The 57,430-nt window shown below is 71.5% G+C and carries 48 protein-coding genes and 1 riboswitch (2 of these 49 cut by a window edge); of the genes, 23 read left to right on the plus strand and 25 right to left on the minus strand.

The genetic code is table 11. The features are described from left to right. The 4 genes from paaD to paaA form a co-directional block, all read right to left on the minus strand. Positions 1 to 270 carry the 5' portion of a 1,2-phenylacetyl-CoA epoxidase subunit PaaD gene (gene paaD, locus BN1197_RS16395; protein WP_052466879.1) on the minus strand. 312 nt of this gene lie to the left of the window's left edge, so 270 of the gene's 582 nt are visible here — the first part of the coding sequence; its start codon is at positions 268 to 270; the stop codon falls past the left edge of the window. Beyond that, positions 270 to 1,091, minus strand: coding sequence for a 1,2-phenylacetyl-CoA epoxidase subunit PaaC (gene paaC, locus BN1197_RS16400; RefSeq protein ID WP_040161960.1), 822 nt, complete (start codon positions 1,089 to 1,091; stop codon positions 270 to 272). The genes paaD and paaC overlap by 1 nt, the downstream gene beginning before the upstream one ends. Next, the gene (gene paaB, locus BN1197_RS16405; RefSeq protein ID WP_052466880.1) at positions 1,088 to 1,411 is read right to left on the minus strand and encodes a 1,2-phenylacetyl-CoA epoxidase subunit PaaB; all 324 of its coding nucleotides are present in this window, start codon (positions 1,409 to 1,411) and stop codon (positions 1,088 to 1,090) included. Before paaB ends, paaC begins: the two co-directional genes overlap by 4 nt. Positions 1,412 to 1,491: 80 nt before the next feature. After that, a complete protein-coding gene (gene paaA, locus BN1197_RS16410; protein ID WP_040161963.1) occupies positions 1,492 to 2,508 on the minus strand; it encodes a 1,2-phenylacetyl-CoA epoxidase subunit PaaA in 1,017 nt (338 codons plus the stop codon). 187 nt (positions 2,509 to 2,695) lie between these two features. Between paaA and BN1197_RS16415 the strand changes: the two genes are divergently transcribed. Next, positions 2,696 to 3,310: a TetR/AcrR family transcriptional regulator gene (locus BN1197_RS16415; protein WP_052466904.1), complete on the plus strand. Its 615-nt coding sequence runs from the start codon at positions 2,696 to 2,698 to the stop codon at positions 3,308 to 3,310. Between the two features lie 223 nt (positions 3,311 to 3,533). Here BN1197_RS16415 and paaZ read toward each other — a convergent pair whose 3' ends face one another. The 3 genes from paaZ to BN1197_RS16430 form a co-directional block, all read right to left on the minus strand. Next, positions 3,534 to 5,675 (minus strand): phenylacetic acid degradation bifunctional protein PaaZ, encoded by a 2,142-nt coding sequence (paaZ, locus tag BN1197_RS16420; protein WP_040161967.1) that lies wholly within the window; start codon positions 5,673 to 5,675, stop codon positions 3,534 to 3,536. 100 nt (positions 5,676 to 5,775) lie between these two features. After that, positions 5,776 to 6,621, minus strand: a complete 846-nt coding sequence (locus tag BN1197_RS16425) for a 3-hydroxyacyl-CoA dehydrogenase family protein (protein WP_040161970.1) — start codon at positions 6,619 to 6,621, stop codon at positions 5,776 to 5,778. Positions 6,622 to 6,639: 18 nt separating this feature from the next. Beyond that, positions 6,640 to 7,854 carry a thiolase family protein gene (locus BN1197_RS16430; protein ID WP_040161973.1) on the minus strand — a complete coding sequence of 405 codons (1,215 nt, stop codon included), beginning with the start codon at positions 7,852 to 7,854 and terminating at the stop codon, positions 6,640 to 6,642. A 210-nt stretch (positions 7,855 to 8,064) separates the two neighbouring features. Here BN1197_RS16430 and paaI point away from each other — a divergent pair, with 210 nt between their 5' ends. Next, positions 8,065 to 8,601 (plus strand): hydroxyphenylacetyl-CoA thioesterase PaaI, encoded by a 537-nt coding sequence (gene paaI / locus BN1197_RS16435; RefSeq protein WP_082044000.1) that lies wholly within the window; start codon positions 8,065 to 8,067, stop codon positions 8,599 to 8,601. A 34-nt stretch (positions 8,602 to 8,635) separates the two neighbouring features. After that, positions 8,636 to 9,955 (plus strand): phenylacetate--CoA ligase PaaK, encoded by a 1,320-nt coding sequence (paaK, locus tag BN1197_RS16440; RefSeq protein ID WP_040161976.1) that lies wholly within the window; start codon positions 8,636 to 8,638, stop codon positions 9,953 to 9,955. Between the two features lie 22 nt (positions 9,956 to 9,977). On the opposite strand, the gene BN1197_RS16445 is transcribed toward paaK, so the two are convergent. Next, positions 9,978 to 11,036 (minus strand): oxidoreductase, encoded by a 1,059-nt coding sequence (locus BN1197_RS16445; RefSeq protein ID WP_040162288.1) that lies wholly within the window; start codon positions 11,034 to 11,036, stop codon positions 9,978 to 9,980. Positions 11,037 to 11,432: 396 nt separating this feature from the next. On the opposite strand from BN1197_RS16445, the gene BN1197_RS16450 reads away from it, so the two are divergent. The 3 genes from BN1197_RS16450 to BN1197_RS17460 all read left to right on the plus strand — a co-directional run bounded on the left by BN1197_RS16450 (position 11,433) and on the right by BN1197_RS17460 (position 14,094). Further along, entirely contained in the window at positions 11,433 to 11,954 is a 522-nt protein-coding gene (locus tag BN1197_RS16450) for a helix-turn-helix domain-containing protein (RefSeq protein WP_040161980.1), read from the plus strand. Between the two features lie 84 nt (positions 11,955 to 12,038). Continuing rightward, positions 12,039 to 13,535, plus strand: a complete 1,497-nt coding sequence (locus tag BN1197_RS16455) for a serine hydrolase domain-containing protein (RefSeq protein ID WP_052466881.1) — start codon at positions 12,039 to 12,041, stop codon at positions 13,533 to 13,535. A 400-nt stretch (positions 13,536 to 13,935) separates the two neighbouring features. After that, entirely contained in the window at positions 13,936 to 14,094 is a 159-nt protein-coding gene (locus BN1197_RS17460; protein ID WP_176489782.1) for a hypothetical protein, read from the plus strand. 220 nt (positions 14,095 to 14,314) lie between these two features. Here BN1197_RS17460 and BN1197_RS16465 read toward each other — a convergent pair whose 3' ends face one another. Beyond that, positions 14,315 to 16,903, minus strand: coding sequence for a polyribonucleotide nucleotidyltransferase (locus BN1197_RS16465; RefSeq protein WP_040161985.1), 2,589 nt, complete (start codon positions 16,901 to 16,903; stop codon positions 14,315 to 14,317). Positions 16,904 to 17,159: 256 nt separating this feature from the next. Beyond that, complete coding sequence (gene rpsO, locus BN1197_RS16470; protein WP_040161988.1) at positions 17,160 to 17,429, minus strand: 30S ribosomal protein S15; 270 nt, start codon at positions 17,427 to 17,429, stop codon at positions 17,160 to 17,162. A 288-nt stretch (positions 17,430 to 17,717) separates the two neighbouring features. Between rpsO and BN1197_RS16475 the strand changes: the two genes are divergently transcribed. Continuing rightward, entirely contained in the window at positions 17,718 to 18,548 is an 831-nt protein-coding gene (locus BN1197_RS16475) for a hypothetical protein (protein WP_040161990.1), read from the plus strand. A 115-nt stretch (positions 18,549 to 18,663) separates the two neighbouring features. Here BN1197_RS16475 and BN1197_RS16480 read toward each other — a convergent pair whose 3' ends face one another. The 5 genes from BN1197_RS16480 to BN1197_RS16500 form a co-directional block, all read right to left on the minus strand. Then, entirely contained in the window at positions 18,664 to 18,945 is a 282-nt protein-coding gene (locus BN1197_RS16480; RefSeq protein WP_040161992.1) for a DUF1540 domain-containing protein, read from the minus strand. 165 nt (positions 18,946 to 19,110) lie between these two features. Beyond that, complete coding sequence (locus BN1197_RS16485) at positions 19,111 to 19,428, minus strand: hypothetical protein (protein WP_040161994.1); 318 nt, start codon at positions 19,426 to 19,428, stop codon at positions 19,111 to 19,113. Then, on the minus strand, positions 19,425 to 20,210 hold the full coding sequence (locus tag BN1197_RS16490) for an ABC transporter ATP-binding protein (protein WP_040161996.1): 786 nt from the start codon (positions 20,208 to 20,210) through the stop codon (positions 19,425 to 19,427). The genes BN1197_RS16485 and BN1197_RS16490 overlap by 4 nt, the downstream gene beginning before the upstream one ends. Next, positions 20,207 to 21,223 carry a FecCD family ABC transporter permease gene (locus BN1197_RS16495; protein ID WP_040161998.1) on the minus strand — a complete coding sequence of 339 codons (1,017 nt, stop codon included), beginning with the start codon at positions 21,221 to 21,223 and terminating at the stop codon, positions 20,207 to 20,209. The genes BN1197_RS16490 and BN1197_RS16495 overlap by 4 nt, the downstream gene beginning before the upstream one ends. Before the next feature lie 182 nt (positions 21,224 to 21,405). After that, positions 21,406 to 22,449 carry an ABC transporter substrate-binding protein gene (locus BN1197_RS16500; RefSeq protein ID WP_082044021.1) on the minus strand — a complete coding sequence of 348 codons (1,044 nt, stop codon included), beginning with the start codon at positions 22,447 to 22,449 and terminating at the stop codon, positions 21,406 to 21,408. A 64-nt stretch (positions 22,450 to 22,513) separates the two neighbouring features. Beyond that, positions 22,514 to 22,696, minus strand: a riboswitch (cobalamin riboswitch). A gap of 50 nt (positions 22,697 to 22,746) precedes the next feature. On the opposite strand from BN1197_RS16500, the gene BN1197_RS16505 reads away from it, so the two are divergent. Continuing rightward, entirely contained in the window at positions 22,747 to 25,344 is a 2,598-nt protein-coding gene (locus tag BN1197_RS16505) for a molybdopterin-dependent oxidoreductase (RefSeq protein WP_040162296.1), read from the plus strand. A gap of 150 nt (positions 25,345 to 25,494) precedes the next feature. Here the strand turns inward: BN1197_RS16505 and BN1197_RS16510 are convergent, their stop codons facing one another. Further along, the gene (locus BN1197_RS16510; RefSeq protein WP_040162001.1) at positions 25,495 to 26,238 is read right to left on the minus strand and encodes a FadR/GntR family transcriptional regulator; all 744 of its coding nucleotides are present in this window, start codon (positions 26,236 to 26,238) and stop codon (positions 25,495 to 25,497) included. 150 nt (positions 26,239 to 26,388) lie between these two features. On the opposite strand from BN1197_RS16510, the gene BN1197_RS16515 reads away from it, so the two are divergent. From BN1197_RS16515 to BN1197_RS16545, 7 genes are all read left to right on the plus strand, one after another. After that, a complete protein-coding gene (locus BN1197_RS16515; RefSeq protein WP_040162004.1) occupies positions 26,389 to 29,235 on the plus strand; it encodes an FAD-binding and (Fe-S)-binding domain-containing protein in 2,847 nt (948 codons plus the stop codon). Between the two features lie 173 nt (positions 29,236 to 29,408). Beyond that, entirely contained in the window at positions 29,409 to 31,130 is a 1,722-nt protein-coding gene (locus BN1197_RS16520; RefSeq protein WP_095999930.1) for an L-lactate permease, read from the plus strand. A gap of 50 nt (positions 31,131 to 31,180) precedes the next feature. After that, entirely contained in the window at positions 31,181 to 31,957 is a 777-nt protein-coding gene (locus BN1197_RS16525; protein ID WP_217991212.1) for a (Fe-S)-binding protein, read from the plus strand. Between the two features lie 243 nt (positions 31,958 to 32,200). Then, complete coding sequence (locus BN1197_RS16530) at positions 32,201 to 33,631, plus strand: lactate utilization protein B (protein ID WP_425437379.1); 1,431 nt, start codon at positions 32,201 to 32,203, stop codon at positions 33,629 to 33,631. Further along, entirely contained in the window at positions 33,628 to 34,329 is a 702-nt protein-coding gene (locus tag BN1197_RS16535; protein WP_315969816.1) for a LutC/YkgG family protein, read from the plus strand. Before BN1197_RS16530 ends, BN1197_RS16535 begins: the two co-directional genes overlap by 4 nt. Positions 34,330 to 34,538: 209 nt before the next feature. Then, a complete protein-coding gene (locus tag BN1197_RS16540; RefSeq protein WP_040162015.1) occupies positions 34,539 to 35,645 on the plus strand; it encodes a sunset domain-containing protein in 1,107 nt (368 codons plus the stop codon). A 130-nt stretch (positions 35,646 to 35,775) separates the two neighbouring features. Then, positions 35,776 to 37,050 carry an MFS transporter gene (locus tag BN1197_RS16545; protein ID WP_040162018.1) on the plus strand — a complete coding sequence of 425 codons (1,275 nt, stop codon included), beginning with the start codon at positions 35,776 to 35,778 and terminating at the stop codon, positions 37,048 to 37,050. Positions 37,051 to 37,215: 165 nt separating this feature from the next. On the opposite strand, the gene BN1197_RS16550 is transcribed toward BN1197_RS16545, so the two are convergent. The 4 genes from BN1197_RS16550 to BN1197_RS17170 form a co-directional block, all read right to left on the minus strand. Further along, entirely contained in the window at positions 37,216 to 38,472 is a 1,257-nt protein-coding gene (locus BN1197_RS16550; protein WP_040162021.1) for a cupin domain-containing protein, read from the minus strand. Continuing rightward, positions 38,459 to 38,683, minus strand: a complete 225-nt coding sequence (locus BN1197_RS17465) for a hypothetical protein (protein WP_040162023.1) — start codon at positions 38,681 to 38,683, stop codon at positions 38,459 to 38,461. The genes BN1197_RS16550 and BN1197_RS17465 overlap by 14 nt, the downstream gene beginning before the upstream one ends. 262 nt (positions 38,684 to 38,945) lie before the next feature. After that, complete coding sequence (gene ndk, locus BN1197_RS16560; RefSeq protein ID WP_040162025.1) at positions 38,946 to 39,365, minus strand: nucleoside-diphosphate kinase; 420 nt, start codon at positions 39,363 to 39,365, stop codon at positions 38,946 to 38,948. A gap of 9 nt (positions 39,366 to 39,374) precedes the next feature. After that, positions 39,375 to 39,920: a DUF4233 domain-containing protein gene (locus tag BN1197_RS17170; protein WP_052466884.1), complete on the minus strand. Its 546-nt coding sequence runs from the start codon at positions 39,918 to 39,920 to the stop codon at positions 39,375 to 39,377. Positions 39,921 to 40,058: 138 nt separating this feature from the next. Here BN1197_RS17170 and BN1197_RS16570 point away from each other — a divergent pair, with 138 nt between their 5' ends. From BN1197_RS16570 to BN1197_RS16585, 4 genes are read left to right on the plus strand one after another with little or no spacing between them, the layout of a single operon-like run. After that, a complete protein-coding gene (locus tag BN1197_RS16570) occupies positions 40,059 to 41,522 on the plus strand; it encodes a GntP family permease (RefSeq protein ID WP_040162027.1) in 1,464 nt (487 codons plus the stop codon). Further along, positions 41,519 to 42,949 (plus strand): four-carbon acid sugar kinase family protein, encoded by a 1,431-nt coding sequence (locus tag BN1197_RS16575; protein WP_082044002.1) that lies wholly within the window; start codon positions 41,519 to 41,521, stop codon positions 42,947 to 42,949. The genes BN1197_RS16570 and BN1197_RS16575 overlap by 4 nt, the downstream gene beginning before the upstream one ends. After that, positions 42,946 to 43,989 carry a 4-hydroxythreonine-4-phosphate dehydrogenase PdxA gene (gene pdxA, locus BN1197_RS16580; RefSeq protein WP_040162029.1) on the plus strand — a complete coding sequence of 348 codons (1,044 nt, stop codon included), beginning with the start codon at positions 42,946 to 42,948 and terminating at the stop codon, positions 43,987 to 43,989. Before BN1197_RS16575 ends, pdxA begins: the two co-directional genes overlap by 4 nt. Before the next feature lie 17 nt (positions 43,990 to 44,006). Next, positions 44,007 to 44,813 (plus strand): DeoR/GlpR family DNA-binding transcription regulator, encoded by an 807-nt coding sequence (locus tag BN1197_RS16585; protein ID WP_040162032.1) that lies wholly within the window; start codon positions 44,007 to 44,009, stop codon positions 44,811 to 44,813. A 46-nt stretch (positions 44,814 to 44,859) separates the two neighbouring features. Here the strand turns inward: BN1197_RS16585 and BN1197_RS16590 are convergent, their stop codons facing one another. The 3 genes from BN1197_RS16590 to ileS are packed head-to-tail and all read right to left on the minus strand — an operon-like array spanning position 44,860 to position 50,203. Further along, entirely contained in the window at positions 44,860 to 46,257 is a 1,398-nt protein-coding gene (locus BN1197_RS16590; RefSeq protein ID WP_040162035.1) for a bifunctional folylpolyglutamate synthase/dihydrofolate synthase, read from the minus strand. After that, the gene (locus BN1197_RS16595; protein WP_245851990.1) at positions 46,254 to 46,850 is read right to left on the minus strand and encodes a GNAT family N-acetyltransferase; all 597 of its coding nucleotides are present in this window, start codon (positions 46,848 to 46,850) and stop codon (positions 46,254 to 46,256) included. The genes BN1197_RS16590 and BN1197_RS16595 overlap by 4 nt, the downstream gene beginning before the upstream one ends. A 2-nt stretch (positions 46,851 to 46,852) precedes the next feature. Beyond that, positions 46,853 to 50,203: an isoleucine--tRNA ligase gene (gene ileS / locus BN1197_RS16600; RefSeq protein WP_040162038.1), complete on the minus strand. Its 3,351-nt coding sequence runs from the start codon at positions 50,201 to 50,203 to the stop codon at positions 46,853 to 46,855. Between the two features lie 352 nt (positions 50,204 to 50,555). Between ileS and BN1197_RS16605 the strand changes: the two genes are divergently transcribed. Beyond that, positions 50,556 to 51,905 carry an FAD-binding oxidoreductase gene (locus tag BN1197_RS16605; RefSeq protein WP_040162041.1) on the plus strand — a complete coding sequence of 450 codons (1,350 nt, stop codon included), beginning with the start codon at positions 50,556 to 50,558 and terminating at the stop codon, positions 51,903 to 51,905. Between the two features lie 208 nt (positions 51,906 to 52,113). On the opposite strand, the gene BN1197_RS16610 is transcribed toward BN1197_RS16605, so the two are convergent. Then, complete coding sequence (locus BN1197_RS16610) at positions 52,114 to 52,605, minus strand: DoxX family protein (protein ID WP_040162045.1); 492 nt, start codon at positions 52,603 to 52,605, stop codon at positions 52,114 to 52,116. 337 nt (positions 52,606 to 52,942) lie between these two features. Between BN1197_RS16610 and BN1197_RS16615 the strand changes: the two genes are divergently transcribed. Further along, the gene (locus BN1197_RS16615) at positions 52,943 to 54,295 is read left to right on the plus strand and encodes a M20/M25/M40 family metallo-hydrolase (RefSeq protein WP_040162048.1); all 1,353 of its coding nucleotides are present in this window, start codon (positions 52,943 to 52,945) and stop codon (positions 54,293 to 54,295) included. A gap of 96 nt (positions 54,296 to 54,391) precedes the next feature. On the opposite strand, the gene BN1197_RS16620 is transcribed toward BN1197_RS16615, so the two are convergent. Next, complete coding sequence (locus BN1197_RS16620; protein ID WP_052466886.1) at positions 54,392 to 55,408, minus strand: helix-turn-helix transcriptional regulator; 1,017 nt, start codon at positions 55,406 to 55,408, stop codon at positions 54,392 to 54,394. Between the two features lie 182 nt (positions 55,409 to 55,590). On the opposite strand from BN1197_RS16620, the gene BN1197_RS16625 reads away from it, so the two are divergent. Together BN1197_RS16625 and BN1197_RS16630 are read left to right on the plus strand one after the other, a co-directional pair. Further along, entirely contained in the window at positions 55,591 to 56,325 is a 735-nt protein-coding gene (locus tag BN1197_RS16625) for a GAF and ANTAR domain-containing protein (RefSeq protein WP_052466887.1), read from the plus strand. Positions 56,326 to 56,526: 201 nt separating this feature from the next. Further along, positions 56,527 to 57,430, plus strand: the 5' portion of a protein-coding gene (locus BN1197_RS16630; protein ID WP_052466888.1) for a helix-turn-helix transcriptional regulator. Its footprint extends 86 nt past the window's final position; only the first 904 of its 990 coding nucleotides appear in the window; the start codon lies at positions 56,527 to 56,529; its stop codon lies off the right edge, out of view.

Consider the following 57,430-nt stretch of genomic DNA (forward strand, 5'->3'; position numbering starts at 1 on the left):
GTGCTCGGTGAGCACGTCGGTGACGTCGTCACGCATGCGCCCCACGGCCGGGCAGCCCGAGTAGGTCGGGGTGATCTCGACGACCGCGCCACCGGTGCCGTCGGTTCGCGCCGAGCGCAGGATGCCGAGGTCCGCGAGGGTGAGCACGGGTACCTCCGGATCACACACCGTGGCGGCCAGATCCCAGACGGCGGCGTCGTCGGCGTCCTGCGGGCGCACCGCGGCGCCGGACGCGGCCGGTGGAATGGCCGACGGGGTCACGGCCGCCATCACCACGACGCACCCGGGAACCGGCGGGCGATGACCTGCATCTCGGCGACGACGTAGCCCAGGTGCTCCCGGTGAATCCCCCGGCGACCGCCGGTCACCGCGGTCGGGGTGCTCGGCACCGACAGCCCGGCCTCGTCGATCGCGCGCTCGAGCGCAGCGAGGACCGGCTCGCGCAGGGTCGAGGGACGCACGGCGACCCCCTCGAGGGCGTCGATGAGCTCGTCGTCCTCGAACAGCTCCTCGACGTACGGCCACACGATGTCGAGACCGGCCTGCATACGCCGCGCCGACTCGGCCGTCCCGAGCCCGAGCCGCAACAGCCACTGCCAGGCGTGGTCGACGTGGTACTCGACCTCCTTGACGGCCTTGGCCGCGATCGCGGCGAGGGTCTCGTCGGTCGACCGTGTGAGCTGCTCGTAGAGGTGAACGGCGTAGAGAGCGAACACGAGCTGGCGGGCGATGGTCTGCCCGAAGTCGCCGTTGGGCACCTGCACGAGGTGCACGCACCGGAACTCGTCCTCGGTGCGCCAGTAGGCGAGGTCGTCCTCGCTCTTGCCCCAGGCGGTGCCGGCGTAGGTGTAGAACGAGCGCGCGTGCCCGAGCAGGTCGAGGGCGATGTTGCCGAGCGCGATGTCCTCCTCGAGTTCGGGCGCGCGGGAGATCCACCACGAGAGCTGCTGCGAGCAGATGAGGGCGTCGTCGGCGAGACGGAGGGCGTACCGCGCGACGTCCTCCTCCGCCTTCAGCCCCGCCGCGGCGATGTCCTCGGCGGTGAGCGCCTGACCCGCGCTCACCCGGGTGGCGCTGTCGAACCCGCTCACAGGTGCTTCACTCCCTCGCTCTGTGTGTAGTACGTCGCGTGGCGGTAGGTCTTGCCCTGCGGCGACTCGAAGAACGCCCCCTTGTGGTCGGGATCGGACGTCGTGATCGCGTCGGCCGGCACGACCCACACCGACACCCCCTCGTTGCGGCGGGTGTAGAGGTCACGGGCGTTGCGGACGGCCATCGTCGCGTCGGGGGCGTGGATCGACCCGGCGTGCACGTGGGAGAGGCCACGCGAGGGGCGCACGAAGACCTCCCACAGCGGCCACAGGGGCGTCTGCTCCGCGGACTCGGACGGGGCGGGGTTCTGCTCGGACATCGGGGTCTCCGCTGATGAGGGTGGCAGTGGCGTGGGTGGGCAGCGACTCGGCAGTGACGTCGTAGTCGCTTCGAGCGTCGTCAGGCGTGCTTGAGGGCGGTGTCGCTGTCGTGCTGCCGGCGCGCGTAGGCCGCCGCGGCCTCCCGCACCCAGGCGCCGTCCTCGTGGGCCTTGACGCGGTGGGCCAGGCGCTGGACGTTGCACGGGCCGTGACCGGCGATGACCGACTTGAGCTCGTCCCAGTCGAGCTCGCCGTAGTCGTAGTGACCGCGGTCCTCGTTCCACTTCAGGTCGGGGTCGGGCAGGGTGAGGCCGAGGGCCTCGGCCTGCGGCACCATCATGTCGACGAAGCGTTGCCGCAGCTCGTCGTTGGAGAACCGCTTGATCTTCCAGTCCATCGACTGCTGGGAGTTGGGCGAGTCGGCGTCGGGCGGCCCGAACATCTGCAACGCCGGGCCGTAGTAGCGATCGACGGCGTCCTGCGCCATCTGCTTCTGCTCCGGCGTGCCGTGGGAGAGGGCGTAGAGGATCTCCCACCCCTGCCGCTGGTGGAACGACTCCTCCTTGCACACCCGCACCATGGCCCGCCCGTACGGACCGTAGGAGCACCGGCACAGCGGCACCTGGTTGCAGATCGCCGCGCCGTCGACGAGCCACCCGATCGCCCCCACGTCGGCCCACGTCAGCGCGGGGTAGTTGAAGATCGAGGAGTACTTGGCCTTGCCCGACATCAACTGGTCGTACATCTCCTCGCGCGTGATGCCAAGCGTCTCGGCGGCGGAGTAGAGGTAGAGCCCGTGCCCCGCCTCGTCCTGCACCTTGGCGATGAGGATCGCCTTGCGCTTGAGCGAAGGGGCCCGGCTGATCCAGTTGCCCTCGGGCTGCATGCCGATGATCTCGGAGTGCGCGTGCTGGCTGATCTGCCGCTGCAACGTGCGGCGGTACTTCGGCGGCATCCAGTCGCGGGGCTCGATGCGTTCGTCGGCGGCGATGAGGGCGTCGAAGTAGGCCTGCGCCTCGCTGCCCGATGCGCCGGAGGTGTCGGTCGTCGCGTCGTGGGTGCCGACTCCCTCGACCGGTCGGAGGTCTGGTGCCATGGGTCTCTCACCTCGGAACTCGTCGCGTGGGGCCGGCGGCTCGTCGTCGAGCCGCCTGCCTGCCGGCAGCAAATACCGACCGTTGGTTCAGTATATGGAGCGCTCCGGCACGGTCAAGATGTCCCGGGCCTTCGTACCACCCTCGACGGGCCGCCGACTGCGAATCCACGTGTGGAAGACTGCCGAGGTGACCACGAGACCTGCGCGTCGCGGCCGCCCTGGTCATGACCAGCGTGCCGTCCTCCTCGCCGCCGTCGACGCGTTCGACGAGTACGGCTACGACGCGACGACGATGGACCAGATCGCCCGGCGTCTCGCGGTGACGAAGTCGGCGCTCTACCACCATGTCGAGGGCAAGGAGGAGTTGCTCACGCTCGCGCTCGACACGGCCTTCGAGGCGCTGGACGCGGGCCTGCGCGGCGTCGAGGACTCGAGTGACACCCTCGACGTGCGGTTCGAGACGTTCCTCGCCGAGATGGTGCAGATCCTCGTCGAGTACCGACCGTTCGTGCGGCTGCTGCTTCGGCTGCGCGGCGACAGCCCCGCGGTGCGCGCCGCCCTGGACCGCCGTCGCGACTTCGACGCCCGCATGACCGAGGTCATTCGCCAGGCCCAGCTCGCCGGGCTGCTGCGTGACGATCTCGACCCGGCCGTCGTCGCCCGCCTCGTGTTCGGGGCGATGAACTCCACCATCGAGTGGTATCGCCCCGACGGCCGCGTCTCCCCCGCCGAGCTCACCGACGCGGTGCTCACCCTCATCTTCCGCGGGGTCGCGACCTCGGCGCACATGGCAGGCAACTGACCCGGAGGCCGGTCGCCTGCTCACGAGCCGAGGCTCGACGCCGTGGGCACACGCACCCAAGAACTCTGGCCGGCCCTCCGGCGGAGCGCTCCGAAGAACTCGCGCAACAAAGACCGGTCACCCGACACGGCGTCGTGACGCCCAGCCCGCTGACCTGCACCGATCCGGCGAGAACCTCGGCGAGGCGCGGCGCTGACCGGTCTTTGTTGCGCGGGATGGACGCTCATGCCCCGGCGTCGACCCCGACCCCGCCCGTATCGGCGGCCGGCCAGTGCTTGGCGACGAGGGTGAGCACGTCGTAGGTGGCGACGAGCTCGTCGTTCTGGTTGTAGAGCGTCGTGTCCCAGGCGACCTCGCCGTACTCGTCGGTGACGCGCGGCGTGATGCGCTTGGCGATGAGCTCGACGCGGATCGAGTCACCGGCCGCGACCGGGGTGACGAACCGCAGGTGGTCCAGGCCGTAGTTGGCGAGCACCGGGCCCGGGTCGGGCGAGACGAACAGGCCCGCGGCCCACGAGACGAGCAGGTAGCCGTGGGCGACGATGCCGGGAAAGAACGGGTTGGCCGCGGCCGCCTCGTCGTCGGTGTGGGCGTAGAACGTGTCGCCTGTGTCGCGGGCGAAAGCCGAGATCTCCTCGAGGCTCACGTGCCGCAGGTCGGAGACGAACGCGTCGCCCACCTGCAGCTGGGCGAGCGACTTGCGGAACGGGTGGACGTGTTCCTCGCTGCCGCCGTACCGCGCGGCCCCGGCCGCCCGCATCGGCGCGCCCCGGTGCCACACACCCGTGATCGCGGTGAGCATCGCAGGGGAACCCTGCAAGGCGGTGCGCTGCATGAAGTGCGCGATCGCCCGCACACCGCCGAGCTCCTCACCGCCACCGGCGCGGCCCGGGCCGCCGTGGACGAGCATCGGAACGGGTGAGCCGTGGCCGGTCGAGGTCCGGGCGTCGTCGCGGTCGAGCACGAGCACCCGCCCGTGATGTCCGGCGATGCCCGTGGTGAGCCTCCGAGCGATGTCGGGATCGTGGGTGCAGACCGTCGCGACGAGCGAGCCCTCGGCGCGCGCGGCGAGACGCACCGCGTCGTCGAGGTCGTCGTACCCGATGACGCAAGTCACCGGCCCGAACGCCTCGACCTCGTGGACGGCGTCGGTGTCGGCGTCGTCGAACGCGAGGATCACCGGAGACATGAACGCGGCCGCCTCGACGACCTGCCTCGCCCCGCCCACGGTGAGCACCTCGGGGGCGTCGAGCGAGCCGAACACGCGACCACCGGCGTCGACGAGCGCGCGCACGTCCTGACGCACGGCATCGAGTTGTGTCGTCGACACGAGCGCACCCATCGTCGTGCCGTCCGCGCGCGGGTCACCGATGACGACCTTGGCGTCGATCTTGTCGCGGACGGCCTGCGCCACGGTGTCGACGAGGTCTCGCGGCACGATGACACGGCGGATCGCGGTGCACTTCTGCCCGGCCTTGGCGGTGGTCTCGACCATGACCGACGAGACGAACGCCGCGAACTCGGGCGTGTCGGGCGTGGCGTCGGGGCCGAGGATCGCGGCGTTGAGCGAGTCGGCCTCCGAGACGAACCGCACCCCGCGCTCGCGGACGTTCTCGTGCTCGCGCAGCCGCCGGGCGGTGGCCGCCGATCCGGTGAACGCGAGCGCGTCGCGGTGATCGAGGTGGGCGAGCAGGTCGACGGCGTCCCCCGAGACGAGCTGCAGCGATCCCTTCGGGAGCAGACCGGATTCGACCATCATCCGGACGCACGCCTCGGCGACGTAACCGGTCTGCGGCGCGGGCTTGACGATCGTCGGCACGCCCGCGATGAACGCCGGGGCGAACTTCTCGAGCATCCCCCACAGCGGAAAGTTGAAGGCGTTGATCTGCACCGCGACGCCGGGCAGGGCGGTGAGCACGTGCTCGCCGATGAAGCTGCCGTCGCGGGAGAGCGGTTCGACCGGGCCGTCCTGGACGACGTTCGCGTTGGGCAGTTCGCGACGCCCCCGCGAGGACATGGTGAACAGCACCCCGATGCCGCCGTCGACGTCGATGAGGTTGTCGCGCATGGTCGCGCCGGTGCGCAGCGAGATCTCGTAGAGCTCCTCGCGGCGTTCGGTGAGGTACTGCGCGAGCTGTTTGCAGACCAGCGCGCGCTGATGCAGCGTCAGGGCGTCGAGCGATCGGTGTCCCACGGTGCGGCCGTACTCGACGACGGCGGCGACGTCGAGTCCGTCGGTGCTCACCCGGGCGATCTGCTCTCCGGTGCACGCGTCGAACACCGGTGCGCCGGAGCCGGGATCGGGCGTCCACCACTCGTCGCGCACGTAGCTCGGAACGATCGGGGCCTCGGTCATCGTCGTCATGCTGACTTCCTCGTCTGCGTCGTCTCGCCCTCGCGGGCGGTGCGGTGTGCCCATGGACATCGTGCGGTGTGGTGTGCGATGGGTGAATCCGGCGTCGCCGTCACCAGTCGTAGAAACCCCGGCCCGTCTTGCGGCCGAGTTCGCCGGCGGCGACCTTGTCGCGCAGGATCTGCGGCGGCGTGAAGCGTTCGCCGAGCTCGGCGGCGAGGTATTCGGCGATGTGGAGTCGGACGTCGAGCCCGACGAGGTCGGTCGTGCGCAACGGGCCGCTCGGATGCCGGTAGCCGAGTTCCATCGCGGCGTCGATGTCCTGCGCCGACGCGACTCCCTCCTCGAGCATGCGCATCGCCTCGAGCGCGAGGAACACCCCGAGGCGGGAGGAGGCGAACCCGGGTGAGTCGCTGACGACGACCGGGGTCTTTCCGATGCCCGCCGTCCAGGCCTCGGCGTCCTCGACAAGGCTCGGGTCGGTTCTCGCCCCGACGACGATCTCGATGAGCGCCGAGGCGGGGACGGGGTTGAAGAAGTGCAGGCCGATGAACCGTTCGGGGCGGGTGAGGCCCTCGGCGAGGGCGTCGATCGACAGCGAGGACGTGTTCGTGGCGAGGGCCGCCGCGGGATCGACGATCTGCTCGGCGGCGGTGAGCATCTCGACCTTGAGACCGAGATCCTCGGGCACGGCCTCGATGACGAGTTCGCAGCCGGCGAGGTCCTCGATCGAGGAGGACACCTGGGCGCGTTCGAGGGCGACGTCGAAATTGTCGAGCGACCCGCGTTCGACCGAGCGCAGGAGGTTCTGTTCGAGCCGCTCACCCGCGACCACCGCTGCCTGTGCGTCGCGTTCGACGACGACGACACCCGAACCCGCGACGAGGAACGCGTGCGCGATGCCGACGCCCATGCGGCCACCGCCGATGACGCCGACGCGAGTGGGAAGAGCTGACATGGGCAGACCTTTCGTGGCTCAGAGGCGTTCGAGCAGCAGGGCCGCACCCTGGCCGACCCCGACGCACATCGTCGCGAGGCCGCGCTCGACGTTCTCGGCCTCCATGCGACGCAGCAGCGTGATCGTGATGCGCGAGCCGGAGGAGCCGAGCGGGTGGCCGAGGGCGATGGCCCCGCCGTCGCGGTTGACGATCTCGGGGTCGAGGTCGAGGCGCCGCATACAGGCGAGGGACTGGGAGGCGAAGGCCTCGTTGAGCTCGACGGCGCCGAGGTCGTCGATGGACCAGCCCGCCATGTCGAGCGCCTTGCGCGTGGCGGGGACGGGGCCGATGCCCATGATGCGCGGCTCGCATCCCGCAGCGGCGCCGGCGACGACGCGGGCACGCGGGGTGAGGCCGAGCTCGGCCACAGCCCTGTCGGAGGCGACGAGAACGGCCGAGGCGCCGTCGTTGAGGGTCGAGGAGTTTCCGGCGGTGACGACACTGCCGCCCTTGACGACGGGACGTAGCCGCGCGAGCACGTCGGCGGTCGTGCCGGGGCGCGGGCCTTCGTCGGTGTCGACGACCGTTTCGCTCTTACGGGTGCGCACGGTGACCGGGACGATCTCCTCGGCGAGTCGTCCGGCCTCGATCGCGGCGAGGGCGAGGTCGTGCGAGCGCACGGCGAACGCGTCGCAGTCCTCCCGCGAGACGGCGTCCACCCGGGCGACCTCCTCGGCAGTCTCGGGCATCGAGAAGGTCATCGTGCCGTCGCGGTCGAGGTCTCCCCCGCCCGCGAAGCGCGGGTTGACGAATCGCCAGCCCAGAGAGGTGTCGACGACCTCGCCCGGCTTGGCGTAGGCGGTCTCGGGCTTGGCGAGGGCCCAGGGCGCCCGCGACATCGACTCGACCCCGCCCGCGACGACGATGTCGGCGGCACCGGCCCGAATCATGTGCGAGGCCAACGTGATCGCCGACATGCCGGAGGCGCAGAGCCGGTTGACGGTGAGGCCCGGCACCTCGTCGGGCAGTCCGGCGAGCAGCGAGGCCATGCGGGCGACGTTGCGGTTCTCCTCACCTGCCCCGTTGGCGTTGCCGAGGATGACCTCGTCGATGCGTGCCGGGTCGACGCCGGTGCGCTCGACGAGCTCGGCGACGACGAGCGCGGCCAGGTCGTCGGGGCGCACGCCGGCGAGCGCTCCGCCGTACCGGCCGACCGGGGTGCGCACCCCACCGACGAGCAGTGCCTCGGCCACGAGCAACCCCTTCGCGCTCCGGATACGGATTCGCCCGGTCGGGTTCGAGGCGACGCCGGAACTGCGGTTCCCGCGGCCCTGCTCTTGAATTACCGACCAGGCGTTCACCTACACTTTCACGGTGGCGAGCGGGGGGTCAACCTCGACGGCGGCCCCGCCTGCCGCAGCAGACCCGTTTGCCGAGACCGCCCGCGGACGCGAAGGAGCGCCATGGCCACCGACCCCGGGAGCCCCGCCTCGACCACCACTGCCCGCGGCGGGTCCGCCGCGGAAGCGAACCCGGAGCCGGTCGTCGACGTCTCGGCCTTCGGCGACGAGGTCTCGCACGCCCGCGCGATGTGGGCGGCCGACTTCGCTTCGGCGGCGCTCGGCATGCACGCGATCGAGGTCGGGCTCGTCGACGGCCCGAACGACACTCGCCTCGGGCACGCACGGGTGCGGATGACCGTCGACCGACGCATGGTCAACGGCCACGACATCTGTCACGGCGGGTACCTGTTCACGCTGTGCGACTCGGCGTTCGCCCTCGCCTGCAACGCCTCCGGTCGGCCGACCGTCGCCGCCGGCTGCGACATCGACTACCTCGAGCCGGTGCGTCTGGGTGACGTGCTCGTCGCCGAGGCGGCCGAACGCCTCGTGCGCGGCCGTAGCGGCATCACCGACGTCACCCTCACACGGGAGTCCGACGGCCGGGTCGTCGCGGAGTTCCGTGGCCGCTCCCGCACGCTGCCGCCCGCACGCTCCTGACCCCCACGCGCTTCCCGATCGAAGGAGATCGACCGTGACACTGCCCCCCACCGACTCCCGGCCCGACCTCTTCGACGACGCGGAGCGGTGGTCGCTCGACGAGCTGCGGGCCCGGCAGCTCGAGCGCCTCCAGGCGACGGTCCGGTCGACGTACGAACACGTGCCGCACTACCGCGCCCAGTTCGAGCAGCGGGGCATCCATCCCGACGACATCCGCACCCTCGACGACATCCGGCTGCTGCCGTTCACGACCAAGGCCGACCTGCGCGACAACTACCCGTTCGACATGTTCGCCGTGCCCCGCGAGCAGGTCGTGCGCGTGCACGCCTCGTCGGGGACGACGGGTCGAGCGACGGTCGTCGGCTACACCAAGGCCGACATCACGACGTGGGCCTCGATCGTCGCCCGCTGCATCCGCGCGGCGGGCGGCCGGCCGGGCGACATCGCGCACGTCTCGTACGGCTACGGCCTGTTCACCGGCGGGCTCGGCGTGCACTACGGCGCCGAGCACCTCGGCTGCACGGTCGTGCCCGCCTCCGGCGGCAACACCGAGAAGCAGATCCAGCTCATCCACGACTTCCGGCCCCGCATCATCTTCGTCACGCCGAGCTACTTCCTCGCCATGCTCGACGAGGCCGAGCGGATGGGCCTGGACCCCCGGCAGACCTCGCTCGAGATCGGCGTATTCGGGGCCGAGCCGTGGACCGAGGCGATGCGTGCCGAGATCCAGGAGCGAGCGAACATGCACGCCACCGACATCTTCGGACTCTCCGAGCTCATGGGCCCCGGCGTCGCGCAGGAGTGTGTCGAGACCAAGGACGGCCTGCACCTGTGGGAGGACCACTTCTATCCCGAGGTCGTCAACCCCCTCACCGACGAGCCGGTCGAGGAGGGGCAGGTCGGCGAACTCGTCCTCACGTCGCTGACCAAGGAGGCCATGCCGATCCTGCGGTACCGCACACGCGACCTCACCCAGCTCCTACCGGGCACCGCCCGCCCCACCTTCCGGCGCATGGCGAAGATCACCGGACGCACCGACGACCTCATGATCGTCCGCGGCGTCAACGTCTACCCCACGCAGATCGAGGAGATCGTCCTCGACATCGACGGCCTGACCCCGCACTTCCAGTGTGTGCTCACCCGGCCGGACCGCATGGACGAGCTGACGATCCTCGTCGAGGCCGCTCCGGGGTCGGCCGAGTCGGGGCACGCCGCGCTCGCCGAGACGGTCCGGCACCACGTGAAGTCACGCATCGGCACGAACGCCCGTGTCGAGGTCCTCGGCGAGGGCGGCATCGAGCGGTCGGTCGGCAAGGCGCGTCGCATCGTCGACCAGCGTGACCTGCGGGGATAGCAGACATTCAGGGGCCGCGTCGTCAGGCCCCCGACCCGAACTCCACCCGAGCGCCGGTGGCGTCGCTCTCACGTGCGGCGTCGATGACCTGCATGACGCGCACGGCGTCGTCGATCGGCACCGGACTCGGAGCACCGTGGAGGATCGCCTCCCGCATGCCGGCGTAGAAGTCCTCGTACCGGCCCCGCTCACGATCGACCGGCTGTTCGCCCTCCGCGGTCACGAGAGACGCGGGGCGCGGGTCGACGCCGTAGCCCGGCGCCCCGGGCCCGACACCCGATCCGAGCTGCGCCTCCTGCACGTCGAGTCCGTCGAGCACGAGGGATCCCCGCGTGCCGTGCGCGACGAACCTCGGGCCCGGTCGCGCGGTGAGGGTGCCCGCGCCGAGGACGACCCGCAGCCGGTCGTAACCGAGGACGACCCGGACGTCGTCGTCGATGACGGCACCGTCGCGCAGCGTCGCGAGATCCCCCAGGACCCAGTGGGGGTCACCGAACAGCACGAGCGCCTGGTCGACGAGGTGAGGGCCCAGGTCGGCCCACAGCCCGCCGCCCGGGACGGCCGCCTCGCGCCAGCGCTGCCGCACCTGTGGCCGGAACCGGTCGAACCGCGACTCGACCGTGACGACCCGGCCGAGCGAGCCCTCCCCGATCACGCGCCGCAGGGTGAGGAAGTCGCCGTCCCAACGGCGGTTCTGGAACGCGGCACTGACGAGCCCACGCGCGGCCGCGTCCCGCGCGGCGTCCGCGAGGCGGCGAGCCTCCACGGCGTCGAGCGCGATCGGCTTCTCGACGACGACGTGCTTGCCCGCCTCCAGTGCCGCACATCCGAACCGCACATGGCTGTCGTTCGGCGTGGTGACGACGACGAGGTCGATGTCGGGATCGTCGATCAGCGACTCGGGGTTCGACAGCAGACGCGCACCCGGCACCTGCGGGCCGACCTCCTCCGGCCGAGACGTCGCCACCGCCGCGAGCTCCATCCCTGAGGTCGCCGCGATGAGCGGGGCATGGAAGACCCGCGAGACCATGCCGAACGCCGCCAACCCGACCCTGATCGGTCGTCCTCCGGTCACACTCATCGAGCCGATCCCTCCCACGCGTCGCCGTCCGTCCACCGCAGACGCTAGCGCTTCCCTCACCCGACCGAACCGCTCGCACAGGCGTTTCCACCCGGCCCCGACCGCTCGAACAGGCACTTCCACCGCCGACTACCGCTCAGACAGGCGTCTTCACCGGCTTCACGCACCCGCCCGCTCTCGGCACAGTCACGAGCCCCGAAAGACACGCTCGAACAGGCGTTTTCACCCCACGAAGCCCGCTGGAAACGCCTGTCCGAGCGTCCGAGTGGGAGTCGGCGGGCCGGTCGAACTCCGGACGCGCGGCGGAAACGCCTGTCTGAGCGGTAGTCGTCGATGGAAACGCCTGTTCGAGCAGTGGGGGTTGCACGCTTCTACGTTCTTACGTACTTTCGACGCATGAGCACGATCGAGGAACGGCTGCGCGCCCTCGAGGCGGCCGTCGCACGCCTGCAGGGCGACGCGGCCGCCGACCTCGAAGGCGAGCGGGCGGTGCTGGGGGCATCCCCCACCGGCGACGCCGACTCCGATCGGTTCTGGATCCTCGAGCGGTTGCGTCTCGATCACCCCGGCGGCGCGGTCGCGTTCGCCGGCCATGCGCCCCTCGCTGACCGCGAGACCCAGTGGCAGTGGGGCCGCCTCACCGACGACCTGCTCGACGACGACTGGCCGGAGGCTGCGTCTCCTCTCGCCGCCCTCGGCCACCCCGTGAGGCTGCGGCTCCTGCAGCTCGTCCTCGCCGGCACGACGACGACCTCCGATCTCGCCGAGGCGGAAGGGCTCGGCACGACCGGCCAACTCCACCACCACCTCCGCACGCTGGTGAACGCCGGCTGGCTCGCCTCCGTGGGCCGTGGCCGCTACCACGTACCGCCTCAACGGGTGGTCCCGCTGCTCGTCGTCGTCTCGGCGACGCTCTGACCCGATCCACACCGACCCTCACAACCGATCCGTAGCCCACGACGGCACCTCCGTCGATACCTCACGCCAGGAGGCGATACCGCCATGCCCGCATCCACGACCTCCGCACCGCCGGCCACCGCCTCGGGGCGACACCGAATCCTCACGAGTTGGGCCATCGTGCTCGTCGCCCTCCTCGTCGGAGGCCTGGGGATCGGCGCCCTCGCGCCGCGCACCACGCCGACGTCCGACAACAGCGGTGACGCTGCGCTCGCGGCGGCGACCCGCCGGGCAGCGGGAGACGCCGACGGATTCCAGAGTCTGTCGGTGGCCCGCATCGAGAACGGCCGGACCACGTACGCCGGCGTCGGCACGGTCGGCGAGGGCGCTCCCTCGCCGGAGACGACGTACGAGCTCGGCTCGATCACCAAGACGTTCACGGGGATGTTGCTGGCCGACGCCGTGAAGCGCCGCGAGATGTCGCTCGACTCGCCGCTGTCGACCTATCTGCCCGAGCTTGCAGGTTCTCCTGCCGGTGGAACGACGCCCCGGCAGCTCGCGACCCACACGAGCGGGCTGCCACGCCTGCCCGCGGATCCGGACTGGTCGGGGACGTGGGCCGCGCTGAGCGGCGGGGACGTCTACGCCGGGTGGACGCGGCAGCGCCTGCTCGACGCGGCGAAGTCGACGAAGTTGGAGAGTCCTGGCACCCGCGCGTATTCCAATCTCGGCACGGCGCTGCTCGGTGAGGCCGAGGCCCGCGCGGCGGGCGCGGCATCATGGTCCGACCTTGCGCGCACCCGTCTGCTCGAACCGCTGGGCATGACGCACACGACGTTCGCCGACTCCGGCACGCCGCTGCCCGCCGGCGCGGCACTCCCCTACGCCGAGAACGGATTCCCGACGTCGGCGTGGACCGGCCCCGGGTACGTCCCCGCGGGATCGTCGACACGCACCACCGCCGCCGACATGGCCCGATTCGCCACCGCGGTGCTCGACGGCACCGCCCCCGGAGTCGCCGCCCTTGATCCCGTCTCCAAGGTCACCGACACACGCTCATCCGGTCTCGCCTGGGTCATCGACGACGACGGCACACGCCGCACGACCTGGCACAACGGTGGCACGGGCGGATCCCACACGATGCTCGCGCTCGATCGCGCCGCGAAGACGGCCGTCGTCGTCCTCGGCAACTCCTCGGCCTCCGTCGACCACGTGGGCATCGGCCTCCTGCGCGAGCCGATCGCGGCACCGAGCGGCTGGAGCACGATTCGGATCCTGGTGTGCGCCGTGGGGCTGGCGTTCATCGCCTCGCCCTGGCTGCGAGCCCTGCGTCCGGCCAACCGAATCGGGCTCGCGACGGGCGTCGTCGACGGGGTCATCGGCGGACTGTTCCTGTGGCGGTGGGGGCCCTGGCATCTGCTGCCGCACTGGGTTCTCGGCTCCGGCCCTGCACTGGCCGTCGTCGGCGTCGTCTACGCCCTGATGCGGATGCCCGAGGTCCCGACCCGTCCTGCCGGGCGGTTCGCGTTCGCCGCGGGCGTCGTCTCCCTCCTCATCTCCGTGGTCATCCTCGTCGTGGCGGGCGCAGGAGCCCTGCCTTGACACCCGGATCCGACCGGCGCGGTTCGTGCGCGAACACGCGGTGCGGCCCGCCCACCTGCATGGGTGGACGGGGCCGCGGGGACGATGGCAGTCAGAAGCGCGTGTCGCCGCATCGCTCGAGCCGTCTGCTGTCGACGCCGGCCGCTGGGCCACGTCATCGTGTTCATCGAGCGGGCGCGCACGAGGCCCTCCGCCCTCGTCGTCACTTCCTCCTGGGCCTCGTGACGGTGAGGCCGAGGGCATCGCGCACGTCACCCAGGCCATTCGCCCGGGCGTCATCGGTGCGGACGCCACGCTCGGACACCGTGGCTACGGCGCGTCCGCCGTCGAGATCGACGGCAAGCGCATCGACCCGGTGGACGGATACGGCCACAACGACTCGGCGCGCATGATCACGCCGATGCACGACGAGACCGGGTACGCCGGACCCCGCCGCGCGGGCCTGGCGGTCAACGGGCTTCTCGTCGACGAGACCCTCGCAGGCGGGGGCGGCGTGTGCGACCCGATCGGCGGTGGCGCTGCCCGCTCGACACGGGGGGTCGACGTGGAGCGGATCTGACCATGGGAGGCGTGGAACGCGCGCGCAGGTGGGTCGCCGTCGAACGGCCGGGCGGGCGGGTCGATCGTCCGGCCCTGTTCGGCCTGCGATCGACGGACCCGGACACTCCGCGCGCGTTCCCCGCCCAGGGTTCACCGACGGGTGCGCGAACACGGCGGCGGCCCCGCCCACCCGGTGAGGTGGACGGGGCCGCTCAGGCTCGGTGGCTCAGACCCGAGGCTCAGGCCTCATCGGAGGACGAGCTGGCCGCCTCGTTGCCGTGCGCCTCGACGAGCGCGTCCGACTCGGCGTCGCCACTGCCGGCCTCCACGTGGTCGCCAGGGCCGCTCTCGCCGTGACCGCCATTGCCGTTGTCACCGTTGCCACCACGGCCACGGTTGCCGCGGCGACGGTTGCGGTTGCGGCTGCGACGCTCGCCGCGCTCCTCGTCGGACTCGTCATCGTCGTGAGCCGCACGGTCGTCGCCGTCGCCCTCGGAGCCCGCGTCGTCACGACGGCCCCGACCGCGACCACCGCGGTCACCACGCTCGCCGCGGTTGTCGTCACGGTCGCCACGCTCGCGGCGCGGACGACGCTCCTCCTGCTCCGAGGAGGCGTCGTCGGCCGCAGCCTGCTGCTCCTCGGTGAGGACCGCAGCGAGCGAGAGTTTGCCGCGCGGGTCGATCTCCTTGAGCTCGACCTGGGTCTTCTGACCGATGGAGAGCACGTCGTCGACCGAGTCGATCCGCTTGCCGCCGACGAGCTTGCGCACCTCGGAGATGTGCAGCAAGCCGTCCTTGCCGGGCAGCAGCGAGACGAACGCGCCGAACGTCGTCGTCTTGACGACCGTGCCGAGGAACCGCTCGCCGACCTCGGGCATCGTCGGGTTGGCGATCGCGTTGATCTGCGCGCGAGCCGCCTCCGCCGACGGGCCATCGGTGGCGCCGATGTACACGGTGCCGTCGTCCTCGATGGAGATGTCCGCGCCGGTCTCCTCCTGGATCTGGTTGATCATCTTGCCCTTCGGGCCGATGACCTCACCGATCTTGTCGACCGGGACCTGGACGCTGATGACGCGGGGCGCGTAGGCGCTCATCTCGTCGGGAGCGTCGATGGCCTCGTTCATGACGTCGAGGATGTGCATGCGGGCGTCACGGGCCTGGGTCAGCGCGCCGGCGAGCACCGAGGCAGGGATGCCGTCGAGCTTGGTGTCGAGCTGAATGGCCGTGACGAACTCACGCGTGCCGGCGACCTTGAAGTCCATGTCGCCGAAGGCGTCCTCGGCGCCGAGGATGTCGGTGAGCGCGGCGTACTGCGTCTGACCGTCGATCTCGGCTGACACGAGGCCCATCGCGATGCCCGCGACCGCGGCGCGCAGCGGCACACCGGCGTTGAGCAGCGACAACGTGCTCGCGCACACCGAACCCATCGACGTCGAGCCGTTGGAGCCGAGGGCCTCGGACACCTGGCGGATCGCGTAGGGGAACTCCTCGCGCGTGGGCAGCACCGGCATGAGCGCCCGCTCGGCGAGCGCGCCGTGGCCGATCTCGCGACGCTTCGGCGAGCCGACGCGACCGGTCTCACCGGTGGAGTACGGCGGGAAGTTGTAGTTGTGCATGTACCGCTTGCGCGTCACCGGCGAGAGTGTGTCGAGCTGCTGCTCCATGCGGAGCATGTTCAGCGTGGTCACCCCGAGGATCTGGGTCTCGCCACGCTCGAAGATCGCCGACCCGTGCACGCGCGGCAGCACCTCGACCTCGGCGCCGAGGGCGCGGATGTCGGCGAGGCCGCGGCCGTCGATGCGGACCTTCTCGGTGAGGATGCGCTCACGCACGAGCTTCTTCTGCACCGCGCGGTAGGCCGCCGAGACCTCCTTCTCGCGGCCCTCGAACGGCTTGCCCTCGCCGGCCAGCTCGGACTTGAGCTCGTCCTTGAACGCGTCGAGCGCGTCCTCGCGCTCCTGCTTGCCCGCGATGGACAGCAGCTCGCGCAGCTTGTCGCTCGTGGCCTGCTCGACCGCCTCGTAGACGTCGTCCTCGTAGTCGAGGAAGATCGGGAACTCCTGGACCTCCTTGCCCGCCTTGTCGGCGAGCTCGGCCTGGGCGCGGCACAGGGTGGCGATGAACGGCTTGGCCGCCTCGAGACCCTCGGCGACGACCTCCTCGGTCGGCGCGGTCTTGCCCTGGTTCTTGACGAGGTCCCACGTCTGCTCGGTGGACTCGGCCTCGACCATCATGATGGCCACGTCGTCACCGACGACCCGGCCGGCGACGACCATGTCGAACACCGAACGCTCGATGTCGCTGAAGTCGGGGAAGGCGACCCACTGCCCGTCGATGAGGGACATGCGGACGCCGCCGATCGGGCCGGAGAACGGCAGACCGGAGATCTGGGTCGACGCGCTCGCGGCGTTGATGGCGAGGACGTCGTACTGGTGGTCGGGGTTGAGCGCGAGCACCGTGATGACGACCTGGACCTCGTTGCGCAGGCCCTTCTTGAAGGTGGGGCGCAGCGGGCGGTCGATGAGGCGGCACGTGAGGATGGCGTCCGTGCCGGGACGCCCCTCGCGACGGAAGAAGCTGCCGGGGATCTTGCCCGCGGCGTACATGCGCTCCTCGACGTCGACCGTGAGGGGGAAGAAGTCGAACTGGTCCTTGGGGTTCTTGCCGGCCGTGGTGGTCGACAGGAGCATCGTGTCGTCGTCGAGGTAGGCGGCGACTGCTCCATTGGCCTGCTTGGCGAGACGTCCCGTCTCGAAGCGGACCGTGCGGGTGCCGAACTTGCCGTTGTCGATCTTGGCTTCGGCGTACGTGATCTCTGGACCCTCCATGGGCCCTCCTGTTCTGTTCGCTTCGGCCTCGTGCATCGTCGTTGTGCACGGGCTGTCTTCGTTCTCCGCCGCGCCCTGCTCGGGCGCGGCTCCCGCGGTCGTCACAGGTGACGACGCTGCGGAATCCCTACCTGGCCCATCCTCCCCGAAACACCTGCGGCTGCGCTCAGCGACGCGGCATTCGGAGAGGGCGGGCATGCGTCAGGGGCGGCCACCTCCGGTGAGAGGTGACCGCCCCTGACACGAAAACCTGATGTCAACGACGCAGACCGAGTCGCTTGATGAGCGAGCGGTAACGCTCGATGTCGACGGACTCGAGGTAGCGCAGCATACGCTTGCGACGGCCGACGAGCAGCAGCAGACCGCGACGACTGTGGTGGTCGTGCTTGTGGGCGCGCGCGTGCTCGGTGAGATCCTTGATGCGCTGCGTGAGCATCGCGATCTGCACCTCGGGCGAGCCGGTGTCGTTCTCGCCGGTGGCGTATTCGGCCATGATCTTCTTCTTGGTCTCGGCATCCAGAGGCACGGACGACTCCTTCTCACTCGTTGCGCGGTGCTCGGGGGCGAATCCACCCGGCGCTCTCGCTCCGCGGCCGATCGACGGCAAGAGGCCACGTTACCAGCGCCCCAGGGTGACCCCTAATCGGGCCCACACCTCCGGCCACGGCGCCGCGCTCCCCCGCCCTGCATCCCGCCACGACGATGGACCCACACTCCCGTCTCGGTTAGGTTAGCCTCACTTGAGCTAGGTGTACCTTCCCCTGCGATCGGCCCGTTGCCGACGCGGAGCCTCTGCCCCTCCGAGGAGAGCTCGATGACGACACCGGAGACGTCGACGAACCCCGGCACCGCGGCCTCCGAGACGCGCCGCCTGCGCCTCGCGCGGCGCCTCCTGGACGGCGCCGGCCTCGGCTCGCTCGTCGCGTACCGCCATGACCCCGATGCGGACCTGCTGGTGCTCGCGCACGCACTCACCCGCCGCGGCGACCTCGTCGTCGTCTGCACCGTGGAGGCGCTCACCTCCGCCCTCGGCGAGGAGGTCGTCGGCGACCGGCACGACGTCCGCCTCGATCTACACCGCGAGGCGGCGACCGCGGACGTGCGGATCCTCGTCTCCAGCCTCCACCTCCTCGGCCGTGTCGAATGGGTGTCGATCGCCGAGCAGCGACGTCTCGTCGCGTGCGGTGAGCTGCCCGAGCCCGCACGGGATGCGGCGTGGTCGGATCGCAACCGGGTCGGGCGCGTCTGCGCCGATCGTGTCGTCCTCCACGACAGCGAAGGGGTCGCCGCCTGGTCGTTCGAGGTGGTCGCCACGACACCGCCCGACCCCTCCCCCTGGGCGCACCGCTCCCTCGAGGCGGTCGACGCCGTGATGTCCGTGGACCAGCACGCCCTCGCGGGCCTGTGCCGCGACGTGAGCGACGGGCGGGCCCGCGGTCGGGTCCTCGCACGTCGCCCGGTCGGCGCCGCCCTCGCCGCGGGCCGACGAGTGCACTGCCTCGACGCCGACGCCTCCGGCGTGACGCTCCTGCACGTCGACGGAGACACCGAGACGGTCGTCTTCGCCGGCTTCCCCGAACCCGTCGCCGAACCGGCGACCGTCGGCAGCGGCCTCGGTCCGCTGCTCCCCCGATCTCGGTCCTGACACGCCTCACCGCGTATCTGACACCAGGGCCGGGCATGCGTGTGGCCCCCACCGACGGGAGGGGGCCACACGTGCATTCCGGGGCGGTCGTCGCCCGCATCCACGGGACCGGCGGTCAGCGCGCCTGGTAGGTCTCGCAGAGGGCGTCGTCGCCACCGACGGTGATGGCGTCGGCGGAACACATGAGGTCGGTGTTGTGGACGCACTCGAGACGCTGGCACGCGCCGACCTTGCCGGCGTCGCCGACGACGCCGCCGCGCACGTCGACGGTGACGAACGTGCCGCACGACGCTGTGCCCTGCGAGCCACCGATGGTGACCGCGAGGGCGTGACAGCCGTCGTGGTTGAACGCGCAGGAGGTCGTGGCGCAGGTGGTGACGGAAGCGGTGGTGGACATGGTGGATCCCTTCGGACGATCGGTCGCCCGCGTATCTGACGGGCTCACCCTAGGCCCCCTCCTGCGCCGCCCACAAGCAAGCCAAGGCTGCCCTGACCTGCACAGATGTCGGCATCGGCACGTTCGGCCCCAGCGTCGCCGCGGTGCCGGCGCGAGCCCCGCCAGTCACGGCGAAGGGTCGATGCGGGCCCGCTCGCGACGCACCTGCGGCAGGGACCGGAGGTGATGGGCCGCGACCCGCCGCACCCACGAGGCCCCGCCCGCACCGCCGGGGTCGGTGACGACGGGCACGAGCCGGACGTGAACCTCTTCCCCCGCCTGGGCCTCGGCGCCGGTGAGGGTCGCGAGCGCGTCGACGAGGGGCGGGAGCGCATCCCCCTGAAGCGCGGCGAGCGATCCGCCCAATCGGCGGGCGCGGGAGGTGAGACCAGGCAGGTCCGACGGGGCCACGACGGACAGGGTGACGAGGAGGAGCTCGCTCACGGCACTTCCGTGAGTCCACGCCACTGCACCCGCAACCGGTCGCCCGAGGCCGCCTCGACGCGGACGTCGACGCCGAAGACCTCTGCGACGAGGTCCGGCCGCAGCACCTCGGCCGTCGGCCCGGCGGCGACGACCCGACCGGCGTGCACGACGACGAGGTGGTCGCAGAACGCGGCGGCGAGGTCGAGGTCGTGAAGGACGGCCACGGTCGACACCGGCAGGTCGGCGACCCGGGTGAGCAGCCCGATCTGGTGGGCGAGGTCGAGGTGGTTCGTCGGCTCGTCGAGGAGGAGCAACCGAGGTTGCTGGGCCAGGGCCCGCGCGAGCTGCACCCGCTGCCGCTCCCCGCCCGAAAGCGTCCCCCACGCACGATCGGCGAGGTGGGCGACCCCGGAGGTCGCCATCACCTCCTCGACGACGTCCCCGCCACGCTCGCGCCTCCTCCCCCATCGCCCCAGGTGCGGGATGCGTCCGAGTTCGACGACCTGCCGGGCGGTGAGGTCGAGCCCCGTCTGCGGGTGCTGTTCGACGAGCGTCACCCGCTGCGCCCGCTCCCGGGCGGTGAGGGCGAGGAGATCCTCCCCGTCGGCCTCGACCGTGCCCCGGGTGGGTCGGCGCAGACCGGCGATGAGGTGGAGAAGAGTGGTTTTGCCGCACCCGTTCGGGCCGACGATGCCGGTGAGCGGGCCGCCGGCGACGTCGAGGTCGACGCCGTGGAGGATCGGGACGGCGTGGGCCCCGCGCCCGGCGGACCAGGCGAGATCACGGACGCGCAGCCTCATACCTGCCTCGCCTGGCGCCGCAGGAGCACGACGAGCACGGGCGCGCCGACGAGGGCCGTGACGACCCCGACGGGGATCTCCTGCCCGCTCGCAAGGGACCGCGCCGCGGTGTCCGACCACACCATGAGCAGCGCCCCGGTGAGCGCCGACAGCGGCAGGAGGAACCCATGCGCGGGGCCGACGACCAGGCGCACGACGTGCGGCACCGTGAGGCCGACGAACCCGATGGGACCGACGACCGCGACGGTCCCCGCGGTCACGAGGGCGCATCCGACGAAGAACGCCCACCGCGCACGCCCGACGTCGACGCCGAGGGAGCGGGCCGAGGTCTCCCCGAACGCGAACGCGTCCAGGGTGCGCGCCGATCCGGTGAGCAGCACCGTCGCGAGGACGGCCCCGACGACGAGGACCCACGCCGACGTCGTGCGCACCCCCGCGAACGAGCCGAGGGTCCAGGCGAGAACCTCGCGCGCACCCTGCCGGTCGCCGAACACCATGACGACGAGGGAGGTCCCGGCCCCGGCGAGCTGCGCCACGGCGACGCCCGCGAGGATCGTGCGGGCGGGCGGGAGGTCTCCGGAACGTCCCGCGGCGAGGGCCAGCACGAGCACGAGCGCACCGAGGGCTCCCGCGAACGCGCCGACGCTCGTCGCGAGGCCCGCGGGCACGTCGGGCGGCGTCCACCCGAGCACGATCGTCATGACCGCACCGAGGGCGGCCCCGCTCGAGACGCCGAGCAGGTAGGGGTCGGCGAGGTCGTTGCCCGTGAGCGCCTGCAACGCCGCACCGCACAGAGCGAGCCCCGCCCCGACGGCCGCCGCCGCGAGCACCCGGGGCAACCGCAGCTCCCACACGATCCGGTCGGTGACGGGCGAGACGTCGGCGTGGCCCAGCCACATGCGGCGCAGGACGACGTCGAGCACGTCCCCGGCGGGGATCCTCACGGAGCCGACGCCGAGGACGAGCACGCCGGTGACGAGCAGCGCTGCGGTCAGGGCGATTCCGGCGACCACCGCCCGCCGACGCCGCGCCCGTGTCGACGCCGGCCGCCCGGCACCGCTCGGGTCGGCCGGGATAGGCGGTGATGCCGGGAGCGGCCCCGGTCTCACGGCCCCCGCGGACGGAGGGAGTGGAGCGGCTCGGGAGGCGACGGGGCGCGGCGGGCCGGTGGGGTTCGGGTCGGGCGCCGGGCTCCTCACGAGGCGGGCAGGGCGGCGAGCTCGTCGGACAGGCGCTTGGCGCCGTCGACGAGGCGTACCCCCGGAGTCGACTCGCTGAACGGCACGACGACGAACCGCTTCTCCTGCACCGCCGTGAGCTTGCTCAGCGTCGGGTCGGACTCGAGGTGGGCCCGCTTCTTCTTCGCGGTGTCCCAACTCGCGTCGGCGAGGACGATGACGTCGGGGTCGGCGGCGATCACCTTCTCCCACGAACCGTCGGCCCAGCCGGGGTCCTTGATGTCGCCGAACACGTTCGTGGCGCCGACGGCGTCGACGACGAGCTGGGGCCCGCCCCCACCGGCCCCGACGAACGGGGTCTTGTCACCGGAGTCGTACCAGAAGATGCTGCGGTCGTCGCCGGTCCTGGCCTTCGTGATCTCGGCGAGCTGAGTGCGCTGGTCGGCGACGACCTTCTCCGCCCGGTCCTGCACGCCGAAGATCGACGCCACCTCGGTGATCTCCCGCCAGCCGCTCTCGAACGTCGGATCGGCCTTCGTCGTGCCCTCGGGGCAGCCGAACGGGCTGAGGTAGGTGCCGACACCCTCGCCGGACAGCTCGGCGCGGGTGCCGATCCCCTCGTCGGTGAAGGCGCTCGCGTAGGCGGCGTAGGCGAAGTCCGGTGCCGTCGCGAGCAGTTTCTCCTTCGTCGGGTACTTCTCGGCGAGCACCGGCACGGAGTCGTAGGCCTCCGCGTACCGGGGCGCAACGGCGTCGTCGAGGTAGGCGGTGCCGACCATCCGGTCCGCGAGTCCGAGGGCGAGCGCGACCTCGGTGGCGCCCTGGTTGAGCGTGACGAGCTCCGACGGCGGCTCCTCGACGGTGACCTTGTCGCCGCAGTCGTCGAGGTCGACGGGCGTGAACGACGCGGACGACGCAGACGCACCCGGCGTGGTGGCCGCCGCCCCGTCGGAGGGGGCCGGCGGCGCGCCCGCGCATGCGACGAGCAGCGTCAGCGCCGACACGACCGCGGCGACACGAGCGGCGGAGCGCAGGGGGGTAGGACGGACGTGGGCATGCACGGGAATCACCTCGCGAGGATCGGAGGACCCGGGACGCGGGGCCCGCACGTCGATCCGCCCGCACGTGCGCGGGCGACCACCAGCAGGTCTTCGGACTCGGCGTCATCCGGGTCGGGGCGCCTTCCCAGGAGTGCTCCCAGTGGCCTCGTGCCCCGCCCGTCCGCCTCACCGCTGCGCGTCAGTCCCGGAGTTCCACCGGGTTCCCTGGCCCGTGAGGGCGACTGGCACCGGCGACCCTACCAAGCACTTGCTCCCGGTGAGCAGGGAATGCGACGCCGCGGTGGCACCCTGGTCCCCATGACCTCCCACGTCGCCCACTGGGGCGTGTTCACCCCGCACGTCACGGACGACGGGCGGGACGTCGGGTCGGTGACGCCGTGGCGCGAGGACGCCGCCCCCTCACCGCTCCTCGGCAACGTGCCGGGATCGGTGACGCGTCGCTCGCGCGTGGCGCGGCCGACCGTCCGGCGGGCGTGGTGGGAGGACGGCCCCGGGCCCGATCCCCGACGCGGCCGCACGTCCGGGCCAAAGGACTGGGTCACCCCGCCGTGGGACGAGGTCCTCGATCGCCTCGCCGCCGAACTGCGCCGCGTCCACGCCGTCCACGGCGCGCAGGCGATCTACGGCGGCTCCTACGGGTGGTCGAGCGCCGGCCGCTTCCACCACGCGCAGAGCCAGCTCCACCGCTTCCTCAACGTCGTCGGCGGATACACCCGCAGCGTCAACTCCTACTCCACCGGCGCCTCCGAGGTGATCCTGCCGCGCGTCCTCGCCGACGAGGCCGTCCTCACCCAGACCGCGTCGACGTGGGACGTCGTCGCCGAGCACACCGAGCTCCTCATCGCGTTCGGCGGCGTGCCCGTCAAGAACACCGGCATCGACTCGGGCGGCTCCGGCGACCACCCCACGCCGTCCGCGCTCGACCGGCTCCGGGCGCGGGGCGCACGCCTCGTCTCCGTGAGTCCCCTGCGCGACGACCTCCCCTGCGTCGGTGACGGCTACGGGGTCACCGCCCCGCACGGTCTCATCGGCGACTCCGCCCGAGCAGCAACGGAGTCCGCCGACCGGCCACGGGGGGACGTCACGTGGTGGCCGATCTCCCCCGGCACCGACGTCGCACTCATGCTCGCGATGATCCACGTCCTCCTCACCGAGGATCTCGCCGACCGGGAGTTCCTCACCACCCACTGCGTCGGGGCCGACGAGGTCGCCGCCTACGTCCTCGGCCGCGCCGACGGCGTCCGGCGCGACCCCGCCTGGGCCGAGCGCCTCACCGGCATCCCCGCGGCCGACATCGCCGACCTCGCCCGCGAGGCCGCCGCGCGTCGCACCCTCGTCACGGTGACGTGGTCGCTCCAGCGAGCGCGCCACGGCGAGCAGCCGATCTGGGCGGGCCTCGCCCTCGCCGCCCACCTTGGCCAGATCGGCCTCCAGGGAGGCGGATTCGAGAGCGGGTACGGCTCGATGAACAAGCCCGGCTGCTCCCCCACCGCGTTCCGCTACCCCTCCCTGCCGCAGGGGCGCAACCCCGTCCGCGAGTTCGCCCCCGTCGCGCGGGTCTCCGACCTCCTCCTCCACCCGGGCGCGGAGTTCTCCTACGACGGTGGGCGGTTCACATACCCCGACATCCGGATGGTGTGGTGGGCCGGCGGCAACCCCTTCCACCACCACCAGGACCTCGGCCGGTTGCGCGAGGCGTTCACGCGGCCCGACACCGTCGTCGTCTCCGACCCGTACTGGACGGCGACGGCGCGGCACGCCGACGTGGTCCTGCCCTCGACGACCTCCCTCGAGCGGGACGACCTCGGCGGTGCCCGCTCGGGGGCACGCCTCACGCCGATGCGGGCCGTGACGCCCCGGTACGCCGAGGCGCGGGACGACTACGAGATCTACGCGGCGATCGCCGCGCGACTCGGGCTCGAGGAGCGGTTCACCGAGGGGCGTGACGTCTCCGGATGGATCGAGCACCTCTACGAGGGGTTCCGCGACGACCTCGCCCACCGGCGCATCCTCCCGCCCGACGTCGAAGCGCCCGAGCTGCCGCCGTTCGCGGAGTTCTGGGCCGGGGAGGGCCTCGACCTCCCCCGCAGCGGACCGATCGTCTCCTTCTCCCGGTTCCGCGCCGACCCCGAGCGGCGCCGGCTCGCGACGCCGTCGGGCCGCATCGAGCTCGCGAGCGCGACCATCGCCTCCTTCGACCTCCCCGACTGCCCCGGACGACCGACGTGGCTCGAACCGGAGGAGTGGCTCGGCGGTGAGCGCGCGGCGGCGTTCCCGATCCTCCTCGTCGCGAATCAGCCTGCCTCCCGGCTGCACTCGCAACTCGACGACGGGGCGACGTCGGCGAGTTGCGAGTGCAGCCGGGAGGCGGAGACGTCACGCCCCTCGGTGAACCGCTCCTCGAGCCCGAGTCGCGCGGCGGCGTTCCCGATCCTCCTCGTCGCGAATCAGCCTGCCTCCCGGCTGCACTCGCAACTCGACGACGGGGCGACGTCGGCGGCGTCCAAGGTCGCCGGGCGCGAGCCGATCCGGCTGAACCCCGCCGACGCGGCGGCCCGGGGCATCGGCGTCGGTGACGTCGTCCTCGTCTGCAACGACCGGGGCGCGTGCCTCGCCGGGGCCGTCCTGTCGGCGGACGTGCGCCCGGGGGTGGCGCAGCTCTCGACCGGTGCCTGGTTCGACCCCTACGACCCGCGACGCCACGGTCCGGAGGCCGGGGAGGCGGGTCTGCCGCCGGGCACGTGCGTCCACGGCAACCCCAACGTCCTCACCGCCGACGTGGGCACCTCGGCGCTCGCGCAGGCGTGCACGGGGCAACACGTCCTCGTCGAGATCGCCCGCTGGGACGGGCCCGTCCCCGACGTCCTCGCGCACGTACCCCCGACGGAGCGCTGAGGCCTCCCGCCGGGATGTGGGCGCCCTGCTGCGCGCCGCCACCCCGGGCGGCCGGGGCGGACCGGCGACGTGACCGCGTCGACGTGATCGACCCGGTGAAGGGTGTGTGACGTGGTCGTTCGTCGAGGACGTCGCAGCGACGCGGCGGTGTCAGTTCGTCCAGGAGAGCGCGCAGTAGGCGTACCGCACGTGCTCCTCGACGGCGTCGGCGGCCGCCTCGGCGTCGCGGGCGACGACGGCGTCGTGGACGCGCCGGTGGCCCGCCCGCAGTCCGTCGACGAGCTCATCCCAGGCGGGCGTCGCGTGGAACGACGCGAGGATCGGCGCCTTCATCGAGGCACGGATCGCGGTCGTCATGTCGGTGACGAGGCGGTTGCCGCCCGCCTCGGCGAGGGCGAGGTGGAACGCGATGTCGAGGTCGTTGAACCTCTCGCGGGAGACACCCGGCTCCTCCATGCCGGCGAGGAACCCGGCGAGCGCGTCGAGGTCGGCCTGCGTCGCGTGGCGTGCGGCGAGCCCGACGCTCCACCGTTCGAGCATGACGCGGGCCTCGATGACGTCGTCGGTGGGGAAGTTCGCGAGGGCGACGTGGAGGCGGAGGAACAACGTGAGCGACTCGCTCGGCATCGAGACGAGGGCGGTCCCCCCGTCGGGGCCGACGCCCACCCCGGCGCGGACGACCCCGAGCGCCTGGAGCATCCGCAGCGCCTCGCGGACGGCGGCACGACTCACGCCCAGTCGGGCGGCGAGGTCGCGTTCGCCCGGCAACCGGTCGCCGACGCGAAGCTGCCCGGCGGCGATCTGCTCCTCGACGGCGGCGATGACGGCGTCGTAGGCGCGGGGCCGCTCGCCACCGCGGTCCGACGCGGCGGTGACGGGCGGGTTCTCGGACATGGGGCACAGTGTGGCACCCGCCGCCCCGCTCCGTGACCGCCCTCCGGATCGGCGCCCACCGACCCCGGCATCGGGGACCAACGGGTCCCATCCGCCCCCGATCGTCCTGTGGCGGAGGAGGATGGTCCCCACCGACCCGAGGAGGAACGGATGTCCACGGCGCTGCTCACCGATCTGCGGACGGCACTCGAGGGGACGGCGGTGAGCGACCGGCCCGTCGACCTGGCCCGGGCGGCGCACGACGCCTCCCACGTGCTGCTCCACCCCCAGGCGTTCGTCGTCGCGCGGGACACCCCCGACGTGGCCCGCACCCTCGCGATCGCGTCCCGCCACGGTGTGCCGGTGACGTTCCGCTCGGGCGGCACGTCGCTGTCGGGCCAGGCCGTCACCGACGGCGTCCTCATCGACACCCGCCGCGGGTTCCGTGACGTCGAGGTGCTCGACGACGGTGCCCGCGTGCGCTGCCGCCCCGGCGCGACCGTCCGCACCGTCAACGCCCACCTCGCCCCGTACGGGCGCGCGCTCGGCCCGGACCCGGCGAGCGAGGCCGCCTGCACCATCGGCGGCGTCGTCGCAGACAACTCCTCCGGCATGGCCTGCGGCACGACCCGCAACACGTACCGCACGCTCGACTGCCTCGAGGCCGTGCTGCTGAACGGCACGGTGATCGACACCGCGCTGCCCGACGCCGACGCGCGGTTCAAGGCCGCCGAGCCCGAGGTGTGGCAGGGCCTGGCGCGGCTGCGCGACCGCGTACGCGGCAACCCGGACTCCGTGCGCCGCATCGAGCACCAGTACTCGATGAAGAACACGATGGGCTACGGCGTCAACAGCCTCCTCGACTTCGACGAGCCCGTGCAGATCCTCGCCCACCTGCTCGTCGGCTCCGAGGGCACGCTCGGGTTCATCTCGTCGGTGACGTTCCGCACCGTGCCCGTGCACCAGCACATCTCGACCGCGCTGCTCGTGTTCGAGGGCATCGAGACCGCGACCGCCGCACTGCCCGACCTGGTCGGCGCCGGCGCCGAGACGGCCGAGCTCATGGACGCCGCCTCGCTGCGCGTCGCCCAGCACTTCCCCACCCCCGTCGACGCCCTCACCGGGCTCGAGGTGCGCGACCACACGGCCCTCCTCGTCGAGGCCCGCGCCGCCGAGGCGGGCGAGCTGGACGAGCACGTTCACCGCTTGGAAGGGGTGCTCGACGGGCTGCGCCACGACGGGCTGCTCACCGACCTGGCCATCCCCACCCGGTTCTCGGCCGACCCCGTGCCGCGCGCCCAGGCGTGGGCCGTCCGCAAGGGCCTCTACACCGCGGTCGCCGGCGCCCGCCGCGCCGGCTCCACCGCCCTGCTCGAGGACATCGTCGTACCCATGCCGGCGCTCACCCAGGCCGTCCGCGACCTGGGCGAGATCTGCACCCGCCACGGTTACGACGAGGCCGTCGTGTTCGGCCACGCCAAGGACGCCAACCTGCACTTCATGATCAATCCCGATCTGCGCGACCCCGCCCAGGTCGAGACCCTGGGCGCGTTCAGCGACGACCTCGTCGACCTCGTCCTCGCCGCCGACGGCTCGCTCAAGGCCGAACACGGCACCGGACGCGTCATGGCGCCGTTCGTCGAGCGGCAGTTCGGCAGCGAGCTGTACGCCGTCATGCGCGAGGTCAAGCGGCTGCTCGACCCGACGAACACGCTCAACCCCGGCGTCGTCATCACCGACGACGAGCGCGCCCACCTACGGGCGCTCAAGGCCCCGACGCCCGTCGACGAGGCCGTCGACCGCTGCGTCGAGTGCGGCTACTGCGAGCCCGTGTGCCCGAGCCGCGACGTGACGACGACGCCCCGCCAGCGCATCGTCCTCATGCGCGAGATGGCCGCGCACCGCGCCGCCGGGCGCGAGGACGAGGCCGCCGCCATCGCGAAGGACTTCGACTACATGGCGGTGCAGACGTGCGCGGCCGACTCCCTGTGCCGCCCCGCCTGCCCCGTCGACATCGACACCGGCGTCGTCATGAAGCGCTTCCGCACGGACGCCCAGACCCCCGCCACCCAGCGTGTCGGCGCCGCCCTCGCGACCAACTGGGGCCCGACCCTCACGGGCCTGCGCGCGGGGGTCGGCGTCGCCGACCACGTGCCGGGTGCCCTCCTCGAGCGGATCACCGCCACCGCCCGCAGCGTCCTGTCCCCCGGCCTCGTGCCGCTCGTGGGCGACGACCTGCCCGGCCCCGGCCTGTCCCGACGCACGAACGCGCGGCAGGAGCCAGGAGACGTCGTCCTCCTCCCCTCGTGCATCGGCGAACTCTTCGCCCCGGAAGGCGACTCCCCCGGTGCCGCCCAGGCGTTCCTCGCCGTGTGCGACCGCGCGGGCGTCACCGTGCGACTGCCGAAGGACATGGACGGGCTGTGCTGCGGGACCGTCTGGCGGAGCAAGGGACTCACCGAGGGGCAGAAGGAGATGGCGATCCGCACCGCCCGGGCGCTGCTCGAGGCGAGCGAGGACGGGCGGGTGCCCGTCGTCATGGACGCCTCCTCCTGCACCCACGGCCTGCACGCCCTGCCCGGCGACCTCGGCGCCGCCGGGGAACACGCGCTCGCCGAACGCGTCGCCGGTCTGCAGATCATGGACGCCACCAGGTTCGTCGCCGAGCACGTCCTCCCCCGCCTCACCGTGCGCCGCACGGCCCGGTCGGCGGTCCTCCACCCGACGTGCTCGGACCGGCACGCGGACGACATCCCCGCGCTGCGCGCCATCGCCGAGGCCGTGGCGGACGAGGTCGTCGTGCCCGTCGAGTCCGGCTGCTGCGGGTTCGCGGGCGACCGCGGCATGCTCCACCCCGAACTCACCGCCGGGGCCACGGCCCGCGAGGCGAAGGAGGTCGACCACCGCACCTACGACCTCTACCTGTCGAGCAACCGCACCTGCGAACTTGGCATGAGCCGCGCCACCGGGCACGCCTATCACCACGTCCTCGAGGCGCTCGCCGACGCCCTCGTCTGACCTTCGGGTGCGGCGGGCACTGGGCCCGCTGCACTCCGCAATCCCGCACGGTACGCGCCGGATCCGGCCCCTAGGACCCTTGACCTCCGCGGCCCGCGGCCCTACGTTGACCCCAATGGTCTGACCATTGGGGTCGGGCCAACCCCCCCCATCGTCTGCCCGGAGTTGTGCCGATGATCCCCGCATACCAGCCCGTCACCGATCCCCTCGGGCACCAATGGCTGTCCGCCCTCGTCGCCACCATCCCCATCCTCGTCATGCTCGTGACGCTCGGCGGTCTGCGGTGGAAGGCCCACATCGCCGGACTCACGTCGTGGGCCGTCGCGCTCGTCATCGCCGTCGCCGTCTACGCGATGCCCGTGACGACCGCCCTCTCCCTCTCCGCGCACGGGTTCGTCTACGGCCTGTTCCCCATCGTGTGGATCCTGCTGTGCGCGATCTGGATGTACCAGGTCACCGTCATCAGCGGCCGGTTCGACGACCTGCGGGCGACCTTCTACCTCATCACCGACGACCCCCGCGTCCTCGGCCTCATCATCGCGTTCTGCTTCGGTGGCCTCCTCGAGGCGCTCGCCGGTTTCGGTGCCCCCGTCGCCATCGTCACGGTCATGCTCGTCGCCATCGGGTTCTCCCCGATCCGCGCCGCGATCACCGCGCTCCTCGCGAACACCGTCCCGGTCGCGTTCGGGGCCGTCGGTCTGCCCATCCTCATGGCCGCCAAGACCGCGGACCTGCCCGTCCTCGCGGTCTCCCCGGTCGCGGGTCGCATCTGCGCGATCCTCTCCCTCGTCGTCCCGCTCCTGCTCCTCTACGTCATCGACGGCAAGCGCGGCGTGGCGCAGTGCTGGCCGATCGGCCTGTTCATCGGCGGGATCTTCGGCGTCGTTAAGTGGGTCGTCTCCGGCACGAGCCTCTACAACCTCACCGAGGTGTTCGCCGCCGTCATCACCGTCGTCGCCGTCGTCGCCTTCCTCCGCGTGTGGCACCCCAAGGGCGGTGAGGGGGCCCGTCCGCGCGTCGGTCAGGCCCTCGTCCCCGAGGTCGAGGAGGCCCACCTCCGCGGCGGCGCCGACGGCCACGGCGGCACCGCGACCGCCACGGCCCAGAAAACCGCACCCGCCACGACCGGTACCGAACTCCGAACGGACCACCTCGACGGACGTCGGATCCTCATGGCGCTCGTGCCGTACGTGCTCGTCATCGCCGTGTTCTCGATCGCGGCGATCCCCGCCGTCAAGGAGGCCCTCGCCTCCACCGACCTCAAGTTCGCCTGGCCGGGCCTGTCGGACCTCGACAACGCCGCCGGCGCCCCCGCGGGCCACCGCGCGTACACGCTCACGTGGCTCTCCAGCCCCGGCACGCTCCTCGCGTTCGTCGCGATCGCCGTCGGCCTCATCTACAAGGTGCCGATGGGCACGCTCTTCGGCGAGCTGTGGAAGAACGCCGTCAAGCTCAAGTACACGGCCCTCACCATCGGCTCCGTCGTCGCTCTCGCGTTCGTCATGGGCGACTCGGGCCAGACCCTCGCGCTCGGCCTGTTCATCGCCGGGGTCGGTGCGGCCTACCCGTTCTTCGCCCCGATCCTCGGCTGGATCGGCACATACGTCACGGGCTCCGACACGAGCGCGAACATCCTCTTCTCCGGACTGCAGGCCGGGGTCGGCGACCAGATCGGCCACAAGGAGCTGCTCGTCGGCGCCGGTGCCGCCGGTGGCGTCGTCGGCAAGATGATCTCGCCGCAGTCCCTCGCCGTGGCGGCCTCGGCCATCGGCATCGCCGGAGCCGAGTCGGTCATCCTCCGCAAGGTCTTCGGCTACAGCATCCTGTTGTTGTTCTTCATGTGCCTCATCACCGGGCTCATGTCCACCCCCGTCCTCGGATGGTTGCTCCCATGACCGCCTCCCCCACTTCCCCCATCAGCCGCACCGACGGAGAGGTCCGCCCCATGACGACACGGCCGGGCGACGGCAAGCGCGTCGCCCTGTTCGCCACCTGCGCGAGCGACGTGATGTTCCCCCAGACGCCGAAGGCGGTCGTCACGCTCCTGGAGCGTCTCGGCTGCACCGTCGTCTTCCCCCGCGAGCAGACCTGCTGCGGGCAGCCGTTCGCGAACACGGGGTACTTCGAGGAGTCCGTCCCCGTCGTCCGCAACTACGTCCAGACCTTCGAGCCGTACGACTACATCGTCGGCCCGTCGGGCTCCTGCGTCGGCGCGGTGCGGCACCAGCACGAGATGCTCGCCGAGAACGCCGGTGACCACGGACTCGCCCGTGACGCCGCCGCCGTCGCCCGACGCACCTACGACATCAGCGAGTTCCTCGTCGACGTCCTGGGAGTCGTCGACGTGGGCGCCTACTTCCCCCACAAGGTCACCTACCACCCGACGTGCCACTCGATTCGCGTCGCGCACGTCGGCGACAAGCCGATGCGACTCCTCCAGGCCGTCAAGGGCATCACGATCCTCCCCCTCGAGGACGCCGAGCGCTGCTGCGGGTTCGGCGGCACGTTCGCGATGAAGAACCCCGACGTGTCGACGGCGATGGCGGGCGACAAGGCCCGACACGTCATGGACACCGGCGCCGAGTACCTCGTCGCCGGTGACAACCTCTGCCTCCTCAACATCTCGGGTGTGACCAACCGCCAGAAGGGCGGCGTCAGGCCCATCCACCTCGCCGAAGTCCTCGCCGGTACCGAGGCCGATCGCGAAGGAGAGACGCTGTGACCACCGAGACCACGCCCCGCGGCCCGTTCGGCTCCCCCGGGAGGACGACCTTCCTCGGGTCGACCATCCCCGTCGCCGGACGCCCCGCCCCCCGCTACGAGGGCGCCGACCGACACACGCCGGCACCGCCCCCCACCGAACCCGGCACCGCCCCCCACCGAACTCATCGACTCCCCGCCGTTCCCCACCGGGGCCCGCCGCGAGATGGCGAACCCGGTGCAGCGTGGCAACCTCCACCACGCGATGACGACGATCCGCACCAAGCGTGAGCGGGTGGTCTCCGAGCTCGACAACTGGGAGGAGTTGCGTCTCGCGGGCGAGGCGATCAAGAACCGCACGCTGCGCCACCTCGACTCCTACCTGCTGCAGCTGGAGGAGAACCTCACGAAGGCGGGCACCGTCGTCCACTGGGCGCGCGACGCCGCCGAGGCCAACGAGATCATCACCCGCCTCGTCAAGGAGGCCCTTGCCGACGAGGACGTCGACTACGACGGCACCGGCATCGCGGGCGACGAGGTCGTCAAGGTGAAGTCGATGGTCACCCAGGAGATCGACATGAACGAGGCCCTCGAGGCCGAGGGCATCGCCGCCTGGGAGACCGACCTCGCCGAGATCATCGTCCAGCTCGGTCACGACCGCCCGAGCCACTTCCTCGTCCCCGCGATCCACCGCAACCGCGCGGAGGTCCGCGAGATCTTCCTCGGGGAGATGGGCAACTACGGCCGCCCGGCCCCCGAGGACCTCGACTCCGAGCCGAAGAACCTCGCCGCCGCGGCGCGCCTGCACCTGCGCGAGAAGTTCCTCCGCGCGAAGGTCGGCATCTCGGGCGCCAACTTCGCCGTCGCCGAGACGGGCACGCTCGTCGTCGTCGAGTCCGAGGGCAACGGCCGCATGTGTCTCACGCTGCCGCAGACCCTCATCAGCGTCGTCGGCATCGAGAAGGTCCTGCCGACGTTCGACGACCTCGAGGTGTTCCTCCAGCTATTGCCCCGTTCGAGCACCGCAGAGCGCATGAACCCGTACAACACGCTGTGGACGGGCCCCGGCGGAAAGGACGGCGACGGGCCGGAGAAGACGCACGTCGTCCTCCTCGACAACGGCCGCACGCACGTGCTCGCCGACCGTCAGGGTCGCGACGCGCTCCGCTGCATCCGCTGCACGGCCTGCCTCAACGTGTGCCCCGTCTACGAGAAGGTCGGCGGCCACGCCTACGGCTCGGTGTACCCCGGCCCGATCGGCTCGATCCTCACCCCGCAGCTGCGGGGCACCGGCTCGGCCGTCGACAAGTCGCTGCCGTTCGCGAGTTCGCTCTGCGGCGCGTGCTTCGACGTCTGCCCCGTGCGGATCCCCATCCCCGACCTCCTCGTCTACATGCGCAACAAGGTCGTCGAGACGAAGAAGGTCGAGGGCCGGACGGGCAAGGCGCGCCCGTTCCTCACCCACGGCGAGCCCGCCGCGATGACGGCCGCCGCCTGGATGATGGCCGACAGCCGCCGCTGGGAGACCGCGACCAAGGGCGCCGGTCTCTCGGGCCGGTTGCTCGGACGTGCCGATCACATCGGTCCGATGCCGTGGCCGTTGTCGAAGTGGACCAACGCGCGGGACGTCCCCGTCCCGCCCACGGAGTCGTTCCGCTCCTGGTGGAGCCGGACGCGAGGAGGCGACGAGAAGTGAGCACCCCCACCATGCCCACCCGTGACGGGGCAGCGCGCCGCGGCAGCGCCAAGGACGAGATCCTCGGCCGCATCCGCACCGCCCTCGCCGACATCCCCGACCTGCCGCCCGAGGAGGACGTGCCCGTGCCGTGGGAATACGGCCGACCGACCCGCACCGAGGGCGTCCTCGACCTCTTCGTCGAACGGGTCGAGGACTACAAGGCCCGTGTCCTGCGCTGCCACACCGGGGAGATCCCCGCGCGGATCGCCGAGGCGCTCCACGAGCACGGCGCCCAGTCCGTCGTCCTTCCCGCCGGGCTCGACCCGGCGTGGCGCGACGCCGTCGCGTCCGGAGGGTTCGACGTCCGCGAGGACGAGCCGCACCTCACGCGTGGGCAGCTCAACGAGACGGACGCCGTCGTCACCGCCTGCTGCGTCGGTGCCGCGGAATCGGGCACGATCATGCTCGACCACCGGCCCGACCAGGGTCGTCGCGCACTTACCCTCGTGCCCGACCTCCACGTGTGCGTCATCCGCGCCGACCAGGTCGTCTCCGACGTCCCCGAGGCCGTCGCCAGACTCGCCCCGTCGGTGCACGAGGAGCGCCTGCCGCTCACGTGGATCTCGGGTGGATCGGCGACGAGCGACATCGAGCTCTCTCGCGTCGAGGGCGTCCACGGTCCGCGGACCCTCGTCGTCGTGCTCGTCGAGGACTGACGAGGACCCGACGAGCGCCTGACGAGAGCGGCGAGAAGCGTCGTTCGGACGGGCCCGCCTCCCCGAAATGATCGGGCGGGCGGGCCCGCTTCGACGTGCGGTCGAGGTCGCGCGCAGAGTGCGGAATCCGGTCGATCGCTCGACGCGCATGCCGCCTTCCTCACGGCTAGGTTGACCCCGACGGGCAGGACCTTTCGGAAGGACGTGTCATGAGCAGCAGTTTCCAACCGGACAGCACCCCGCAGATCGGCGACCAAAGCCGCGAGGGCATGAATCCCACCGCCGACGACCGCCAGAACCGCACCGGCGAGCTGTCGCGCACGGGCGACGCCACCCCCGGCGACGACCTGAGACATGGCGAAGAGCGCCATCAGCGAGGTGGCTCCCACGGCGAGGATCGGATGGGCGGTCGCGAGGACGTCGAGCGTCGGGACGACGTTCGAGAGGACTCGGCCACCGTCGCGCGGGGAGACGACACGGTCCCCGACGACCGCTCCGACGCCGAGGACGACGGCTTCGAGCACGACCGCATCGACATCACGGATGCCGGGGGCCCGCGCGGCGGTACGTCGTCGAGCGACCGGGCCGCGGACGACCGGGATCGACACGAAGGCGACCGCGACGGCGACGCCGATCGTGCGCGCGACGACGCCGGTGCGTCCGGGAGCGACGACTCCCACGACCAGGGCGACGAGGGCGACGAGAACCGATACCTCGAGCCCGACGAGAACGCCGAGCGCCGCGCCGAGGAGTTCGCGGCCGAGCACGACCCGGCCGACCACGACGTGCGGGCCGGTGAGGAGTTCCGTCAGCGTGGCGACCTCATCGCCGACGAGGACGGACACGCCAAGGCCGTCGACGCCGAGGGTCATTACGTCGACGCGGGCGACGCGGAGCAGCTCGCCGGGGGCACCGCCGTCCCCGGCGGCGGTGCTCGGCGCCAGGACGACCCCGATGACGGCGGTGATCCCGACGGCAGCGGGCACGACGGCAGTGGGCACGACGGCAGTGGCAACCGGCAGGGCCAGGGCGGCGGAGACGCCGGTCGCGGCGCCGCGGGCGACCAGGGTGGCGGCGAGGCGGGGCAGTCGAGCGGGTCCTCGGAGGAGCAGGTGGAGGACGGCGGCTACGGCGTCGGCTCCGCGCGGCCGTTCGCGAGCGGTCGCACTCCGGTGGGCCACCCGATCAAGGCGTGGAACGACACCCGCACGTACGCCGAGCCCGGCCACCCCCACTACGAGGGCGGCCCGGCTCACGTCTGGTTCACCGACGCCCAGACGGCCGAACGAGCCGGATTCTCCCGCGCCGGAGAGTAATCCACCCCTCACCCCCGCCGAGACAGCCGTCGTTTCCACCCCTGCTCTTTCGGGGGCCGGAAACGGCGGCTGTCTCGGCGATGTGCGGGCTGCTCGACTCCCGCCACGCTCGTCTCGCTAGCCTCGGCGGGTGCCGGCATTCACCCCGACGCCCGCGCTCGCGCGCTGGGGCGTCTCCCTCATGTTCTTCACCAACGGCGTCCTGCTCGCCGGTCTTCTCCCCCGATACCCGGAGGTCAAGGCCGCTTTCGGCCTCTCCGGAACCCTGTACGGGCTCCTCGTCATCGCGATGCCTCTCGGAGCCGTCACCGCGGCGACCGCGGCCGGACCGATCATCCGCCGGTTCGGTGCGCGCGCCGTCACCGTCGTGGGGTCGGTGATCCTCGCGATCGTGTTCGCGCTCGCGGTCCACAGCCCCGTCGCGATGCTCTTCGCCGCCGCGATGTTCGTCGCGGGCATCACCGATGCGATCGTCGACTCGGCGCAGAACGTTCAGGGCGTCATCGTCGAGGAGTGGAAGGGCCGCTCGATCATCAACTCCTTCCACGCGATCTGGAGTCTCGGTGCGACCGCGGGTGGGCTCATCGGTACGTGGTGCGCCGCGCACGCGGTGCCGTTGACGACGCAGATGACCGTCAACGGGGCCGTGTGGGCGGTGGTCGCCGTCGTCGCCGGCATCATCGCCGCCACCCCGCACGATCGCGATCATGCCTCCGCCGACGTCGCCGAGGACGAGGTCGTCGGCGCTGGGACTCCTGAGGCGAACGTCGCCGCGGACGCGGGCGGACGCGCCGGACGGAACGGCAGGCCACGGGCCGGCGCGGCGGGAAGGACTCGCCCGTGGCGCGTGCTCCTGCCCCTGGTCGTGTTGTCGATCTGCGGCACTCTCATGGAGGAGGTCGCGAACAGTTGGTCCGCGCTCTTCCTCGGCGGCGAGACCGACGCGCCCGCCCAGCTCGCCGGACTCGGATTCACCATCGTTCTGGCGTGCCAGTTCGTCGGCCGTCTCGTGGGCGACCCGATGACCGACCGGTGGGGACGTGAATCCGTCGCCCGGCTCGGCGGCCTGCTGACCGCGGCCGGCATGACGATCGCGGTCGTCAGCTCGGCGTGGGTTCCGGTGCTCGTCGGGTTCGGCCTCATGGGATTCGGCTCGGCGACCCTCGTCCCGGCGGCCTTCGCGGCGGCCGCCCGCGTGCCCGGCCTGCCGCACGGCACGGGCATCGCGATCCTCGGCTGGCTCATGCGCCTGGGGTTCCTGCTCACCTCGCCCCTCGTCGGCGTGATCTCCGACGTCGCCGGCCTGCGCGCCGCCCTCGGAGTCCCCCTCGCGGCCGGGCTTCTCGCGGCCTACCTCTCGCACCGCCTCGGCGCCAACGCCCGCGCCCGACAAGCAGCGGGCTGACGCCTCCGAAGAACTGCAGGCCTCGCTGGTGGAGGTCGCGTCACCCTGGTTGCGGAACCCGTGGATGTGCGCGTCGCGGCCCTCCGGCGGGTTGGCGCACGTTTCGCCCCTGAGCGTCACCGACGCCGCGTCAGAACACGGAGAAGACGGTTGTCTCGGCGGTGGTCAGGGCGCGGGGACGAGGATGCCCGCTGTCATGAGACTGCGCACGAGGTCCGTGGCCGCGGCCTCGTCACCGGCGCCGTCACCCGCTGCAACCGCCACGTCGGCCGCCCGGTGCGCGTCGCCGTCGAGCAGGACGTCGAGTGCCGTGGCGAGTCCGGGCGTCTCGTCGAGGCGGAGGTCGATGCCGCGGCCGCGCAATCGAATCGCCCCATCTTCGATCGCCCGGCGCAACCGCAGATGCGGACGCAGACACACCGATGTCCCGGCAGTGAGGTCGCGCACCGCGTCGGCCTGAGCCAGCGGCGCCACCGGGGCCGGGCGTGCCGTGTCGTCGGCGCGACGGTCGAGAGCGGTGGCGAGCTCGTCGTCGGTGAGCTCGGAGATCGCGGCGATGAGAGCGGTGCGCACCGCGTCGGCGTCCTCGGCGAGGTCGGCCGGCGATCCGACATCGACCTCGAGCGGCAGCGGTCGCCGCAGGTCGGAGGCCGTGGCGAGCGCCCGGCTCATGAGTTCGGAGGCGAGGTGGCGCCGGGTCCACACGTGCAGCCCGATCGTGAGGTGGGCGCTGACTCCCCCGAGCGCCGTGGCCGCGTGCAGGTATCCACGCGGGAGGTAGAGGCAGTCGCCCGGTTCGAGCACGACGTCCAGCGCAGGCTCGTTCTCGGCCGCCTCGGCGACGAGCGTGCGGCGGCCGCCCGTCTCCCACGTCTCCTCACGCGTCGGCCACTGCAGCACGGGCTCGTGGATCACCCAGCGCTTGCGGCCGGCGAGTTGCAGGACGAAGACGTCGTGCACGTCGTAGTGAGCCGAGAACCCTTGCGACTGAGGCGGGGTCACGTACACGTTGGCCTGTGCGGGATGCCCGGTCCCCTCCGCGAGGTCCGCGACGAACGCGGCGATCGGCTGCCACGTGCGGTGCAGCCCCTGGAGGACGATGGTCGATCCGTCGGCGAAGAGGCGCGCGAGACGGGCGTCGTCGATCTGGTCGGTGACGGCCGCGCCGACGCCACCACCGGAGGTGAACGAGCGCTCGGGCAGGGCCGAGCCGTTCTTCGCGACCCGGAGGAAGGGCGTGCGCAGGCCGCGCGTCGTCAACAACTCGTCGATCGCGGCGAGGTCGAGCAGATCCGCATAACCCGGGCCGTGGTGCAGCCAATGTCGTTCGCCCCAGGCAGCGGCGAATCCGGGCAGGTCGTCACCGACGAGGCGGGCGAGTGCCGAGGCACCCGCCCGCCTGCCGGAATCAGTCGGCGTCATCGAGCTCAGACAGGAACGCCCGCGCCCGAGTCGGCCCCGCCGTCACCGGTGGGGTTGGCGCCACCATCGGCACCACCGTCAGCACCGCCATCAGCACCACCGTCAGCACCGCCATCAGCGCCACCGTCAGCGCCGCCATCAGCGCCGCCGTCGGCGCCACCATCGGCACCGCCGTCAGCGCCACCATCGGCACCGCCGTCAGCACCGCCATCGGCACCCGCGCCCGTGTCGGCGCCTGCGCCCGTGTCGCCCTTGATCGCGTTCGCGCCGGAGTCGGCACCGCCGTCGGCGCCACCGTCACCGGCCGTGACGGGGTTGGTCATGCCGCCACCCATGGGGTTGGAGGTCGTGTCGCTCATTGCGTGCTCCCTTCGTCGGGACTCGGCTTCGGTCGTTGCGGTTCACCGAGAGCTTCGGCGGTCTCTGTCTAACCGACATCTCGACGCCCTGCACCTCGAGCGCTCGAGCGATTCTCAGACTTCGCCGAACCAGAGGCCGATCTCGCGCTGCGCCGACTCCGGGGAGTCCGACCCGTGGACGATGTTCTTCTGAACCTTCTCGCCCCAGTCGCGGCCGAGGTCGCCGCGGATGGTTCCGGGTGCCGCCGCGGTGGGATCGGTCGCACCCGCGAGAGAACGGAAGCCCTCGATGCACCGCTCGCCCTCGATGACGGCGGCGGCGACGGGTCCGGAACCCATGAACTCCACGAGCGGCTCGAAGAAGGGCTTGCCCTCGTGCTCGGCGTAGTGACGGGTGAGCAGATCACGGCTCGGGGTGAGCACACGAAGGGCGGCGAGGGTGTACCCCTTCGCTTCGATACGTCGGAGCACCTCACCGGTGAGGCCGCGGGCGAATCCGTCGGGCTTGACGAGGACGAGAGAACGTTCGGTCATGGCCTCAGCCTAGTGAGCCGCGACCCACCGATCCCCACTCACGCCCAGACAGGCACTTCCACCCCGGCGCCCGGCCGCCAGGCACGACCAAACCGCCTGTCCCGGCACCCACCCCACCGAGACAGGCACTTCCACCAGACGAAAACGCCTGTCTCGGCGGTGTGGGTGCCGGGACCGGCGTTCGTGGGCGCGAGTGAGCGCGTCCATCTTGAAGCCCTGGTACAGCGCGGTGATCCACAGCGCGAGAAAGATGGCGGCCGCCACGACGACCAGCGGTTCGAGGATCGCACCGGCGAACATCGCGGCCTCGACGAGCCAACCGACCGTGACGCCGAACGGGCGACGCAACAGTCCGGCGGTGAGGATCGACACGAGGGCGAGGATGCTGCCGACCAGAAGCACCGGTCCGGCATGCGCCCCCCCTTGCGCCGAGCCCAGCCCCCACAGCGTGAGCGCCCCGAAGAAGATCACCGGCGCCTGCCCCACGAGAACGAAGGCGCCGAGCCGCCGCTGCATGGGTCCGAGCGCGCCGTGAAGCAGGAGAGGTGAGGCCATGCGGCCAATCCTACGGCGATACCCCGGCACCTCAGAGTTGCTCAAACTGATCAACTAATGCCTTCACAAATGATCATTCCTCCGCAATACTCTCGAGGTCGGGCAGCGTCGTCCGACCACGTTCCAAGGAGCCACCCCATGGATATCCAACTTCTCCTGGCGCTCGCGCTCGGCATCGCGACCATCGTGGTCCTCGTCCTGCGAACCCGTATCGACGCCTTCGGAGCCCTGCTCATCGCCGCACTCGTGACCGGTGTCGTCGCCGGTCAACCACTGCTTGGCATCGTCGACTCGATCACCAAGGGCTTCGGCAGCACCCTGGGCTCGATCGGCATCGTCATCGGTCTCGGCGTCGCCATCGGCAAGATCCTCGAGGTCTCCGGGGCGGCCGACGCGCTGGCCCGCGCGTTCCTCAAGGCCTTCGGGCGGGGCCGTGAGCCGTGGGCGATGGCGAGCGTGGGATCGCTTGTCTCGATCCCGGTGTTCTGCGACTCGGGCTACGTCATCATGAACCCGCTGGCCCGCGCCATCGCTCGAGTCAAGCGCGGCGGCTACATCACTCTCGCTCTCGCGCTCGGCTGCGGGATGACGCTGACCCACCACATGGTGCCGCCCACCCCTGGGCCGCTGGCCGTCGCGGGCATCCTGGGCGCCGACCTGGGCATGGTCATCATCGTGGGACTCGTCTTCACGGTCATCCTGCTGCCCGTCGTCGTGCTCTACGCCAAGTTCATGGGGCCAAGGCTCGAGAGCAGCATCTCGCCGCAGGTGGAAGAGGCGATCTTCGGCACCGAAGGTCGCGCGTCGCTCCACGGCGAGTCGAGCGTCGATCGTCTGGACCAGATCGTCACGTATGACCCCGACGACGAGATCGGAGTACCGCCTGCCGGGCAGCACCACAAGCGCATCGGGGCCTTCCTCGGCTCGCTGCCCCTCGTTCTGCCGCTCGTGCTCATCGTGCTCAACACCGTGCTCACCGCCGTCGACAAGAACGCCCAGGGAGCATTGCAGGGCGGCGACGCCTACGAGCCCTCCGCGTGGGTCGCGCCGTTCGCGTTCCTCGGCAACCCGGTCGTAGCGCTGCTCATCGGTCTCGTCCTCGCCGTGTACGTGCTGCTGCCCCGCTGGAGCCCCCGCTCGCAGACCCACAACTGGCTCGCCGACGCGGCCGCCTCGGCCGGCCTCATCCTGCTCATCACCGGCGCGGGCGGAGCGCTCGGCCAGGTGCTGCGGGACTCCGGTGTCGGTGACGCCTTGGCCGAGGCCGTTGCCAGCACCCCGCTGCCGACGTTCTTCGTGCCGTTCATCATCGCGACCGTCGTGCGACTCGCTCAGGGCTCGGGTACGGTCGCGATGATCACGGCAGCGTCGGTCTCCGCTCCGCTCGTCACGGGTCTCGGCATCGCGCCGATCGTCGCGGTCCTCGCCTGCACGGCCGGATCGATGGTGCTCAGCTACTTCAATGACTCCTACTTCTGGGTGGTCACCCGCTTCGCCGGCCTCGAGGGCACAGCCGCGCTCAAGGGCTGGTCGGGGATCACGACGGCGGTGTGGGCCGGTTCGATCCCGCTCCTGTTCGTCCTCGACCTGGTGATCCCATGACCGATTCTTCTTCCGCTCGCCGGCCCGGGCCGTCGGCAACCGGCGGCGGGATGCTCCCCGTCCTCGTCGTCGCCGACGACCTGACGGGCGCGAACGCTGCCGCCGCCGGCTTCGCTCGGGCCGGCCTGCGGGCAGTGACGGTCGGCGTCGGTGACCTCTCGGCGGACTCCGTGCAGCACCCGGTCGAGCGGTATCGCGACCGCTTCGACGCCGTCGTCACGACCACCGACTCGCGCCATTCCCCCACGGCCGAGGCACGCCATCGCGTCACGCAGGACGTCCTCGCCGGCTGGCCGGCGCGGCTCGTCTCCGCGCGCATCGACACGACGTTGCGCGGCAACGTCGGTGTCGCGGCCGAAGCGCTCCTCGACGCGGTCCGGTCGGTCGACGGCGGTCCCGTCGTCGGACTCTGTCTCGCCGCTCATCCCGCCGCGGGCCGCGTCACCGTCGACGGCGAGCAACTGCTCGACGGACGCCGCCTGCAGGACACCGAACTCGCGCATGACGTCCGCTCCCCGATGACGACTTCGTCGGTCGGCGACGTCCTGCGGCGGGGTACGGGCCTCGACGTGGCCCACGTGCCGCTGTCGGCCGTGACGGGCCCTGCGGACGACCTTGTAGCGACGATCATCCGTCTGCTCGACGCCGCGCCGGACATCATCGTCGGGGACGCTCTCACCGTCGATCACCTCGAGCGGCTGGCCGTCGCCGCCGCCCGCGCAGGCGCGGCTCGGGGCGTGACCTGGTGCGGCGTCGATCCCGGGCCGGGCTCGGTCGCACTTGCGCGAGCGCTCGAGCTACACGGGAAGGCCACGACAGGTCCGCGTCTCGTCGTGTCGGGGTCGGCCACCGCATTGACGCGCGCCCAGCTTCAGCGTCTGGCGTCCGAAGAGGACGTCGTTCTCGTGCGCCCCTCGACCACCACACCACCCCTGCCCGATGTCGACGAGACGACCTCCATGCTCACCGCTGCCGTGCGGCAGGCCGGACCCGAGACGATCGTCGCCCTCGTCTCTGTGCTCGACGAGTCCGACGTCGTCGAGATCACCGACGCGCAGGCGGACGCACTGCCCCTCCGACTGGGGGAGATCGTCCGCCGCACCCTTCAGGCCTGTGATGTCTCCGGTCTGTTCACGACCGGCGGCGACGTCACGGCCGCTGTCGTCGGCGCCCTGCGCGGGGGCGGGATCGACGTCGAGGGCGAGGTCGTCCCCCTCGCCGTCGCCGGCCGGCTCGTCGACGGCGAGCACGCCGGCCTGCCCATCGTCACCAAGGGCGGACTCGTCGGCGACACCGGTACGACCGTCGCCTGTCTCCACGAGCTCGCCCACCTCGCCACCCGCCGAGCCCGCGAGGTCCGACGCCTCCGCGAGGCACCCTTCCCGTCCGACCCACCCGCGTTCACCAGCAAGGGAGCATCCTCATGACCCGTCCCGTCCTCGCCCTCACCGTCGGCGATCCGCTCGGCATCGGTCCCGAGATCACCGCTCGAACCCTGGCCGAGTTCGCCGACGACCCCCCAGCTCACGGCATCGCCGTCGGTGACGCGGCCGTCATGCGCCGTGCCGTCGAGGTCTGTGGCCTCGACGTCGAGGTACGCGTCGTCAACGACTGGACGACCGAGCCCGCCGGGGCCGGAGTCATCGACGTCTACGACATCGGCGTGCTCACAGGCGCCCTGCCCGAATGGGGCGTCGTCGACGCCGACGCCGGCCGCGCCGCCGTCCGCGCCATCGAGATCGCCACGAAGGCGGCGATGGAACAGCAGATCGCCGGCATCGTCACCGGTCCGATCAACAAGGAGGCCATCTGGGCCGCCGGGTCGACGTTCCTCGGTCACACGGAGATGCTCGGCGACCTCACCGGGGTCAGCGAGCAGGACACGATGTTCGTCATCCGCAACGAGACCCATGGCGGTCACCACCTGCGCATCTTCTTCGCCACGCGACACATGTCGTTGCGTGAAGCCCTCGACGCCATCACGGTCGAGAACCAGGTCGGCTCGATCGAGCGAGCCCTGAAGGCGTTGACGGTGTTCGGCGTGGACGAGCCCCGCCTCGCCACCGCCGCGATCAACCCCCACGGCGGGGAGAACGGCCACTTCGGCGACGAGGAGATCCGCGTCCTCACGCCGGCTGCGGAGCAGGTGCGCGCCAAGGGCTTGCAGGTTGCCGGCCCGATCCCGGCCGACTCGGTATTCCACCAGGGCCTCGTCGGTCGCTACGACGGCATCCTCTCCCAGTACCACGATCAGGGCCACATCGCGGCGAAGACCTACGACTTCGATGGCACAATCTCGGTCACCGTCGGACTGCCGATCCTCCGCACCTCGGTCGACCACGGCACCGCCTTCGACATCGCCGGCACCGGCAAGGCCGACCACGGCACGATGCGTTCGGCTTACCTCGCGGCGATCGACTACAGCCCGTTCGTGGATCGCATCCGCGAGGCCTATCTCCCGCGCTGACGCCGCACACTCATCTCGTGGCACGCACTCCGAGACAGGCGACGAGAGCCCGGCAACGCCGGGTGCTTCGCCTCGTGCAGGACGGTATCGACCGGGTCGACGACATCGCCGCCGAGCTGGGGGTCTCCGGCGCCACCGTGCGCCGGGACCTCGCCGCGCTCGCGGAGGCCGGCCTGCTGGCGCGCACCTACGGCGGCGCCCAGACCGGGCCGACATTCACCGAACTCGCCCTCGGCGAGCGGACCGGGATGCAGACCCGTGCCAAGGCCGCGATCGCGCAGGCGGCCGCCGATCTCGTCCCGACGGGCGCCGGCACGGTGTTCCTCGATGCCGGGTCGACGTGCGCCCAGCTCGCCGAGCACCTGCGGCAGCGCGACGACCTCACGATCGTCACGCGCGGTCTGGAAATCGCCGTGCTGCTCGCCACGCCCGGCGGGCCGCGCGTCGTCGTCCTCGAAGGCGAAGTCGCGACGATGAGTCACGGCATCGTCGGGCCGTCGGTCTCCGAGGGTCTCGCCCGGTTCCGGTTCGACGTGGCCTTCCTCGGCGCCGACGCGGTGAACCCCTTGGACGGCGTGGGTGAGCCGACGCTCGAGGAGGCCCTCACCAAGGAGGTGGCGGCCGCCCGAGCCGCGCGGGTCGTCGTGCTCGCCGACGCGACCAAGGTCGGCCGCCAGGGTGTTCCGGTGTGGGCGACCCTGCCTCCGTCGTGGATCCTCATCACCGACGTCGACCCCACCGGCGACGGCGAGGACACCGCGGACGTCGCCGGGTTCGAGGCCGCCGGCGTCGAGGTCATCCGCGTGCGCGCCGACGCCTCTTGACGCGGTCGCAGAGCTGTCCGCGGCCGTGGCGACCCTGGCGGCCACCTCAGACGTCGGTGACGCCCAGGAGCATCCGCACCTCGCCTGCGGTGATGACCGAGCCGGTGGCGACCACTCCCCCGATGACTCCGCCGCTCTCGCCGGAGTCGGCGAGGCCGCCCGCGACGTCGAGGGCGTCGGGCAGGTTGGGGACCACGTGTACGCGGTCCTCGCCGAAGACCTCGGTCGCGAGTTCGCCGAGCCGGGGCGCCGGCATGCAGCGGGGTGAGGTGTTCCGGGTGACGACGACCTCGTCGAACACCGGCTCGAGCTCTTCGAGAATCCCGTCGACGTCCTTGTCGGTCATGCACGCGAGCACCCCGACGATGCGCCCGAAGGTGAACGAGTCGCGCAGTGCCGCAGCCAGACTCCGTGCACCTGCGGGGTTGTGCGCCGAGTCGACGAGCACGGTCGGCGAACGCCGCACGATCTCCAGGCGGCCCGGCGAGGCCACCCGGGCGAACGCCTCCCGTACGAGGTCGGGATCGAGGCCCTCCGCGCCACCGCCCATGAACGCCTCCATGGCCGCCACGGCGAGCAGGGCGTTGTGCGCCTGGTGCTCACCGTGCAGCGGGATGAGCACATCCGGGTACTCCCGAGCGATGCCCTGCAGCGTGACGAGCTGACCACCGATAGCGAGCTCGCGAGAGAGCACCTCGATGTCGCGTCCCTCGTACGCCGCCCGGATGCCCAGCTCGTCGACGCGTTCGGTGATGACCTCCGCGGCGTCGGGCTCCTGACCGGCGACGACGGCGATACTGCCGGGCTCGAGGATGCCCGCCTTGTTCTCGGCGATGCTCGCGAGGTCGTTGCCGAGGTAGGCCTGGTGGTCGAGGGCGATCGGAGTGATGACGCAGACCGTGCCGTCGGCGGCGTTCGTCGCGTCCCATGTGCCGCCGAGCCCGACCTCGACGATCATCACGTCGACCGGGGCGTCGGCGAAGGCCGCGAACGCCATGACGACGAGCACCTCGAAGAACGACAGGCGCGGCCCGCCCTCGGCCTGCGAGCGGGCGTCGACCATCTCGACGTACGGCAGCACGTCGTCGTAGGTCGCGACGAACCGGCGGGCGTCGATAGGGCGGCCCGACAGGACGATCCGCTCGGTGATGTCGTGCAGGTGCGGCGAGGTGAAGCGACCGGTCGACAGGCCGGCCTCCATCGCGAGCGCCTCGACCATGCGGGCCGTCGACGTCTTGCCGTTGGTGCCGGCGATGTGCACGATCGGGGCCGTCGTCTGCGGCGACCCGAGCAGGTCGAGTACCTCACGCACCCGCTCGAGGGTGGGGTCGATGTCGTTCTCCGGCGCACGGTCGAGGATCGCGGCCTCGACCTCACGCATACGCCGGCGCAGGTCGAGGTTGGCGGCGGCCTCGCGTTGCGCGTCGCGGTCGTGGGTGCTCATCGCAGATTCCCTTCTCGTGCCTCGTCACGCGTCTCGGCGCCGGCATCGCGGGCACGGGCGGTCTCGCCCGCGGCACCTGCGTCACCCGCGTCGCCTCCCTTGGCGTCGTCGACGAGATCCTTACGCATCCAGATGAGGTCGGGCAGGCCGTTCTGCTCCTCGCGGCCGTCCTCGACGAAGCCGTGCAGCCGGGCGAAGTCGTAGGCGGCGGCGTTGCCGTCGGTGAACGAGAGGAACACCGAGTTTTTCTCCCCCCGGGCTCGCTCGTACATCGCGTCGAGCAGCAACCCGCCGATGCCCCGGCCTTGCGCCTCGGGCAGCACGTAGATCTTCCAGATGACGAAACGGCCCTGGTGGATGCCGTAGGACGCCATCGCGACGATCTTGCCGCCCTGGTCGGCGACCACGGTGCGACGGGCGCGGATGGCGGGGACGTTGGCATCCATCGTCCACCACTTGTCGAGGAAGAGCTCGAGCAGCTCCGGCGGGAAGATCGACGAGTACGTCGCACGCCACGCCGTGCGGCCGACGGCGACGACCCCCTCGAGGTCGTTGCCGTCGGCCGTGCGGATGACGACGGGTAGGTCGCTCACCGTCATCGCTTCTCCACGATGATGCGCACCGGGACACCGTCGCCGACCGTCGTCTCGACGCCTCGACCCGGCAGCGCGGAGAGGTCTGCCGCCGAACCGAACTGGGTGGCGAGGGTCTCGGTGACGATGAGCGACTGGTGCGCCACGGTGGCCTCCCACACGGCCTCGTCGCCGAGCACCGTGAGCGAGATGCGGTCGGAGACGTCGAGCCCGGCCTCGCGCCGGGCCTGTTGCACGGCGCGGATGACGTCGCGGGCGAGTCCCTCGGCGGCCAACTCCGCCGTGACCTCGGTGTCGAGCACGACGAACCCGCCGCGCGGCAGCACGGCCGTCGCGTGGGTCTCGGCGCGGCCGGAGTCGGCGACGACGGTGTCGAGGGTGTACTCCCCCTCGACGAGGTCGATGCCGGCGCACGTCACCGTGCCGTCCTCGCCGACCGACCAGTCGCCGGTCTTGCTCCCCTTGATGACGCTCTGGACCTGCTTGCCCAGGCGGGGGCCGGCAGCGCGGGCGTTGACCGAGAGCCGCTGCTCGACGCCGAACTCGCCGGAGTCGGCGCCCGAGAGGTCGACGATGTCGACGCGCTTGACGTTGACCTCGTCGGCGATGATCGGCGAGAAGGGCTCGAGGGCCTGCGCGCCCTCGGTGGCGACGACGAGCTCCGAGAGGGGCAGGCGCGTGCGCAGCCCGGCCGCCTTGCGCAGGCTGGACGTCACCGAGCACACCTCCCGGGCACGGTCCATCGCGACGACGAGCTCGTGGTCCGCGGGCAGGTCGGAGGCGACGGGCCAGTCGGTGAGGTGCACCGAGCGACCGCCGGTGAGGCCCCGCCAGATCTCCTCCGTCGTGAGCGGCAGCAGCGGCGCCGCCACCCGGCACAGGACCTCCAGGGTCGTGTACAGGGTGTCGAACGCCTGCGTCGCCGTCTCGGTGGAGGCGCCGGCGGTGTCCCAGAACCGGTCGCGGCTGCGGCGCACGTACCAGTTGGTGAGCACGTCGAGGAAGCTGCGTACCTGGTCGCACGCCCCCGCGATGTCCTCGGCGTCGAGCGAGGCGGTGACACCCTCGACGAGCTCGCGCAGCTTGGCCAGCAGGTAGCGGTCCAGCACGTCGGTCGAGGCCGTCGACCACTTGGCCGTGTATCCCCGGCCCTCGTCGGCCGCGTTGGCGTAGAGGCTGAAGAAGTACCACGTGCTCCACAACGGCAGCAGCGCCTGTCGCACGCCCTCGCGGATGCCCTGTTCGGTGACGATGAGGTTGCCGCCGCGCAGGATGGGCGAGGACATGAGGAACCAACGCATCGCGTCGGCACCGTCGCGGTCGAACACCTCGCGCACGTCGGGGTAGTTGCGCAGCGACTTGCTCATCTTCTGGCCGTCGTTGCCGAGGACGATGCCGTGGCTCACGCACGTGCGGAACGCCGGCCGGTCGAACAGCGCCGTCGCCATGATGTGCATCGTGTAGAACCAGCCGCGGGTCTGCCCGATGTACTCGACGATGAAGTCACCCGGGAAGTGGTGCTCGAACCACTCGGCGTTCTCGAACGGGTAGTGCACCTGGGCGAAGCTCATCGAGCCCGACTCGAACCAGCAGTCGAGCACGTCGGTGACGCGTCGCATCGTGCTCCGGCCCGTCGGGTCGTCGGGGTTCGGGCGGGTGAGTTCGTCGACGAACGGCCGGTGCAGGTCGGTCACCTCGACGCCAAAGTCGCGCTCGAGCTCCTCGAACGAGCCGTAGACGTCGACGCGCGGGTACTCGGGGTCGTCGGACTTCCACACCGGGATCGGGCTGCCCCAGAACCGGTTGCGCGAGATCGACCAGTCGCGGGTGTTCTCCAGCCACTTGCCGAACTGGCCGTGCTTGACGTGCTCGGGCACCCACCTGATCTGCTCGTTGAGCTCGAGCATGCGGTCGCGGATCTTCGTCGTCGAGACGAACCAGCTGCTCACGCCCTTGTAGATGAGCGGCTGCCGGCACCGCCAACAGTGCGGGTAGGAGTGGGTGTAGGACTCGCGACGCAGCATCACGGTGCCGTGGGTCGTGGAGCCCACCTCGGCCGCCACGCCGTCCGCGTCGAGTCGCGTGCGGGCCTTGAGGTGGTCGAGCACCGGGCCGTTGGCGTCGAAGACGAGCATCCCGGCGTACTCGTCCACCGGCGCGGTGAACCTGCCGTCGATGCCGACGGGCATGACCGCCTCGATGCCCTCGCGGTCGGTGACCACCTTGTCGTCCTCACCGAACGCGCCGGCGGTGTGCACGAGGCCCGTACCGTCGGTCGTCGTGACGAACTCCGCGGGCACGAGACGGAACGCGTTCTCGTGGCCCACGTAGTAGCCGAACGGAGGCATGTACTCGTACCCGACGAGGTCGGAGCCCTTGTACCGCGCGACGATGCGCGACTCCACGTCGCCCTTGGACTCCCCCGTCAGCTCCTTGGCGTACGCCTGCGCGCGCTCTGCACCGAAGAGGTAGCGCTCCGGGCTGCCGGTGGGCACGTCGGACTCGACGACGACGTAGTCGAGGTCGGGGCCGACCATGATCGCGAGGTTGCTCGGCAGGGTCCAGGGCGTCGTCGTCCAGATCGTCGCGAGCGTCCCCGTGAGCCCGAGCGGGTCGGTGCCGTCGGTCTTCGTGCCCAGGCGCAGGCCCACGGTGACCGCCGGATCGTTGCGGTCCTGGTAGACGTCGTCGTCCATGCGCAGTTCGTGGTTGGACAGGGGCGTCTCGTCGTTCCAGCAGTACGGCAGCACCCGGAAGCCCTCGTAGGCGAGGCCCTTCTCGTAGAGCTGCTTGAACGCCCAGATGACGCTCTCCATGTACTCCGGGTTCAACGTCTTGTAGTCGTTGTCGAAGTCGACCCAGCGCGCCTGGCGGGTGACGTAGTCGCGCCACTCGTCGGTGTAGCGCAGCACCGACTCGCGGCACGCCTCGTTGAACCGCTCGATACCGAGTTCGCGAATCTCGTCGGTGGTCTTGATGCCGAGCTGGCTCATGGCCTCGAGCTCGGCGGGCAGCCCGTGGGTGTCCCACCCGAACCGGCGCTCGACGCGCTTGCCGCGCATCGTCTGGTACCGCGGCACGACGTCCTTGACGTAGCCGGTCAGCAGGTGGCCGTAGTGCGGCAGGCCGTTGGCGAACGGCGGGCCGTCGTAGAACACGAACTCGTTGCTGCCGTTCTCGCCGGCGTCACGGCCCTCCACCGACGCGCGGAACGTGTCGTCCTCGGCCCAGTAGGCGAGCACGCGCCGCTCGATGTCGGGAAACCTCGGGGAGGCGGGAACGGACGCGGGAACGCCGAACGCGGCTCCTGCGCCCTCGTTCGTGGCAGGGGTGGCGGTCTGGGGGTAGCTCATCGCCGGGCGTGCCTCTCGTGCTCGATCGTGTCGGTGTGGATGGCCGGTCACTACGAGGACGAGTCGCCGGCGCCTCGATGCGCCCGCTCCCGCGGTACCACCTCGCTTGCCACCCGCAGGCCGCGTCACCGGTGGGGCGACGGGCACGGATGACCGCTTCATGCAGGCTGTGACGGGCCGACCCGTCCGGTTCTAGTGGGCAGACCTCGCGTGCGAGGCGCTGCTGTTCTTCCGGAGACTCGCCGTTGATCGCGGCTCGAACGTCTGTGGAGTCCAGTCTACGCGGGGGCGCAAGCCCGTTCCGACGCGGCGTTCCCGGGGCGGCGGTGGCGACGCGCGCGATAGTGAAGGCATGAGCGCACTACCCGATTCTCTGCCGCTGGTCACCGACCTCGACGTCAAACGCTCCTACGCCGTCGACGCGAGCTTCGGGGCCACCGCCCCCGCCGACTTCGAGGTGGTGCGGGCCCGCGACACCGACGACGTCGTCGAGGTCATGCGGTATGCGAACGCTCACCGGATTCCGGTGGTACCGCAGGGTGCTCGCACCGGCCTCAACGGAGCCGCGGTCGCCACCGAGGGCTGCATCGTGCTCAACACCGAGCGGCTCGACACGGTCAAGACCGTCGATCCGCTCGAACAGATCGCCGTCGTCGGTCCCGGCGTCGTCACCGAGGAACTCAAGCAGGCCGCCCGCGCGGAGGGCTTGTTCTACCCACCCGATCCGGCGTCGGCGGCCTCCTCGACGCTCGGCGGCAATGTCGCGACGAACGCCGGTGGGTTGTGCTGCATCAAGTACGGCGTCACCGCCGACTACATCCGCGGACTCGAGGTCGTCCTGCCCGGCGGCGAGGTGATCACCACCGGGCGTCGCACCGCCAAGAGCAGCGCCGGGCTCGACCTCACGGGCCTCTTCGTCGGCGCCGAGGGCACCCTCGGGGTCGTCACGAAGATCGTCACGAGGCTCGTGCCGGCGCCCGAGGACGCGCTGACCGTGCTCGCCACCTTCCCCGATCTCGAGGCGGCGGCGCAGGCGATCGTCGCGCTGCGCCGCGACCCGCAACCACCGTGCCTGCTGGAGTTCCTCGACGCGTTCGCGATCGCCGCCGTCCAGGACCTCGCCGACTACGGGTTTCCCGAGGACTGCGGCGCGGCCCTGCTCGTGCAGTCCGACCGCACGGGCCACGTCGCGGAGGACGTCGCCCGCTACGCCACGCTCATGGAGTCGGCCGGAGCCGACGAGATCGCGATCGCCGACGACCCTCAGGAGTCCGACGCCCTGCTCGCCGGCCGTCGCGTGCTCAACACGGCGCTCGAGGCCAAGGGCCCCAATCTCATCGAGGACATGTGCGTGCCGGTCGGCGAGCTGCCCACTCTCGTCACCCGAGGGCGGGAGATCTGCGCGGCCCACGGCGTCGAGGTCACCCTCCCGGGCCACGGTGGCGACGGCAACCTGCACCCGTCGACCTACTTCGACCCCACCGATCCCGACTCCAACGCGCGCGGGCACGCCGCGTTCTCGGACCTCGTCGACCTCGCGATCTCTCTCGGCGGCACGATCTCCGGCGAACACGGCATCGGCACGATCAAGGCCCCCTACCTGCGTCGACAGGTGGGCGACGCGGCCATCGCGCGGATGCGGGCGCTGCGAGGCGTGTTCGACCCGCACGGCATCTGCAACCCCGGCAAGTCCTACGCCTGAGGGCACCCGGCCGCCGACCTCGGCCGGCATCTCGCGCAACAAAGACCGGTCACTGACCCCGGCCTGCGAGGTCGCGACTGTGTTTCCACTGTTCAGCGCGCCGCGGCCGAAACGCGCCCCGGCGGTGACCGGTCTTTGTTGCGCGAGTTCTCCGGTGGCCCCCACCCAGGCGACGGGTGCGCGCTCCCGGAAGGTGCGTGGTGTCGGGTCAGCGGGCGGTGGACCCGGTGCCGACGCGCTCGGCCGCGACGTGCTCGTCGCGAGCGGTGCCACGTCGACGCGCCAGTAGCGCGTCGATGCTGGCGCGCCCCGGGCCGACGACGACGAACATCGCCGCAGCCAGGCCGATGGCGGCCACGAGTTCCCAGCCCTGGCCGGTGACGAACACCCCGTTGTCGCGGTGGACGAAGAACCAGGCGCCCACCATGACGAACACGACGGCCAGGCCGGCCACTTGGGTCAACAGGCCCAACACGAGCAGGATGCCGCCACCCAGCTCGGCCACGGCGGTGAAGACGGCCGCGACCTGAGGCAACGGGACCCCCATCTCCGCGAACGCGCCGCCGGTGGCCTCGAGCCCGTTCTGGGCCACCTTCTGCCAGCCGTGGGCGATGAGGATGGCGCCGAGGATGACTCTCGCGACGAGAAGCCCGGCGTCGACGACGGCAGGAGGGACGGGGACGAGGCGCGCGGTCGGCATGAAGGGTCCTCTCGAGGGGGCGATTCACATACATGACGCATCACCCATCCTTCGGTGGTCACGGGCTCGATGTCAAGCCGTCCCTGCCACCTCCTCGCGGCCCCGACGCGACGCACCGCGCGCGGTCACAGCCGATGGCTGGGCGCACCGTGGACCGCCGGCTGGGGATCTCACCGCCGGTCGACCACTGGCCCGATCCAGCCCCGTGGCTCGAGAGGTGGGTGTGAGGCACGGCTGGACGGCCCCCGGCACGGTCCGCGATTCCCCCGTTCGACGACGCGATACCGAACCCCGCGAGAGGATGACAATCTCGACCACCCCACGAGCAGGAGGACAGATGGATCTCAGCCAGGCCCGCGAATACGCCCACACGGCGATGCCGCAGGTGATCGACGATCTGCGCACACTGGTGGGGCACAGCTCGATCGCGTTCCCGGGATTCCCCGACGCGCCGATGAAGGCCATCGCCGACGACCTCCTCGGCATGTTCCGTCGGGCCGGGGTCGACGACGTGCGGCTGCTCGATCTGGGCGAGGGCGCCTACCCGAGCATCTTCGCCGAGATCCCCGGCCCCGAGGGCTCCCCCGTCGTCACCCTCTACGCGCACTACGACGTGCAGCCCGCGCCCGAGGGGCAGGGGTGGACCACCGACCCGTGGACGCTGACGGAGAAGGAGGACGGCCGCCTCTACGGCCGCGGTGCGGCCGACGACAAGTCCGGTGTCGTCGCCCACCTCGCCACCCTCGCGGCGTTCGAGGGCAGGCCGCCGGTGACCGTGCGCCTCGTCATCGAGGGCGAGGAGGAGACGGGCAGCCACATCGAGGCCTATGTCGAAGAGCACCCCGAGGACTTCCGTTCCGACGTGTTCGTCGTCGCGGACTCCGGCAACCAGCGTGTCGGCGCGCCTGCCCTGACCACGGGCCTGCGCGGTGACGTCTCGATCACGGTGCGGCTGCGGACCATCGAATCGGCGCTCCACTCCGGCCTGTTCGGCGGCGCGGCCCCCGACGCGCTCGTGGCGATGATCCAGCTTCTCGGGTCGATGTACGACGAGACGGGGGCCACCGTCATCGAGGGGCTCGACTCCTACGAGTGGCCCGACGGCGACCTCGACGAGGCCGACTTCCGCGCCAGCGCGGGGGTTCTCGACGGGGTCGAGCTCAGCGGGTCGGGGCACCTCGCGAGTCGGCTGTGGAGCCGTCCAGCGGCGACGGTCATCGGCATCGACGCCCCGCCGGTCGCGGGCGCGTCGAACATCGTCATCCCGGAGGCGACGGCGCGGATCAGCGTGCGCATCGTGCCCGGTAGCGATCCCCAGGCCCAGCTCGCCGCGATCGAGACGCACCTCAAGGCGCACGCCCCGCGCGGTGTCCAGCTCGAGATCGGCGACCACAAGGTCTTCGGAGCCTGGAAGGCCGCCGAGGGCGGACCGGCGACGAAGCTCGCGGAGCAGGCGATGACCGAGGCGTTCGGCGCTCCTTGCGAGTCCCACGGCTCGGGTGGCTCGATCCCCCTGGTGCAGGTGCTGCTCGACACCTCCCCCGGCTCGGAGGCGATCCTCTGGGGAGCCGAGGACGAGGAGAAGGCCCGCATCCACGGCCCCGACGAGTCCGTCGACCCCAAGGAGATCGAGGATCTCGTCGTGGCGCAGATCCTCCTGCTGTCCCGGTTGGGGGAACAGCGACGCTGACCGTCCGTGGCTCCGCGTGGGCCCGCGGGATCGCACGCCGATCCTGTGGGCCCACGCCCGCCCCTCGGGGTCGCCGGGCCACGAAGCCGGCGAAGGTCAGCGCTGGAGCGTCCGGCTCGGCGACACCCCGAAGTACTCCTGATACTGCTGCGCGAACCGGCCCGGATGACCGAAACCCCATCGGCGCGCGATGCCGGCGACGGTGTCCCGCGTGGGGTCCGCTGCGATGAGTTCGTGGTGAGCGCGCGTGAGGCGGACGCGCCGGAGGTGATGGGTCGGCGTCGTGTCGAGGTGCCGGGCGAAGGCGTGCTGGAGCGCCCTCGTGCTCGGCCCCGCCGCCGCCGCGATGTCGGCGAGGCCGAGAGGCTCGGCGGCGTGGGCGTCGATGTGGTCGAGGGCGCGTCGCAGGGCGGCCGGGGCGACTCGACCGGGGCCTCCCGACTCGTCGTGGGTCATCGCCGTGTTGGGAAAGACACCGAGCGCCGAGGCGGCGACGACGTCGACGAGCTGGGCGCGTACCAACGGCGATGCCACGGCCGAGTCGGGCGCTGCAAGCTGGCGTTCGACGTGATCGATCGTCGCCCACCAGTAGCGGCTCATCGACGCGGAGACCGGCCTCGAGCCGGTGAAGCGGAGATCGCCGGGCGCCATCCCGGTGGCGGCCTCGGCGCATCGGGTCAGAACGCCCCAGTCGAGTGGCAGCGCCCTGAGGTCGTAGTCGGCGGTCCAGCCGATGTGGGCCCCTCGTCCCGGTGAGAAGATGCTCGGCTGCCCGGGCCCGAACCGCTCATGACTCCGGCCGTCGTCGACGCGGAGCACACCGCTTCGCGGCAGGATGCACAAGAGGTGGTCGAAGGAGCGTGTCTCGGCGTCCCCTGCGACTCCCCAGCGGAAGTCGTCGATGCCGAGTCCCGGGACGGAGATCCGGTCCACCTGTAGCCGGAAGGCGGGTGCCTGCCGCTCGTTGCGGATGGCGATGTTCGCGTACGCCTTCGCGAAGAACTGCTCGGCCGCGTCGGGGTCGGCAGCGGTGACGCGGTGTCGCTCGGGCGAGACCCATCCAGAGCCGTTGGCACGTGAATCGCCGCCGGACTGCCCACCGTTGAGCGCCATGGACTCAGCATGCGCTATCCGACCCGCGCGTGTCCTGTCCGGATCGCGCCGGTTCGCGCCTTTCGATAGTGGGCTACCTCGCGGCGCGTTCTTTCCTCAGGGGGATGGATGAGACGTGGGGGGCGGTGTCTCGGCCTGCCCGCGGACGCCGCGAAGGACATGCGAAGGGAGGGCTCGCCGTCATGCGCTCACGGCTCGCCACCCGGCTTCCGGCCTTCATCGCCTCTCTGGGTCTCCCGGCCTTCTCGCGGCCATGGGACGGCGCCACTCGCTCGTTCTCGTCGGAGCGGGTTCCGCGTGAGGGTGGCGATCGTCTCGACGTGGTCTGTCGACGAGCACACCTCATCTGCCCGGCTGTTCGCGGCGTGGTGGTCACGGCGCACGGAACGGGGATGCCGTGGAGCGTCGCCACCGACGGGTCGCGCCGCATCGGTGAGGTCCTGGAGACGACCGGAGACGGGCCGGGGACGACGGCCTGGAACACCGGGCTTCCGGTCGTCGTCGACGATCTGCGTGCCGATCCGCGCTGGCCAGGTTTCACGCCTCTCGCCGCCGACGCGGGACTGGCCGCGGTGGTGGCCGTGCCCCTGCAGGTTCGCGGGCAGACGCTCGGCACTCTGTCGTGTCTGTCCGACCGGGTCCGCTCGTGGGAGACCTGGTCATCAGAGTTGGTCCTCCTGACGCACCTCGTCGTCGGTGCGATCGTGGCCGACGCCATGGAGCTCGAGGACGACTCGCCCGCCGTAGGGGCCACGCAGGGAAGCGTCACCGCCGCGGCGGCCGGTGTTCTCGCCGTGCGTCTCGGGACGTCCGTCGAGCAGGCCGCTCTTCTGATGCGGGCCCGCGCGTTCTCACGGGGAGAGCCGCTGCACCGGATGGCCGAGAACGTCGTCGACGGCCGGACCACGCTCGTCTGACCTCCGAGGAGCCGCGTCGCACCCCGGCCGCTGTTCGCGCCAGTCGGACTGCCTCCCAGGCGTATTCGCTCATCCGATACGGGTATGGCGTGAGCGCCCCCGCCGCGATCCTGTCGTTCTATGATGACCTCTACGCCTCACGCATCCAGACCGCCCGAGGGGGGTGACCGAGGCGCCCCCGTCAGAGCGTCAGGAGCCCTGATGTTCCTCGAGACCACCGACACCGGCGCTCTGCTCGGGGCCATGGTCGAGCGTTACGGGGACATGCGGCTGCGTGCGGCGACTCCGGACGCACCTCTTCGCATCGAGTCGAGGCAGGCCGGGCTCGTCTCGCTCGAACGACTGCGCATCGGTGGCCGCCTCGATGTCAGCTGCGGTCCCTCCAAGGTGTTCGCCTTCGCCCGCGTTCGCTCCGGATCGGCGGATTACGGCGTACGTCCGCGGGGTGTGCACGCGGGCCGCGGCGATCTGGTCCTCACCGCGCGACCGGGCGAGACGTTCGAATCCGACACTCGCGGCATGGACTTCGACGGCATCTCCATCGCTCCCGGTGTGTTCGACGAGCTCGCGGAGGCCGAGAGCGGAGGCAGGGTGCGGATCCTCGGCCCTCGTGCGGTCTCGGCCGCGGCCACACGCGACTGGGTGCGCGCGTTCTCCTTCGTCCGCGATTCCCTCGGTCCGCCGGGTGCGGTTTCGGGCGGCCTCGCCCAGGGGGGCTCGGGCCCTGCTGCCGAGCTCGTGGCGGGCCCACTGGGCCGCTACCTCGCCGCCGTCACGTTGACCGCGTTCCCGAACGATGCCGTCATCGAGCCGACCCACGTGGATCGTCATGACGGTCACCCCGCGACCCTGCAGCGTGCCGTCGCGTTCATCGAGGCCAACCCGGATCTGGATCTGGCCCCCGCCGACGTCGCCCGTGCCGCGCGCGTGAGCCCTCGGGCAGTTCAGCTCGCGTTCCGTCGCCACCTCGGCACGACGCCGATGGCCTACCTGCGCCGCGTCCGGCTCGACCGCGCCCGCGCAGAGTTGCAGGCCTCGGTGCCCGGCGACGGTCTGACCGTCACCCAGGTCGCCGCCCGTTGGGGTTTCCCGCGTCCGAGCCGGT

The organism is Mobilicoccus massiliensis, assembly GCF_000826525.2.
GTDB lineage: Bacteria > Actinomycetota > Actinomycetes > Actinomycetales > Dermatophilaceae > Mobilicoccus > Mobilicoccus massiliensis.

Coding starts and splice junctions, on each gene's coding strand:
- paaB (WP_052466880.1), bottom strand. CDS start 1,411: ATGTCCGAGCAGAACCCCGCCCCGTCCGAGTCCGCGGAGCAGACGCCC.
- paaA (WP_040161963.1), bottom strand. CDS start 2,508: ATGGCACCAGACCTCCGACCGGTCGAGGGAGTCGGCACCCACGACGCG.
- paaZ (WP_040161967.1), bottom strand. CDS start 5,675: ATGACGACGATGACCGAGGCCCCGATCGTTCCGAGCTACGTGCGCGAC.
- BN1197_RS16425 (WP_040161970.1), bottom strand. CDS start 6,621: ATGTCAGCTCTTCCCACTCGCGTCGGCGTCATCGGCGGTGGCCGCATG.
- paaI (WP_082044000.1), top strand. CDS start 8,065: ATGGCCACCGACCCCGGGAGCCCCGCCTCGACCACCACTGCCCGCGGC.
- BN1197_RS16445 (WP_040162288.1), bottom strand. CDS start 11,036: ATGAGTGTGACCGGAGGACGACCGATCAGGGTCGGGTTGGCGGCGTTC.
- BN1197_RS16450 (WP_040161980.1), top strand. CDS start 11,433: ATGAGCACGATCGAGGAACGGCTGCGCGCCCTCGAGGCGGCCGTCGCA.
- BN1197_RS16455 (WP_052466881.1), top strand. CDS start 12,039: ATGCCCGCATCCACGACCTCCGCACCGCCGGCCACCGCCTCGGGGCGA.
- BN1197_RS17460 (WP_176489782.1), top strand. CDS start 13,936: ATGCACGACGAGACCGGGTACGCCGGACCCCGCCGCGCGGGCCTGGCG.
- BN1197_RS16465 (WP_040161985.1), bottom strand. CDS start 16,903: ATGGAGGGTCCAGAGATCACGTACGCCGAAGCCAAGATCGACAACGGC.
- BN1197_RS16475 (WP_040161990.1), top strand. CDS start 17,718: ATGACGACACCGGAGACGTCGACGAACCCCGGCACCGCGGCCTCCGAG.
- BN1197_RS16480 (WP_040161992.1), bottom strand. CDS start 18,945: ATGTCCACCACCGCTTCCGTCACCACCTGCGCCACGACCTCCTGCGCG.
- BN1197_RS16490 (WP_040161996.1), bottom strand. CDS start 20,210: ATGAGGCTGCGCGTCCGTGATCTCGCCTGGTCCGCCGGGCGCGGGGCC.
- BN1197_RS16505 (WP_040162296.1), top strand. CDS start 22,747: ATGACCTCCCACGTCGCCCACTGGGGCGTGTTCACCCCGCACGTCACG.
- BN1197_RS16510 (WP_040162001.1), bottom strand. CDS start 26,238: ATGTCCGAGAACCCGCCCGTCACCGCCGCGTCGGACCGCGGTGGCGAG.
- BN1197_RS16515 (WP_040162004.1), top strand. CDS start 26,389: ATGTCCACGGCGCTGCTCACCGATCTGCGGACGGCACTCGAGGGGACG.
- BN1197_RS16520 (WP_095999930.1), top strand. CDS start 29,409: ATGATCCCCGCATACCAGCCCGTCACCGATCCCCTCGGGCACCAATGG.
- BN1197_RS16525 (WP_217991212.1), top strand. CDS start 31,181: ATGACGACACGGCCGGGCGACGGCAAGCGCGTCGCCCTGTTCGCCACC.
- BN1197_RS16530 (WP_425437379.1), top strand. CDS start 32,201: ATGACGACGATCCGCACCAAGCGTGAGCGGGTGGTCTCCGAGCTCGAC.
- BN1197_RS16540 (WP_040162015.1), top strand. CDS start 34,539: ATGAGCAGCAGTTTCCAACCGGACAGCACCCCGCAGATCGGCGACCAA.
- BN1197_RS16550 (WP_040162021.1), bottom strand. CDS start 38,472: ATGACGCCGACTGATTCCGGCAGGCGGGCGGGTGCCTCGGCACTCGCC.
- BN1197_RS17465 (WP_040162023.1), bottom strand. CDS start 38,683: ATGGCGGTGCTGACGGCGGTGCCGATGGTGGCGCTGACGGCGGTGCCG.
- ndk (WP_040162025.1), bottom strand. CDS start 39,365: ATGACCGAACGTTCTCTCGTCCTCGTCAAGCCCGACGGATTCGCCCGC.
- BN1197_RS17170 (WP_052466884.1), bottom strand. CDS start 39,920: ATGGCCTCACCTCTCCTGCTTCACGGCGCGCTCGGACCCATGCAGCGG.
- BN1197_RS16570 (WP_040162027.1), top strand. CDS start 40,059: ATGGATATCCAACTTCTCCTGGCGCTCGCGCTCGGCATCGCGACCATC.
- BN1197_RS16575 (WP_082044002.1), top strand. CDS start 41,519: ATGACCGATTCTTCTTCCGCTCGCCGGCCCGGGCCGTCGGCAACCGGC.
- pdxA (WP_040162029.1), top strand. CDS start 42,946: ATGACCCGTCCCGTCCTCGCCCTCACCGTCGGCGATCCGCTCGGCATC.
- BN1197_RS16590 (WP_040162035.1), bottom strand. CDS start 46,257: ATGAGCACCCACGACCGCGACGCGCAACGCGAGGCCGCCGCCAACCTC.
- ileS (WP_040162038.1), bottom strand. CDS start 50,203: ATGAGCTACCCCCAGACCGCCACCCCTGCCACGAACGAGGGCGCAGGA.
- BN1197_RS16605 (WP_040162041.1), top strand. CDS start 50,556: ATGAGCGCACTACCCGATTCTCTGCCGCTGGTCACCGACCTCGACGTC.
- BN1197_RS16610 (WP_040162045.1), bottom strand. CDS start 52,605: ATGCCGACCGCGCGCCTCGTCCCCGTCCCTCCTGCCGTCGTCGACGCC.
- BN1197_RS16615 (WP_040162048.1), top strand. CDS start 52,943: ATGGATCTCAGCCAGGCCCGCGAATACGCCCACACGGCGATGCCGCAG.
- BN1197_RS16620 (WP_052466886.1), bottom strand. CDS start 55,408: ATGGCGCTCAACGGTGGGCAGTCCGGCGGCGATTCACGTGCCAACGGC.
- BN1197_RS16625 (WP_052466887.1), top strand. CDS start 55,591: ATGCGCTCACGGCTCGCCACCCGGCTTCCGGCCTTCATCGCCTCTCTG.